Raw genomic sequence first — 55,368 nt, forward strand, 5'->3', positions numbered from 1 at the left:
GACATGGCGAATAACGCCAAGTTCCTGAACGCCAAGGCCTTCCCAACGATCAGATTCGTATCGACCTCGGTCGAACAGACCGGGGCGCACACGGCCAAGGTGACGGGCGACCTGACCTTCCTGGGCCAGACCCGTCCGGTGACGCTGGACGCGACCTTCAACGGCGAGATCGAACGGCATCCGTTCGCCCAGGTCCCGGCCGTCGGTTTCGCCGCCGAGGGGCGTTTCAAGCGCAGCGACTTCGGCATGGCCGTGGGCCCGGTCGGCGACGAGGTGACGATCCGTTTCGACGGCGAGTTCATCCAGCAGGCCGCCCCGGCCGCGCCGGCGAACTGATCGCCCGCACCGAGACCACCGAAACGGCGGCGGAGGCAGGCTCCGCCGCCGTGCTCATTTTTCGCCTGATCGAAGACCGCTCATGACCGCCGCCCATCGTTATTCCGCCGTCGCCGTCACCCTGCACTGGGTAATCGCCGTCTGCATCCTGTCGATGATTCCGATGGGGTGGTGGATGACTGCGGCCATCGAACAGCCCGACAGCCAGGCCCTGGCCTATCGGGTGTTTCAGATCCACAAGTCGATCGGTTTCCTGATCCTGGCCCTGACCGTGGTGCGGATCGTCTGGCGGCTGACGCACCGGGGGCCGGCCCTGCCGCGCGGGATGAAGCGGTGGGAGGCCTTCGCCGCCCACACGACCCATGTGGCCTTTTACACCCTGATGCTGGCCCTGCCGCTGACGGGGTGGCTGTATGTCTCGGCCGGCTGGGCCGTGTCGCAGGACCGGGCGCTGGAGGTGGCGACCAGCTGGTTCGGCCTGTTTCCCATCCCGCACCTGCCGGGCGTGGCCGAACTGGCGGCGGGCGTGAAACGGGCCCTGGCGTTCCAGGCCATGGGGGCGCATGCGGCGATGGCCTGGGGCGCGGTCATCCTGGTCGCCCTGCATGTCGGGGCGGCGCTGAAGCATCAGCTCGTGGATCGCGACGGCGTGCTGTCGCACATGGTCCCGTTTCTCAAGCCTGGCCTGAAGGCGGAACACGAGCCGTCGGTTTCGGCGCCGTCCTCCCCCTGGGCCGAGCGGGGCGTGGGCGTGGCCCTGATCGCCGTCGTAGCCGTTGCGGGCGCGGTGGCGGCGCGGCCCTACGCCATGCCCGGTCTGGAGATGACCCGGACGGAGGCGCCCGCTCCGGTCTCGGCGCCGGCGTCAGGCCCGGTCTCGGCGGAGGCGCCGGTCACGCCGGGGACGGCCGCCGCCTGGACCATCGACTCCGCCGCCTCGAGCATCGCCTTCGGCGGAACCCATGCGGGCGCGGCCTTCAAGGGGCGGTTCGAACGCTGGGAGGGCCAGGTCTGGTTCGATCCGACGGATCTGGCGGGATCCAAGGCCGTCATCACGGTGCAGACGGCGTCGGCCCGGACCGGCGACCCGACGCAGGAGGGCTCGCTGCAAGGCGCCGAATGGTTCGATCCGAGCCGGTATCCGACCGCCCGGTTCGAGACCACGGGCTTCCGCGCCCTGGGCGGCGACCGCTATGAGGCGACGGGCAGGCTGCGGGTCAGGACGACCACCGTGCCGGTCGTCCTGCCCTTCACTTTCCGAGAAGCCGGCGGCGTCGCCGCGGTGGACGGCCGGCTGGAGCTGGACCGCACGGCGCTGGACATGGGCATGGAGTCGGACGCGACCGGGGACTGGGTGTCGAAGATGATCGGCGTCCAGATCAAGGTCACGGCGCGACGGGCGGAGTAGGGCGCCGAATGCGCCGCCGCTTGCCCTGAGGGAAGTCAGGCCTTAGGGGTCCGCGCCTTGATCAATGATTCAGGGAGCGGTCGATGACCCTCGCACTTCTGTTTCCGGGACAGGGCAGCCAGGCCGTCGGCATGGGCGCGCAACTGGCCGACGCCTTCGCCTCCGCCCGCGAGGTCTTCGCCGAGGTGGACGAGGCTCTGGGCCAGAAGCTGTCGGTGCTGATGCGCGAAGGCCCCGAGGACCAGCTGACCCTGACCGAGAACGCCCAGCCCGCCCTGATGGCGGTCTCCGTGGCGGCGATCCGGGCGCTGAAGGTCGAGTTCGGCTTCGACGTCGCGACGGCGGCCTATGTGGCCGGTCACTCGCTGGGCGAATATTCGGCCCTGGCGGCGGCGGGAGCGATCTCGCTGTCGGACACGGCGCGGCTGCTGAAGCTGCGCGGCCAGGCCATGCAGCGCGCGGTTCCGGTGGGGCAGGGGGCCATGGCCTCGCTGATCGGACCCAAGACCGACCTGGCCCTGGCCGAGGCCGCGGCGGCGGCGGGCGCCGAACTGGGCGTCTGCGTGGTCGCCAATGACAACAACGCCGGGAACATCGTCATCTCGGGCGAGAAGGCGGCCGTGGACCGGGCCATCGAAAAGGCCAAGGAACTGGGCGCGCGGGCGATCCCGCTGAACGTCTCGGCGCCCTTCCACTGCCCCCTGATGCAGCCGGCGGCGGACGAGATGGCGGCGGCCCTGGCGTCGGCGACCATCCTGGCGCCGGTCGTGCCCGTGGTGGCCAATGTGCTGGCGCGGCCGGAAAGCGATCCTGAGGTCATTCGCCGGCTACTGGTGGAGCAGGTGACCGGCCGGGTGCGCTGGCGCGAGAGCATGGAGTGGATGGCGACCCCAGATTCGCAAGACGGGGGCGGCGTGACCCGCTTCGTCGAGATCGGCTCGGGCAAGGTGCTGACCGGCATGGCCAAACGGATTGCGCCGGACGCCGAGTGCCTGCCGCTGAACACGCCGGAAGAGCTGGAAGCCTTCGCCAAGGCTCTGGTCTAAAAGCCGTGACACGGGGCTCAGCGATCCTTTGGACCTGGGCGGCGAGCATCGTCCTCGTCTGGATCGCGGTTGCGGTCGATCTTGGGCAACCGCTGTGGGCGCGTCAGCATTCCATTGACCTGACGGCCTATGGGGCCTTCGAAGGTCGCACTTTAACGGTGGAGCATGGGTGGAAGCTGCTGGCGTCGCAATGGTTGCACGTCAAGTTTCCACATATGTTGTTCAACGCCGCTATCATCGGCCTGGTCGGGGCGGCGTTGACGCGGCGGATGAACTGGCCTTCGGTACTGGCCTTGGGCTTGATCGGGGGCGCTTGCGGGCAGTTGGCGTCAGCGCTGGCGCAGCCGCAAGCCTATGTGTCTGGGGCTTCGCAGGCCTATCTGGCGCTCTGTGCGACCGCGCTTTTCGTGCTGGATCGCAGGAGCGTGGGCTGGTGGTCGGCGGTCGTAGGCGTTCTGGTCAGCGTGGCGCTGGACCTGTTCGTGAGCGGCCATGAGGGCGTAAAGCCCGGACATATCGTACCTTTCGTCATCGGTTTGATCGTTGGCGGCGGTTTTCTATTGTTGGACAGACATCGGCCTGATGGGGCGGTGCTTCGGAGGACATGATGTTCAATCTTGCAGGCAAGACCGCGCTCGTGACCGGCGCGACGGGCGGGATCGGCGGGGCGGTGGCGCGGGCGCTGCACGCCCAGGGCGCGACCGTGGTGCTGTCGGGCACGCGAGAGGCGGTGCTGGCGGACCTGGCCAAGGAGCTGGGCGAACGGGCGCATTTCGCCACGGCGAACCTGTCGGACCCCCAGTCGGTCGATAATCTGGTGAACGCGGCCGAGACGGCGGCGGGCTCAGCCCTGGACATCCTGGTGGCCAATGCGGGCATCACCAAGGACGGCCTGCTGATGCGGATGAAGGACGAGGACTTCCAGTCGGTCATCCAGATCAATCTGGAGAGCTATTTCCGCCTGACCCGCGCGGCGGTGAAGGGGATGATGAAGCGCCGGTCGGGCCGAATCATCGGCGTGACCTCGGTCGTGGGCGTCACCGGAAATCCGGGCCAGACCAACTATTCCGCGTCCAAGGCCGGGATGATCGGCTTCTCCAAGTCGCTGGCGCAGGAGGTCGGATCGCGCGGCATCACCGTCAATTGCATCGCACCGGGCTTCATCGCCTCGCCGATGACCGATGTGCTGAACGAGCAGCAGCGCGAGACCATTCTGGCCCGGATTCCGGCCGGTCGGCTGGGCACCGGCGACGAGATCGCGGCCGCCGCCGTCTATCTTTCGTCGAACGAAGCGGCCTATGTCACGGGCCAGACCCTGCATGTGAACGGCGGCATGGCGATGATCTGATCGCGATCACGAAATTCAACAGACTATTTCTTGCCCGAAAGCCTGTGCTAAAGGGCAGAACGCAACGGCGGTTCGGGCTTTCGGGCTTGCGTCGCCTTCGCTGCCGTGAGACGGCGATTTACAAGCTACCCCCGCCTCTACGGCGATTTCAAACAGGCAGAGAGACACTCATGTCCGACACCCTCGAGCGCGTTCGCAAGATCGTCATCGACCACCTGGACGCCGATCCGGACAAGGTCACGGAAAAAGCCAGCTTCATCGACGACCTGGGCGCCGACTCGCTCGACAACGTCGAGCTGGTGATGGCCTTCGAAGAAGAATTCGACATCGAGATCCCGGATGACGCCGCCGAGCACATCCAGACGGTCGGCGATGCGGTCAAGTTCATCGACGAAAAGTCGGCCGGCTGATTTCAGCCCCCGACTGGCGGCCCGATAGGGCCGACGGTTCACAGGGCCGCCCGGCGCTCCTAGCGGAGACGCCCGGCGGCCTTTACTGTTTCTGACCCATGCGAATCCGAAGTGATTCTCCGGGTTCGGACTGGAGAATTTTAGGAGCACGCACCATGCGCCGCGTCGTCGTTACGGGCATCGGTCTGCTGACCCCCCTGGGTTGGGGTGTCGAGAAGAGCTGGAAGGGCATCGTCGAGGGACGGTCGGGCATCCGCCCGATCACCGCCTTCGACACCACAGGCTATGGCTGCACCATCGCCGGCGAAGTGCCGAGCGTGGATGGGCGCGGCGGCGGCGGCGAAGGCGACTTCGACCCCGAGAAGATCATGTCGGTCAAGGACCGCAAGCGAGTCGACGACTTCATCCTGTACGCCATTGCGGCGGCGGACGAGGCCCTGGCCGACGCGGACTGGAAGCCAGAGACCGACGAGGACAAGGAACGCACCGGGGTCATGGTCGGCTCCGGCATCGGCGGCCTGGGCGCCATCGCCGAGACGGCCATCGTGCTGAAGGAACAGGGGGTGCGCCGCGTCAGCCCCTTCTTCATCCCCAGCGCTCTGATCAATCTGGCCGGCGGGCAGATCTCGATCCGCCACGGCCTGAAGGGACCGAACCATGCGGTCGTGACGGCCTGCGCCACCGGCGCCCACGCCATCGGCGATGCGGCCCGGATGATCGCCCTGGACGACGCCGACGTGATGGTGGCCGGCGGGGCGGAGAGCTCGGTCGTGCCGCTGGGCATCGCCGGCTTCCTGGCCTGCAAGGCTCTGTGCACCGCCTATAACGACACGCCGGACAAGGCGTCTCGTCCCTATGACCGGGGCCACGCCGGCTTCATCATGGGCGAGGGCGCCGGGATCCTGGTGCTGGAGGAATACGAACACGCCAAGGCGCGCGGGGCCAAGATCTACGCCGAGGTCGTGGGCTACGGCATGAGCGGCGACGCCCACCACATCACCGCCCCGTCCGAGGACGGCGAGGGCGGGGTGCGGGCCATGAAGATGGCGCTGAAGCGGGCCGGAATGCAGCCCTCGGACCTCGACTATGTCAACGCCCACGGCACCTCGACCATGGCGGACTGGATCGAGCTGAAGGGGATCGAGGGTCTGGTCGGCGATCACGCCCAGAATCTGGCCGTCAGTTCCACCAAGTCGATGACCGGCCACCTGCTGGGCGCCGCCGGGGCCATAGAAGCGGCCTTCTGTGTCCTGGCCATCCGGGACCAGGTGGCGCCGCCGACGATCAATCTGGATGATCCGGAGATGGAGACGCCGATCGACCTGGTCCCGAACAAGGCCAGGCCGATGAAGATCGATGTCGCCATGTCCAACAGTTTCGGCTTCGGGGGCACAAACGCCTCGGTGATCTTCAAGAAGGTCGACTGACATGTTCGGACGGGGGCGGGTTGAAAGGGTGCGGGGCGGTTCGGGTCTGACGGTGACGTTGCTGACCGCCTCGGCGACGTTCAGCCTGTTCCTGATCGCCGCCCTGGCGATTGTCTGGGGCGTCTACTACGGCCCGGGGCCTGGCGCCCGTCAGGGAGACCGCACGGTCGTGACCCTGGCCAGCGGGTCGGGCGTCTCCGCCATCGCCGCACAGCTGAAGGCGGCGGGGGTCATCCGATCGACCGACCTGTTCAAGGCGGCGGCGACCTTCACCGGGGCGGACCGCAAGCTGCGCGCCGGTGAATACGAGGTGCCGTCGGGCACGTCGCTGGGCGGAGTGCTCAAACTGTTGGTCGATGGCCGGGTGGTGCGCCATTTCGTGACCCTGCCGGAAGGCTGGTCCTCGGCCCAGGCGCTCGACATCCTGAACAAGGAGCCGGTGCTGACCGGCACGGTCGAGGTCCTGCCGGAGGAAGGCAGCCTGTGGCCCGACACCTATGAGATCGCACGCGGCGATACGCGCCAGTCGGTGATCGACCGGATGCAGCGGGCCGCCAGCGAGAATCTTCGACTTCTGTGGGCGCAACGCGGGCCGGGAACCGTGGTGCGAAACCCCGAAGAGGCGGTGATCCTGGCCTCCATCGTCGAAAAGGAGACGGGCCTGGCGGCGGAACGTCCGCGGGTGGCGGCAGTGTTTTCCAACCGGCTGCGTCAGGGGATGCGGCTGGAGAGCGATCCGACCATCGTCTATGGCGTCACCCAGGGTCGTCCGCTGGGGCGGGGCATCCGTCGGTCGGAGCTGGACCGTCAGACGCCCTGGAACACCTATCAGATCGACGGCCTGCCGCCGACGCCCATCGCCAATCCGGGCAAGGAGGCGCTGCAGGCCGTGCTGAATCCGCCGGCTGAACAGGCCCTGTTCTTCGTCGCGGACGGATCGGGCGGTCACGCCTTCGCCTCCACCTATGAGGAGCATCTGCGCAATGTCTCCCGCTGGCGTCAGATCGAGCGCCAGAAGGTCGGATTGCCGCCCGAGGCGCCGGCGCCGGTCGCGCCGGGAACCAGCGCTGTCCCCATGGCGGAACCGGTCGAACCGGCGCCTCAGACGTCCGGGCAAGCGACCCTGACCCTTCCCGTCGGCGCCTCGCGGGGCGCGCAATGAGCCGGCTGTCCGGCATGACCGGCTTCGGCCGGGCGGACGGGGCGGGCGAAGGCTGGACCTGGTCTGTCGAGGCCCGCTCGGTCAACGGCCGCAATCTGGAGGTCCGGTTCCGCGGCCCCAATGGGTTCGATGGTCTGGAACGCGCCGCCAAGGCGGCGGCCCAGGCGCGTCTGGCGCGTGGCCAGGTCACCATCGGCGTTCAGGCCAAACGGGTCGAGACCGGCGAGGCGGCTGTCACTATCAATGCGGCGGTCCTGGCCCGCTATCTGACCCTGGCCAATGAGCTGGCCGAGGACGGAGCGACCCCGCCGTCGGCTGATGGCCTTCTGGCCTTGCGCGGGGTGATCGAGGCGCCGGAAGAGGTGGACGATCCCGAGGCCCGCGCCATTCTGGAAGCCGCCATGGCCGGAACGGTCGAAGCGGCGCTGGACGCTCTTAAGACGTCCCGCGAGGGCGAAGGCGTGCAGCTGACGCCGGTGCTGGAAGAGTTCATCCGCCGAATAGAGGCCCTGGTGGCCCAGGCTGAAAGCGAGGCCACGGCCCAGGTCGCGGCCATCCGCGATCGGTTCAGCCGCCGCATGGCCGAACTGGCCCCTGATGCGCCGGGTCTGGAAGACCGAATCTTCCTTGAAGCGGCGGCCCTGGCGACCAAGGCGGATGTGCGCGAGGAGCTGGATCGGCTGACGGCCCATATCGATGCGGCGCGCCAACTGCTGGTCTCGGCGCCCGCCGGGCGGAAACTGGACTTTCTGATGCAGGAATTCATGCGTGAGGCCAACACGCTCTGCTCGAAATCGGCTACGACCGCGCTCACCGGAATCGGCCTCGAACTGAAGGCCGTCATCGAACAGTTGCGTGAACAGGTCCAGAATGTCGAATGAACGCACGCCCCGCCGGGGCGTCCTCCTGATCGTCGCCAGCCCGTCGGGCGCGGGCAAGACGTCGCTGTGCCGCCGGTTGATGGCGGATCACGGCGGGCTGGAGCTGTCCGTGTCGATGACGACCCGCGGCATCCGGCCGGGCGAGGTCGATGGGCGCGACTATAATTTCGTCGATCGTGAGCGGTTCCAGAAGCTGATCGACGCCGACGCCTTCCTGGAATGGGCCGATGTGCACGGCAATCTGTACGGCAGCCCGCGCGGCCCCGTGGACCGCGCCCTGGCCGAGGGACGCGACGTCCTGTTCGACATCGACTGGCAGGGCGCGCGCGACGTGGCCGAGAAATGCCCCGAGGATGCGGTGCGGGTGTTCATCCTGCCGCCCAGCCTGGAAGAGCTGCGTCGTCGCCTGATCACGCGGTCGCAGGATTCGGACGACGTCATCGAGCGCCGCGTCGCCAACGCCAAGGGCGAGATCGAACACTGCGACGCCTTTGACTATGTGATCGTCAACGAGGATTTCGACCGGTCTTACGCCGAGCTGGCGCACATCTATCATGCCGAACGGTCGCGTCGTTTCCGCAATCTGTGGGTGGGCGACTACAAGGCCGCCCTGCTGCGCGAGCCGGTCTGAGAAGAACCCGATCCGGGCAATCGATCTGGAAAGAACAACGACACCGCGGCCGGCGTAGGGGGAACAGTGCCGCCGCGGTGTCGTCTTCGGCTGAGAAGCGGCGCCGACATCACGCCAGGCGGGGGCGTCCTACGCGACGTCGACTTCGGCGCTGCTCAACTGCGCCCTTTATTCCACAACAGGAGTTCCAGAGGGTAAATTTCTATCTAGGGGCGATTGCTTAGGTACGCCCCACGATTGCCAAGTCGATGTTTTGCGGATGCGATCAGAGCGGCGTGCGCGCAGCGAACCAGGGCGTGAGTCGCGCCAGGGCCGTCTCGACCTCGGGCGTGGAAACGGCGAAGCTGATGCGGATGAAGCGATGGCCGTCGACGGGATCGAAATCGACGCCGGGCGCGGTGGCCACGCCGGTATCGCGCAACAGTTGTTCGCAGAAGGCCACGCTGTCGTCCGTCAGATGGCCGATATCGGCCCAGATGTAGAAGGCGCCGTCGGGCGGCGCGATCTTCTTCAGACCGAGGGCCGGCAGGGCCGCCAGCATCAGGTCGCGGTTGCGGGCGTAGGTCTGGATATGGCCCTCGAGCTCGTCGATCGCGTCCATGGCGACCAGGCCGGCGTGCTGGCTGAGGCTGGGCGGGGTCAGGAACATGTTGCCGATATAGGCGCGGGCGGTGTCGATCAGGGTCTCGGGAACCAGCAGCCAGCCCAGGCGCCAGCCGGCCATGCTCCAGTATTTGGAGAAGCTGTTGATCACCATGGCGTCGGGCGCGAACTGCAGCATCGACGGCGTCGGGCCGACATAGGACAGGCCGTGGTAGATCTCGTCCGAGACGATGGCGGTGTTTCGTGCGCGGCAGACCTCGGCGATGGCGGCGAGTTCGGCGTCGGGGATGACGGTGCCGGTCGGATTGGCGGGGCTGGCGATGATGACGCCGGCGGGGGCCGGATCCAGGGCTTCCAGTTGAGCGGCGGTCAGCTGGAAACGGGTCTCGGGGCCGCAGGCGATCTCGACCGGTTCAAGGTGCAGGGCGCGCAGTGTGTTGCGATAGGCAACATAGCCGGGGCGGGCCAGGGCGATGCGGTCGCCCGGCCTGAAGCGGGTGCTGAGCGCCAGGACGAGGGCGGGGGAGGCGCCGCAGGTCAGGAGGATGCGGTCGGGATCGACCGTGACGCCATAACGCTCGTCGTACAGGCGCGTGATCCGGGCGCGCAGGTCGGGGCTTTCCCAATAGCCCATGGCGTCGGCGTCCAGCACCTCATGCGCGCGGGCGATGGCGGCGGCGGGCGCGCCGGTCGAGGGCTGGCCGAACTCCATATGGATGACCGACCGGCCTTCGGCCTTCAACTGGTGCGCCAGGCGGCTGATGGTGATGGCGCGGAAGGGTTCGACGGTCATGCCAGCGCATCCGCAAGTCGCAGGAAGCCCGCGACGTCCACGGTTTCAGCCCGCACGTCCGGCTCGATGCCGGCGGCCTCGCATAGCTCGGCGCCGCCCAGTTGTTTCAGGCTGGAGCGCAGCATCTTGCGGCGCTGGCCGAAGGCGGCGGCGGTGACGCGTTCCAGCTTCTTCAGGCGTTCAGGCGACGGGCGCTCGTCCAGCGGGACGAGATGGACCACGGCCGAGGCCACCTTGGGCGGCGGGGTGAAGGCGGCGGCGGGCAGGTGCATGACGATGCGGGCGGTGCAGACGGCCTGGGAAATGACCGCCAGCCGGCCATAGGCGTCGTCGCCGGGCCCTGCGGCCACACGCTCGGCGACCTCCTTCTGGAACATCAGGGTCAGGCTGTGGGGCAGCCAGGGACCGGTCAGCCATTTGATCAGCAGGGCCGTGCCGACGTTGTAGGGCAGGTTGGAGACCATGTGGGCGGGGCCGGAGACCAGGTCCGCCTCCTTCACCTTCAGCGCATCGGCCTCGACGATGGTCAGACGGCCGGAGCCGTCGTCCAGTTCGGACAGAAGGGGGATGAAGCGCGGGTCCTTTTCCACTAGGACCACGGGGCCGGCGTCGGATTCCAGCAGGGCGCGGGTCAGGCCGCCGGGGCCGGGGCCGACCTCGATCACGGCGCGGCCCTCGAACGGGCCGGCGAGGCGCACGATCTTGCGCGTCACATTGAGGTCCAGCAGGAAATGCTGGCCGAAGCTCTTCTTGGCCAGCAGGCCGTGGGCGTCGAGGGTTTCGCGGAGGGAAGGAAGGTCGGTCACAGGCCCTGTTAGCGCGCGGCGCGCGCCGCCGCCATCTCCGAAGCCAGTCGGACGGCGGCGATCAGGCTGTCGGCGCGGGCGATCCCCTGGCCGGCGATGTCGAAACCGGTGCCGTGATCGGGCGAAGTGCGGATGATCGGCAGGCCCAGGGAGACGTTCACTCCCCCCCAGAAGTCCAGGGTCTTGACCGGGATCAGGGCCTGATCGTGATACATGCACAGGGCGGCGTCATAGCCGGCCCGCGCCTCGTCGTGGAACAGGGTGTCGGCGGGCCTGGGGTCGGTGATGTCGATTCCCTCGGCCCGCAGCTGCGCAGCCACCGGGCGCAGGGTCTCGATCTCCTCCACACCCAGAGCGCCGCCTTCGCCGGCGTGAGGGTTCAGGGCGGCCATGGCCAGGCGCGGACGGGCGATGGCGAAGTCGCGCTTCAGGCTTTCGTGAACCACGCGGGCGGTGCGGGCCACGCGGTCTGCGGTGATCAGTTCTGCGACCTGTCCCAGGGCGACGTGGATGGTGACCAGGCAGGCCCGCAGATCCTTGGCGGTCAGCATCATCACCGGCCCCCGCGTGCCTGGATAGGGGGCGTCCGCAGTCAGTTCGGCGATGAATTCCGTATGGCCCGGAAAGCGGAAACCCGAGGCGTACATCGGGGCCTTGGCGATCGGCGCGGTCACAAGGCCCGACGCCTCGCCGGACAGGACGAAACTGACCGCTTCTTCGATGCCGTCGGCGACGGCCGGCGCATTGGCCGGATCGGGACGGCCGACCTCGACCGCGGCCGGCAAGGGGCGATGGATCACCGGCAGGGCGCGCCCGAAAGGCTGCAGCGCATCGGCGGGGGTGTTGATTTCGACCACCAGCACGCCCTGAGCGCGGAGCAGGTCCGCGTCGCCGATGACGGCGAAGGCCGGCGGCTCGGTCTTCAGGGCGTTCCAGGCGGCGGCCACGATCTCCGGCCCGACGCCGGCGGGTTCGCCCAGCGTCAGGACCAGAGGCCGGGTCATTTGAACTCGATGAGGGCGTCGCTACGCAGGTCGCGCAGATAGCGGCGCTCGAGCACGGCCAGGTTCTGGGAACGCAGACGACCCTCGACCTGTTGACGGTTCGGAGCCTCGGGGCCCCCGACCCGGCGACCGCAGACGGCGACCAGGTGCAGGCCCAGCGGGGTGCGGATCGGCGTGGAGACCGAGCCGATCTCGCCGGTGCGGGCGAACTGCTGGAACTGGGGCGCGAGGTTGGCGACATCTGATTCGCCGAGGTCCGCTCCGATCACGCCCTGGGTCGCGCGCGCCTGGGACAGGATGTTGTCGCAGTTCAGTCCCTGACGCAGGCCTTCCAGAGTGCGGGTCGCGGCGGCCAGATCGGCTTCCGACGCCGTCTCGGGCAGTTCGACCATCAGTTGCCGCAGAGAGACCAGGCTGGTCGCCGCGCCGTCGCGCTTGTCGCGCATATAGATGATGTACACCCCGCCATCGACGGCGATCGGGTTCGACAGCTGGCCGGGCTGGAGTTGGTCGAAGATGGTCTGAAGCGCGGGCTGGACCGTGCCCTTGACCACCCAGCCGGCGTCGCCGGGCACCCGGGCCGAAGCCGAAGGCGCCGATGAGAACTGTTGGGCGACGGCCTGGAAGGGCGCGCCCTGGATGATCTGCTGCACCAGTTGGCGGGCGCCGTTCATGGCGGCTTCCTGACCGCCGACTCGGGCCGCCTCGATATAGATTTCGCCGATCAGATACTGGGGCTGGGCGGCCGCGTCATTGAGACGACGGACTTCCTGATCGACTTGAAGCGTGCTGGGACGCGCGCGGCTGTTGAAGCGACCGGGCACCAGCTGTCCCCAGCCGATCTCGGTGCGCAGGCTCTCGCGGAAAGCGTTCGGCTGGATGCCGCCCTGCTGAAGGAACTCCATATAGGCGGCGGGGGTGACGCCGGCCTGGCGCGCCATCTGGGCGATTTCCTCGTCGATCTCCTGGTCGGTGACTTTCAGGCTTTCGAACTTGGTGATCTCCTGGGCCTTCAGGCGCTGCTCAATCAGCCGGTTGAGGGCGGCCTGCTGGATCGCCGGCAGGTTCTGCTCGGTCGGCTGGACCTGCGACGAGGCGATCAGCATGAGCATCTGCTGACGCAGATCGAATCCCGTGATGATCTTGTCGTTCACCGTGGCGACGATGCCGTCGGCCATCTCGAACTGGGGGGCGGGGCGAGCCGTTGCGGGACCGTCGCCGGCCGCAGGATTCGGCGCTCCGGCGGCGGACGCCTGCGGAGCGGCCGGAGCGGACGCCGTCTGACCATGAGCCGAACCGGCGAGGAGGACCGCCGCGAGCGCAGCCCCCGTCGAATAACGCATCAAACCCATTGGTCGTCCTGATTCCTCACAGCGGTCCGTTTGCCAGGTCGGCAGACGGTCGCGCCCCGTAAAGCGTCATGCTCAACGCATTTCACCCTGTCCATAACCTGAACCTCCGAAAGTGGCGAGGTTTAGGCGTATATAGACGCCGTCCGACGGTCCGCTGGCCCGCACGCGTGTATTGTCGCGGCGATATCCGAACTCGACGCGGAAACAGTCGTCGTCGAACAGCACGCCGACCTCCTGACGGGTGATGACGTTCCGTTCGAGATCGGCGATGCCCGTGACGGCGACGCCCCAGTCGCCATAGACGAACTGTTGTCCCGAAAGCTGGACGAATTCGTAGTTTCGATTCTGATCGCCGGACAAGGGATTGGATCGATCGACGATATAGCTGACGGACGCGAGATTTCGGCGTCCCCAGCGGCCGTCCACTGCGGCCTCGGCGCGACGAATGTCGCCGGACCCGTCAATGGTGGCGTGACCCCAGCTGCGAATTCGGTCGGAAGGAGAGAAACTGCCCTGCACCACCCAGTCCGACGCCGAGGACGCAAGACCGGTCGGATCGTAAAGCGCGCCGGTCGTGCTGTCCGGCACAGTGGTGCGGAAGGCGTCTTCGTCATCGGCGCGATAGCTTCGGCCGACGAACAGGCTGGCGCTACGGCCTTCGGACCAGCGAACCGTCGCACGACCGCCGGCCGTGACCCGCGATCCGCCCTCGACCAGATCGTATCCGGAGAAGCGATCCATGCGGAACAACGATGACTCGTCCAACTCGATGACCTGCGAATCCTCGTTCGGGATGCGGGGATCTATGTCGGCCTTGTTGGAAACCGAAACCTGTAGGACCGGCTCGAGGATGATGTCCGCGCGCTGGGTGCGTTTGATCAACGGGTAGCTGACATCGACCCCGGCGCTGAAGCGTGTGCGGCTGAGCGACTCGTCGCTGTCGACCCCCATCATCGGCGGCAGATCGGACAGGGAGTAGAGATCGACCCTCGCGTCGACAAACGGCTCGACCCGCAGACCCAGGCCAGTGATGAAGGTTCGACGCCATTCCGCCTGGGCGGTCACTCGCCGGCTATCCACGCCGGACAAGCCCGTCGTCACCGCCGGCACGATGTCAGGGTTCAGGATCGGCGTGCCGACGAAATTATCGCGGTACAGCGAAACCGCCGATCCCTTCAGCCGCAGTCGACCGCCGAAGACGTAGCCTGCGGGTTCCCAGCGCGCATCGATCAGCGGCGCGACCAGGGGCAGATCGTCGTCCTCCTCGAACACCTTGAAACCGGAGGCGTCGCGGAAGTCGTTGGCCTCGAACGCGGGGTCCAGCCGCAGGCTCTGAATGGAGAAGGCGGCGACCGAAACATAGGATTGCTCGGTCTGACGCTCGGCGTAGATCTGGCTGATCAGCCGACGACGGTCACCGTAATACAGCCCGTTGTCCTGATAGGTGTTGCGCACGTCATACCGGTCGAACAGGGTCTTGTCGGACGTGCGCTCCGCCGTGAAGCCGAAACGCCAGGGGCCGTCAGGATCGTATTCGCCGTGGGACAGCAGATAGCTGCGGTGTTCCTTGTCGCCGAAACGGACGTTGCTTTCATAGGCGCCGTCGCCGTTCAGGTCGAAATCGCCGAAATTGCGTTCGTAGGTGTAGCCGCCGCGCGCAAAGATCGAAGCGTTCACGAACCGGCGGCGCCATTGCAGGTTCAGCAGCGGCGCGACGCGCGTGTTGATCTGCGGACTGATGAGCCAGTCCTCGGACGGCGACACGACGTGAAGATAGGGAGCCTCGATCGAGACGCCCCGGCCTTCATCATAGTTGATGATCGGCACCAGCAAGCCAGACGCCCGTTTCACCGTAGGGTCGGGGTGGGCGAAAAACGGGGTGTAGAAGACCGGGACGCCGCCGACCCGGAAGATGGCGTTGCGATAGATGACGGCGCGCAGGGCTTCGTCCTGGACCACCTTTTCCGCCTGGATCGAGATGCTGGGCCGTTTGGGACCGTTTGCATCACAGATCGGGCAGGGGGTGAAAATGGCGTAGTTCAGTTCATTGACGTTTTCGCTCCGCCGAACCGCCGTCGCCGCCATCAGACTGGCGCCGTTCTCGAACCGTGTCGCGAAATCGACCGCTATGGCCGCCTTCAGGTCGCGATCGGTTTCCAGATGGCTGGCGTAGACGATGGTCCCATCCGCCGACACGGCTTCGACGCGCCCGCTGGCCGAGGCGGCGCCGCTGGACAGGTCATAGGCGAGGTTGTCGCCACGCAGCACATTGCCGTCTGCGCGCAGATAGACCCGGTCGCCGCCGTTGCTTTCGGCGGTGATCAGATCGCCGGTGCGGCTGGTGCTGGCGGCGTCGACATAGACGGCGCCTTGAGGCAGGCCGTCCGAGGCGGGCGTCGTCTGCGCTGCGGCGACACCGGCGAAGGGGACGCAGACGAACAGGGCCGCGCCGGCCAGAAGCCGCGCCCGGAAGGCTTTCGAACGCTGATCGCGATCACCCTGCATGAACCATCCGTCTGTCTTGAGCGAGGCGCTCGCTTAGCCGTCTTCGGTATAGAACAGCAAGGTGAAGGCGGCGAGCGCCGTCAATATCGGCGGCAACCAGGCCGCCACGAAGGGGGGCACCACCTCGGCCGATCCCATGGCGGACGAAAACTGGTTCAGGAAGAAGAAGGCGAAGCCCAGGACCACGGCCGCCACGCTCATCTTCGCCAGGTCGCCCAGACGCATCAGTCGCAACGAAAACGCCGCCGCCAGGATCGACATGGCCGCGAACACCAGGGGGGTGACCAGCAACTGCTGGAAGCGCAGGCGATAGGCGGTGGAGGCGAAGCCAGCGTCCTCGATTCGCTTGATCTGATTCGGCAATGACCAGAAGGGCGTCGATTGGGGGCGGGCGAACCGCTCGAAGGCCTCTTCATCCGCCAGGCTGGAGAGGAGGTCGAGGCTGGAATAGGTCACGGCGCGCTGGCCGATGCTGGCGCCCACCGCATCGGTTAACCGCCAGCGGCCGGCGCTGAGAGCGGCGGACCGGGCGTCGATCCGTTCCGAAAAGTCCCGGTTGCCCTCTGCATCGGTCGTGTAGATGAAGAAGGTGACATCCAGCAGCCGGGCGTTGGCGCGGTCCTGCCGCCCGGCGCGAATGATCATCTGCCTCTGGTCGTCGCCCTCGCGCAGCCAGATGGCGTCGTTGGAACTGGCGCCGGGGGCTGTTCCGGAGATGCGCGCCCGTTCGCGCTGCCACAGCCCGTCGCCGGCCGAAGCGAGCGGACCCAGAACGGTCACGGTCAGAACTCCCAGGACCAGGGCCATGCCTGCAGCCGGCAGCACGAACCGCCAGGCCGAAACGCCCGCCGCCCGCATGGCCACCAGTTCGCTGCGCCGATTCAGGCCGATATAGGCGGCCAAGGTTCCGAACAGGAAGACGAAGGGCAGAAGCTGAACGATCACCGACGGCGATTTCAGGGCTACGAGGCCCAGGATACGCAGGGCGGACAGGTCCTGATCCGAACCCACGCCGCGCGACACCTCGACGAAGTCGATGAGCATGACCAGGGCGGAGATCACGGCCAGGGCCACGCCCAGGGAACGAAGCTGCTGGATCAGCACATAGCGTTCGATCCGCCCCAGCCGAGGCAGACGCAATCGGGAAGGCGAGAGAAGGGCCAGGGTCATGCGAATCTCGCGCGCAGCCGGTCGATGACCGGCGACTTTCGGCGCTTGCGGGGCTTGAGGGCGCGGAACAGCAGCCGCACGGCCGCTGCGACGACGATCAGGGGCGCCAGATACTGCAGGATGTTCATCCACGGGTTCCAGGCGCTGGCGGCCACCAGTCCGTAGCCGATCACCCGGACCAAAAGGAAGACGCCCGCCGCCTTGGCGATCCGAAGCGAATAGCCGGTGCGGCTGAACGATCCGCCCATGATGGCGGCCAGGGCCATGGCCATGGCGACAAGGGCGTAGAGCGGGGCGGCGATGCGGGCGTGGGCCTCGGCCAGCAGTTCGCCGCGCGAGCCGGCGGTCTCCAGCACGCGAGGCGAGGGGGTCAACAACTGACGAAGATAGAGGTCGGCCGGCTTGTAGCGAATCTGCTCGGTCACGCCGGAGAACTGGCCCAGGGGGAAGTCGTATCTGTCGAAGGACAGGGTCTCGAGCACGCCGCGCGACGAATATTTCTGCCAGGAACCGTCGATCATGGTGAGAACCGGCTCATTGGCGGCGTCACGACCGAAACGCGCCTCGGCGGCGCTCCAGTTCTGGGTCGACTTGCCGTCATCGAGGTAGACGAACAGGTTTTTCAGAAGGCCGTTCTGTTCGATCTGCTGGACATAGACGGTCAAGCCGTCCGGTCCCTGGACGAACTGGCCCTCCTCGACCAGCAGGGCCGCCAGGTCCGTGCGAATGGCGAAAGCCTGGTTGCGGGCTTCACGCTGGGCCCACGGCTGGGCGAACAGGGTCATCACGAGATTCAGAATCAGCACGAGGAACGCCAGTCGCGCCGCGGGCGAGATCACCTGCCATCGCGTCATTCCGCCGGCGAAGGCCGCCGTCAGTTCCTGCTCGCGCTGCATTCGGGTCAGGGCGATGAGGGCGCCGACGAACAGACCGATCGGCAGGATGACCGCCAGCAGCTGAGGCAGGGCCAGCAGGGTCAGTTTCACCATGACCCACACGCTCTGGCCGCGTTCGACAATGACTTCCAGTTGGTCGAGGCTTTGGCTCAGAATCCCGATTCCAGCCAAGGAAGCGCAGGCCGCAACCACGGGCAGCGAGATCTGGCGGAAAAGGTATCTTTGAATCAGGGTCATGGGCGGATGGACTTCGCCCGGTTGCAGGCGGCGATAATGAGGCGCATCTAGTAGCACAGGAGGGCGCGTCCGCGACAAGCAGACGCGCCGTTTGTCTTTTTCTTCCGTTGTAAACGCCGGGTGGGGCCTGGCTGGAGTCACTGTATGAAGATCGAGTTCGTCGCTGCCGTGGACGCCGCTGAAATTCTCGCCGTGCCGGTTCATGAGGACCGCACGCTCGCCGGTTCAGGCCCGGCACTGGACGCCAAGGCCAACGGCGCCCTGACCAGAGCCATGTCCAAGAGCCGTTTCGTCGGCAAGTCTGGACAGACGCTGAGCATCGCCGCGCCGTCGGGTGTGAACGCCGATTGCGTGCTGCTGGTCGGCGCCGGGGCTGCGGACAAGCTGGACGACCTGGCGGTCGAGGCCTTCGGCGGCGCCGCCTATGCGGCGGTGAAACTGTCGGGCGCCGAGATTCTGACCATCGACGCCTCGGGCCTGACGCCGGAACAGGCCGCCCGCGTTGGCTTCGCCGCCCGTCTGGCCGCCTATCGGTTCGACAAGTACCGGACCACCCAGAAGCCCGACAAGATCCCGTCGATCACCGCGATCCGCGTCGTGACGTCGGACCTGCGCGCCGCCGAGGCCGCGCTGGAGCCCCTGTCGGCCGTCGCCGACGGCGTGATCTTCGCCCGCGACCTGGTGTCCGAACCCGCCAACGTCCTGTACCCGGCCGAGTTCGCCAAGCGCGTCAAGGCGCTGGAAAGCCTGGGTCTTGAGGTCGAAATCCTCGGCGAGGCCGAGATGGAGACGCTGGGCATGCGCACCCTGCTGGGCGTCGGCCAGGGCAGCCGTCGCGAAAGCCAGTTGGCGGTCATGAAGTGGAACGGCGGCGAGGCCGGCGGCCAGCCGATCGCCTTCGTCGGCAAGGGCGTCTGTTTCGACACCGGCGGCATCTCGATCAAGCCGGCCGACGGCATGGAAGACATGAAGTGGGACATGGGCGGCGCGGCCGCCGTGACCGGAACCATGATCGCCCTGGCCGGCCGCAAGGCCAAGGTCAACGCCGTCGGCGTGCTGGGTCTGGTCGAGAACATGCCGGACGGCGACGCCCAGCGCCCCGGCGACGTGGTCGTGTCGATGTCGGGTCAGACGGTCGAGGTGATCAACACTGACGCCGAGGGCCGCCTCGTCCTGGCCGACGCCCTCTGGTACACGCAGCAGCGTTTCAAGCCGAAATTCATGATCGACCTGGCCACCCTGACGGGCGCCATGATCGTGGCCCTGGGCCTGGATTACGCCGGCGTCTTCTCCAACTCGGACGCGGTGGCCGATCCGATCCTGGCGGCGTCGAAGAAGGTGGGCGAGAATTTCTGGCGGATGCCGATCCCCGACATCTATGAACAGCACATCGACTCGAAGATCGCCGATGTGAAGAACACGGGCAACGGCCGCGCCGGCGGCTCGATCACCGCCGCCCTGTTCCTGCAGCGCTTCACCAACGGCGTGCCGTGGGCGCACCTGGACATCGCCCCGACCGCCTGGGCCAACAAGAGCCCCAGCCCCACCGTGCCGGAAGGCGGCGTCGGCTTCGCCGTGCGCACGCTGGATCGCATGGTGGCCGACGCCTACGAAGCCTGAGTTCCGGACGGTAGAGCCGGATGAGCGGCAAGCCCGAAATCTGGTTCTACCATCTGGAGCGTTCCACGCTGGACCAGGTGCTGCCGACCCTGCTCGAGAAGACGCTCGAGCGGGGTTGGCGCGCCCTGATCAAGTCGGCGCACGCCCATCGGCTGGACGATGTCGATGAGCGGCTGTGGAGTTTTCATGATGAGAGTTTCCTGCCGCATGGCCGGGCCGATCAGCCCCATGCGGATCGCCAGCCTGTGCTGCTGAGCGAATCGGGAGAGAACCTGAACGGCGCTCAGGCGCTGTTCATCGTCGACGACGCAGAACTGGGCGTGACGGAAGGGTTTGAACGATGCTTCATCATTTTCGACGGTCGGGACGAGCCGGCGCTGCAATACGCGCGCGGACGCTGGAAGACGCTAAAAGAACAGGGCGCCAATCTGGCCTATTGGCGTCAGACGGACGAAGGGCGCTGGGAAAAGGCGGCCTGATCGCCGGGTTCGTGGGACTGGGCCTGCTGGCGGCCTGTTCGACGCCCGTCGCCGACCAGCCGGCGCCCCGCACGGTCGAACGCGCCCAGCTGAACCCGCCCGTCGGCAGCCGCATGCCGACCGGCCAGACGACCGACATCTGCAAGGCCGGCGAGATGCAGTATCTGGTCGGCAAGTCCCGGACCGAGATTCCCGTGCCGGTGGATGTGGTGAACCGCCGCGTCACCTGCACGACCTGCCCTGTCAGCCAGGACTATTCGGCCTATCGGCTGAACATCTTCTACAACGCCGACACCGGCATCATCGAACAGGTCCGCTGCGGCTAGGCCGTGACGGACCCCGGAGACGACCATGAAGACCGCCTTCATCCTGAGTTCCCTGATGGCCGCCGGACTTGCGCTGTCGGCCTGCGCCCAAACGCCCGCAACGCCCCCAGCGCCGGGCGGCGAGACCGCCTTCAAGGCCTGCAGGGTCGAGGATTACCAGGCCTATGTCGGGCGCAATCGTTCGACGCTGCCCGCCGCGCCGCAAGGGCAGAGCTTCAGGGTGCTGTGCACCACCTGCGCCGCGACCATGGACTATCGCGAGAACCGGGTGAACTTCGTCTATGACGAGGCGTCGGGCGTGATCCAGCAGGTGAAGTGCGGCTGAGGCGTCAGCGGCCGACCGTATCACCGGGCCACAGGGGGCCGCTGAACCGTCTGGCCAGATAGTCCATCATGGCCGTGACCCGCGCCGGTCGCGGCCCGCCCCCCGGCGCGACCAGGTGCAGGGCGATGGGCGCCAGTCGCCATTCGCTCATCACGGTCTCCAGATGACCGTCGGCGACGTCCTTCCAGTAGATGAAGTCCGGCTGGGGAAACACGCCCAGTCCGGCGCACAGCGAGGCGGTCAGGGCGTCGGAGTTGTTGGCCCGCAACGGGCCGCGCGGCCGGACCGACACCTCCTCGCCCGCGTCGTTGATGAACCGCCAGACATCGGGCGTGGACATGTAGGCGTAGCCGAGACAGGCGTGACGCTCCAGATCGTGCGGATGGGTCGGGCGCCCGCGCTGAGCCAGATAGTCCGGCGAGGCCACCAGCCGGCGCTCGACGGGTCGCAGCCGACGCGCCGTCAGGGAGGAATCCGGCAGGGCGGCGATGCGCAGGGCGCAATCGAATCCGCCGCCGACCAGGTCGATCACCTCGTCCGACAGATGCAGGTCGATAGAGACGTCGGGATGGGTGGCCAGAAACTCGGGCAGGGAGGGGGCGACATAGGCCATGCCGAAGGACATGGGGGTGGCCAGCCGCACGAGGCCGCGCGGCGTCACCGACATGTCCAGGGCCTCCGACACCGCTCCCTCGGCCTCGGCCAGCATCAGGCCCGCGCGCGCCGCCAGGGTCCGACCCGCGTCGGTCAGGGAGAAGCGGCGCGAGGTCCGGTGCAGCAGGGTGGTCTTCAGCTGCTGCTCCAGCCGTGTAACCGCCTTGGACACGGTCGCCTTGGACATTCCCATTACGTCGGCCGCGCCGGAAAAGGACTGGGCCTCCGCCACCTTGGCGAAGATGGCCATGGCCTCGAGGTCGGGCAGGCGGGACATGGCGGCCTCTGCGTTGGAAACGATGAGTTTCAGGTGTTTCTATTTCTGTTCGGTCGTCGATCTCTATCTTGGCGTCAAGTCAATGACGCCGGGACGGCCCGGCTTGAGGATGGACCGATGATCGAGCGCAGACCTTTTGAATCGCTGGGCGGCGCCAACCATGGCTGGCTGAACGCCAAACATCACTTCTCCTTCGCCAACTATTATGATCCCAAGCGGATGAGCTGGGGCAATCTGCGGGTCTGGAACGACGACGAGATCGCCGCCGGATCCGGCTTCCCGCCCCACCCGCACGCCGACATGGAGATCATCACCTATGTCCGCGACGGGGCCATCACTCACGAGGACAGCCTGGGCAACAAGGGCCGCACCGTGGCCGGGGACGTCCAGGTGATGAGCGCCGGCACCGGAATCCGCCACGCCGAATACAACGCCGAGCCGGAGCTGACCCGGATCTTCCAGATCTGGATCGAGCCGACCAAGCGCGGCGAGGCGCCCAGCTGGGGTTCCAAGCCCTTCCCCAAGGGCGAGCGTTCGGGACAGTTCGTGGTCCTGGCCTCGGGCTTTGAAGGCGACACGGAAGCTCTGCCGATCCGCACCGATGCGCGGATCGTGGCGGCGACGCTGAACGCCGGCGACAGCGCCGACTATGCGTTGGGATCGAACCGGCGGGCCTATCTGGTGCCAGCCAAGGGCGAGATCGAGGTCAATGGCGTTCGTCTGAACGCCCGCGACGGCGCCGCTATCGCTCAGGAGGACGTCGTGACGGTCAAGGCGGTCTCGGACGCCGAGGTCGTGCTGGTGGACGCGGCCTGACGACGAACGGCGCCGGGCGGGACGAACCTGCCCGGCGCCGTCATTCGCCCGTTTCTGGGATCAGAGTCCGGCGGCCCAGTCTGTGGCGCGGACCAGGCTGTCGACGATGCCCGGCTCCGACGAGGCGTGGCCGGCGTCGGCGACGATGTCCAGCTTCGCCTCGGGCCAGGCCCGGTGCAGGGACCAGGCGCTGGCGATCGGGGTGACGACATCGAACCGGCCCTGGGCGATCCAGCAGGGGATGTGGCGCATCCGGTCCACATTCTTCACGATCCAGCCGTCCTCCGGGAAGAAGCCCGCGTTGGTGAAGAACCAGTTCTCGATCCGGGCGAAGGCGACCGCAAATTCGGGTTCGGCGAACTTGTCCGGCCTGGCGTTGGGGCCCTCGACGCTGACCGTCTCGCCTTCCCAGCTGGACCAGGCGACCGCGCAACGTTCGCGGTCGGCGACGTCGTCACCGATCAGCCGCTTGTAATAGGCGCCCATCAGGTCGCCGCGTTCGGCTTCGGGTATGGGGGCGACGAACCTTTCCCAGGCGTCCGGGAAGATCATCGAGGCGCCGTCCTGATAGAACCAGTGCAACTCCTTCCTGGTCAGCAGGAAGATGCCGCGCAGAACCAGGGCCAGGACGCGCTCAGGATGAGTGATGGCGTAGGCCATGGACAGGGTCGAGCCCCAGGACCCGCCGAACACCACCCATTTGTCGACGCCGCACCGTTCCCGCAGCCGCTCAATGTCCTCGATCAGGGTCCAGGTGGTGTTGTTTTCCAGCGAGGCGTGGGGGCGGGATTGGCCGCAGCCGCGCTGATCGAACATGATGATCCGATACTGGGCCGGATCGAAATAGCGGCGCATGCCGGGATTGACGGCGCCGCCGGGTCCGCCGTGCAGCACCAGAACCGGCCGGCCCTGCGGATTGCCGCTTTCCTCGTAATAGATTTCGTGGACGCCGTCGGTGGTCATCCAGCCTGAGGCGAAGGGTTCGATCTCGGGGTAGAGTTCGCGACGCGGCTCGACGGGCGTGGGGAAGGCCATGCTTGCGAGGTCTTTCTATTGGGCCCGTATGCGGCCGTACTGAGGGTTAGGAACGAAATGCCGCAAAGGCTAGGCAAAGCCAACCGGCGATCATGAGCAGGCCGCCGATCGGAGCGACGGCGCCCATGACGGGCAGACTGAGCAGGGCGACGAAGGCCAGGGCGAGCGAGAACACAAGTCCGCCCGCCGCGCCCAGCCAGCCGGCGATCCGCGCCCATCGACCGCCGCCGGTCCACAGGGTGCAGGCCAGGGCGAAGACGGCGTGGGCCAGTTGATAATGGGCGCCGGTGGACAGCAGCGTCTTGACCTGCGGCCCGGCGCCATGGGCCGCAAAGGCGCCCAGGGCGACGGCAAGAGCCCCGTTCAGGGCGGCGAAGACGATCAGATTGCGACTCGGTGTCATGCAAGGAACCTAGCCTGACGAATCCGGGAAGTCTGCTATGCGCGGGCGATGGAATTGGGATCCAGATCGCGCGCGGCGCTGCAATATGTCCTGATGTTCGGCGGATTGGGCGTCAGCCTGCCCTACGCCGGCCTCTGGATGCGCGCCCAGGGACTGAGCGGGGCGGAGATCGGCGTTCTTCTGGCCGCCCCCATGCTGGGACGGCTGATCACGGGGCCTGCCCTGGCGGTCTGGGCCGATGGTTTTCGCTATCGCCGCACGCCCATAGCCCTTCTCGCCGCCCTGGCCGGCCTGGGATACGGAGCGGCGGGTCTGTCCGAAGGATTCGCAGCCTGGGCGGTCTGCTGGTTCATCGGCGCGACAGGCGCGGCGGCGATCATCCCCCTGACGGACGTTCTCACCCTGAGACTGGCCCGTCGTGAAGGATTCAGCTTCGCCGTGCCGCGCGGTTTCGGCTCCGCCGCCTTTGTCGCGACCAATATCGCCGTGGGGTTCGTCCTGCGGGCGACGGGGCCCGAGGCGGTCATCGTCGGCGTGATCCTGGCCTGTCTGGGCATAGCGGTCGTGGCCCGGCGGGTGCTGCCCGCCGAGCCGGTGCATGACGGCCCTCCGATCCCCGGCTGGGATCGGTTTCGGGGCATGGGGCGACTGTTGAAAGATCCCGTTCTGGTGACGGCCCTGGTCGCCATAGGCGCGGTGCAGGCGGCCCACGCCTTCTACTATGGTTTCTCCGCGATTGTCTGGCGGGGGCAGGGGATTGAACCGCATCTGACGGGGCTGTTGTGGGCCTTCGCCGTGGCGGCCGAGATCGGCTTCATGTGGATTGTCGATCCCTGGCGTCGTCGGCGCGGGATTGGAGCCTGGCCGCTGCTGGCGCTCGCTGCGACGGCGGCCGTGCTGCGCTGGGGGCTGATGGCGGCGGCGCCCCCGTTGTGGATCCTGTGGCCGCTCCAGGCGCTGCACGCCCTCAGTTTTGCGGCCAGCTATCTGGCCGGGATCGAACTGACCGAACGGCTGGCCCCACGCGACAGCCAGACGACGGCCCAGACCCTGAGTTCGACCCTGTCGGCGGGAGTGTTGATCGGTCTGGCGACCCTGGCGAGCGGTCCGTTGTACGACGCCTATGGCGCGGGCGGATACTTGGCGATGGCCGGCCTGGCCGGATTGGGCCTGATCGCCGTCATGGCCTTGAAGCCGATGCTGGTTGCTCGGGCTAGGTTCGAGGCGACAGGGCCATATGGCCGGCCATGATCGAGGCGGCGGCCTTGACCGCCTTCTTCACCGCCGTCTCATCCGCGGACGCCGGAGACCGCAACAGGCCAACGGCGGGGGTGTGCGGTCCATCGTCGAGGTCGGCGAGGATGCGATAGAGCAGATAGGAGCCCGCATCGTCCTCAGCCTCTGACGAGGCCTCGGCGGGCAGGCCGGAGGCGTGAAGGGCGCGCAGGATGTCGGCGACGGGAGCGGTGGTGCGGGCCAGGCCCGGACCGGTGACAGACAGACGGTCCTTTCGGTCCAAGGCCCTGTTTTCAGCCCGCATCTGGATGCGGAAGGCGGCGCCCTTGTGCGTGCGACCGACCAGGAGAACGGCGCGGCAGCGCCCGTCTTTCAGATCCGCGCCCAAGGTGTCGGCGAGGGCGTCCGGATCGCCCATGGACACCCGGATCGTGCGGGCCCCCGGGGGACTCCAGGCTTCGCCGGAAAGATCCTCGACCAGATCCCAGCCGGAATCGCCGTCATAGGTGCAGATCGCGATTCCGGGGCGTCGGTCAGGCCGGTTGGGGCCTTCGGTCTCGTTCGTCATTTCGACCTTAAACCCCGCCCACCGCGTGACGTTTTCGTGACCGAGGCAGGTGGCTCGAACTTGGGTCCGCCGTCAAGCCTCAACCGAGGTCTCCAACGGCCGCGTCCAACAGCATGAAGGCGCGACCCCCGTCAGAGGCGAGGCGGTTCTGCACGGCCTGAGCGTCGCCGCTGCGCGCGTAGGTGGATATGTCCTGAGAGAAGACGGCCACATAACGCTCGGCGTCGGCGCGCAGTTCGGGGTCGCTGAGCACACGGCGCGAGACGCTGCGGACGGCGGCCGGCGCCACACGGCGCACGATGCGACGCGCGCCGTCGGCGTCGCCGTCGCCCAGCAGACGCGCCGCCTCTTCCACGCGTGAACGGGGCAGGAGCGCATTGGGATCGACGCCCATGCGGCGGATCGCGGCCGCGACCCGGTCCGACAGGGCGGCGGTTTCCGCAGGGCTGGCCGTCGGCGTGTCCAGATCCAGAGGCGGATCGTCGCGGCCGCCGGACACCAGATCCTTCCAGTCGAGGCCCGCGTCCGGCGCGGGCGCAGCGCGCGGCGTTTCCGTCGGGGCCAGACGCAGACGATTGCGAAGCCCGAAGCCTCTGTCGGCCGCCCTGTCTTCCGGCGAGGGCTCGGTCGGCGTGGCGCTTCGCGGCTGCCGATGGCGTTCCGGCTCAGGCGGAAGCTCGCGAATACGGCCGGTCGGGGCGTCGCCCGAGACCACCCCCATCAGGCGCACGGCCTCGGTCAGCATGTCATAGTTGCGGCGGACCCGTTCCTGGAAGCCGACATCCAGGGCCTCCGTGTCTTCGGCGGCCTTGCGTGAGGCGGCGGCGAGGGACGCCAGGCCTTCCTCCACGCTGGCGCGGACGGCGTCGACGCGGGCGCGCGCCTGTTCCGGCAGACGCGCGGCGCGTTCGTCCACATCGGCGACGGCGGTGTCGATCTCGGACAGAGCGGAGTTAAGGCGGTCCACCAGGCTTTCCAGCCGTTTGACCATCCGCTCGCCGGCCTCGTCCACCAGGCCCGAGGTCTCGCCGACGATGCGACGGGCGTCCTCGATACGGGCGTCGGCGGCCTGATCGGCCTTTTGGGCCGCCTCGAACAAGGCCTCGCCCAGCCGGTCGGCGCGCAGTCGCGCCTGTTCGGCGGCGTCGGCGGCGGCGGCGCGGGAATCTTCGGCCGTGGCGCGCATCTGTTCCAGCGCCCGGCGGGTTTCCTCCATCAGGGTGTCGCGGGCGTCGGCGGCCAGGGCCTCGAACCGATCCAGCGAAACCTTGGTTGCGGCGTCGAAACCGTCGGCCTCGCGTTGGGACATGTCCACCAGGGCGCGGAACTGGTCGCCGGCGGCTTCCAGGATTTCGCGCAGGCTCTCGATCGACGTCTGAGACGTCCGGCCCATTTCGTCGGCGGCTGTGCGTGTCGCCGACAGATTTTCGACGAACTGGGCCCGCTGGCTCTCGACCTGGGCGGAGAAGTCTTCCTGATCGGTGCGCAGGGCGTAGGCGGCCGTGACCAGGGCGGCCCGCTGCTGGCTCAGCCCCTGTTCGACCGACTGGATCTGTTCGGCCACGCCGGAGCCGGCGTTTTCCAGCCGGATGGTCTGGCGGGCCAGGTCGTCGGCGGCGACGCGGGCGGCGTCCTGGGCCTCGCCGGCCGCGGCGGCCAGATCGGCGGCGCGAGCCGCCAGGGCGGCCTCGGCCTCGCGGAGCTGGGCCTGGGCCAGGTCGGACGCGTCGGCGACCATTCGCGACTGCCGCTCGACCGCATCGATGACGCCCGTGGCCTGGCTGTCGAGATGGACGCCCAGGGTCTGCATCTGATCACGCTCGCGAGCGAGGTTTTCGGTCAGGCGACGCGCCGTGCGGGCGGCGTTCTCGGCGGCTGCGTTCAGGCGATCCGTCTCCTCGGCCAGGGCCTGGCGCAACAGGACCATGTCGTTGCGGGCGCGTTCGGCCGCGAGGGCTGCGTGGTCGATATCGGTCCGCAGGGAATTCAGCACCTGGCCGGTCTGCTGGGCGGCCAGTGCGGTCGGCGCGACCAGGGCCTCGGCCATATCGCGGGCGCGCCGTGTCTCGGCGGCCAGACCGGCGCCCTGACGTACGGCGTGGGCCAGCATTATTGCGAGGCCGGCCGGCGCCAGCGCCATCAGGGCGTAGATGGCGAAGCGCAACGGATCCAGGTCCGCCGCGCCGGAGCCGAACTCATACGCGGCCCATGAAGCGACGCCGCCGATCCACAGGGCCGAGGCCAGGACGGCGATCAGATAGGCGGTCCGGCCGCTCGCGGTCGCTGCAGCACGCGCGGAAACGCTCGATCTCAGGGTTTGAGGCGACGACAGCTCGAACGGCGCCGGGGGCTTGCCTGCGGCCACGGCCATCTCGACAGCGGCGGAAGATTCAAACGTCGGTTCCGGATCGATCTCCGGCGCCACGGCCGGGACGACGTCGAGGGATTCGGCAGGCGGCGGGGCAGGCTCGGCCTCGGGCAGGGGCTCCGGCTTGGGTTTCAGAGCAGCGGCGGCGCGTTCCTCGGCCTGGCGGGCCTCTTCCGCCAGACGGCGGCGGCGGCGTTCGGACATGGGCCGTTCGGGCGGCCTTACGGGCAGGGGCTCCAACTCCGCATGCGGCTCGGCTTCAATCTCGGGCGTCGGCTCGACCTCGACCTCGATCTCGACGTCAGACGCAGGCGTGTCCGGCATCTCGAGGGGCGGGACGGCCTCGTTGTTGGTCAGTTTAAGCGGCGGCCGGTTACGGGATTTCATCAGGCGTCGAGCTCGATTCATGCGCGTGGCGCGCGAGAACGCGCCGATTCGACCCTAGCGGGTCAAAACCCAAGGTCCAAGCCGTACAGATTCAACAGACGTGGACTGTTCGCGATCAGCAATCGCGCCTGGTATCTGCGCTGAAGGCGGCGGACTTGTCCGGACGGCAGTCTGCGCTGCGATGGACTTCGCGTTCCGCAGGCTGGGACGAATGGATGTCGACGCCGAACTGCGACAGTACGGCAGCCGCCAGCAATGCGATGAAGCCAGCGATCAGTTCCACCAGCGCCTGCATAGACGGCGTCTCCAACAGCCCCCATGGCCGATTGTTTTATGCGCCTGTTTGGCGAACGTCACAATCCCGCCGCGTAAAGATTGACCGGGCGTGGCGTGCATGAAACGGAGAAGAGGAGGGCGTCCGCATCGCGGTGTCATGCGAATCGGGCAGGCAGGCTGAATGACCCAAGACGGCGACAGCTATGACGGCAGTCTGCTGACCCCCGGAGCGGGCGTCTGGCGCAGCGAGATCGCGCACAGGTTTTCCATCCTGATGGAGAACGAAACCTATTTCGACGCGCTGTCCTCCGCCCTCCAGAAAGCTGAACGGTCGATCGTTGTCCTGGGTTGGCAGTTCGACCCCCGCACCCACCTGGACCCGGAGACCCGGCCCGGCGAAAGACAGCATGAGATCGGCCACCAGTTGCGCATGCTGGTGAAGCGCAAGCCGGACCTGGACGTCCGGCTGCTGATCTGGAAGTCGCCTTTGCTGATTGCCGCGTCCCAGGGCTTCTATCCCCACCGCGCCCAGCGCTGGTTCCGCAAGCGGATGGTCGAGTTCCGCATGGACGCGCCTGGCCCCATCGGGGCCTGTCACCACCAGAAGGTCATCGTCATTGACGACCGCGTCGCCTTCTGCGGCGGGGGCGACATCTCGACGGATCGTTGGGATTCCGTCGAACATCTGGACGGAGATCCGCGTCGCGCCCTGCCGAACGGCGTGATCTGCAAGGCCCGCCATGAGGTGATGTGCGTGATGGATGGGCCGGCCGCGCGCGCTCTTGGCGATCTGGCGCGCGAACGCTGGTTCAAGGCGACATGGGAACGGACCGTGCCGGACGAGGTGGAGAGCGATCCCTGGCCTGACGGCGTGCCGGTGCAGATGACCGAGGCGCCGGTCGGCATCGCCCGCACCGAACCCAAGTGGAGCGGCCGCCACGAGGTGCGTGAAAACGAGGCCTTGCACCTGGAGGCGATCCGGCGGGCCAAACGACTGATCTATTTCGAGAACCAGTATTTCACCTCGCCGATCATCGCCGCCGCCCTGGCCGAGCGCCTGGCCGAGGTCGACGGCCCGGAAGTGGTTGTCGTCTCTACCGGCAAGAGCCCCAGCTGGTTCGACAGCATGACCATGGATACGGCCCGCGCCGAGGTGTTGTACCGGCTTGAACAGGCCGACAAATACAATCGGTTCTTCGCCTTCGCGCCTTTGACGGCGGAGGGCGACCGCATCATCGTTCACGCCAAGGTGTCGATCATCGATGATCGGCTGTTGCGGATCGGATCGTCCAATCTGAACAACCGGTCGATGGGGCTGGACACCGAATGCGACGTCGCGGTCGAGCCGACCGATGCGGCCGGCCGCGCGGTCATCGTCCATCATCGCCATCGCACCATCGGTCACTGGATCGGCGTCCCAGCTCAGGATTTTGCGGCTGTGGAGGGGGTGCTGGGGTCGACGGGCGCGGCCATCAGCAGTTTCGGCAGTGACCGGCTCAAGTCCTTGGGTTCGGATCCGCCGACGCGGATCCAGCGGATCTTCGCCGAATGGCAACTGGGCGACCCCACCTCATCGACCGACGCCTGGCGGCCCTGGAAAAGGCTGAACCGTTCGCACCGCACGCGGCCCGCGTCGGAAGGCGGCCAGGCCCCCGGCTAGGGGCCTCGTCCTAGCGGGACGGCTGGACGATCTCGAAGTCGATGATCAGCGGCAGGTGATCCGAGGCGACCCGAGCCAGGGGCGAGAAGTCCGCCTTGACCCCTGTGATGCGGATCTCCGGGCTGACGAAACAATGGTCGATACGGATGGCGGGAAAGCCCGAGGGGAAGGTCTTGACCGACGGCTTCAGGTTCAAAAGGCGCTGACAATCGCCCAATCGGCGCGCCAGCGTCTGGTAGGGCCGGGTGATGGAAGTGGCGTTGAAATCGCCTGCCAGCAGGGTGGGGCCGGTGCAGCCGGCCAACCAGCCGTCTCCCGCCAGGGCCGCCGCCTGCAGGCGTTGTTCACGCGGGACCAGGCCCAGATGGGTGGTCAGCACATTGACCCCGACGCCCTCGATCTGAATCTCGGACCAGATGGCGCCGCGCGGCTCCAGGCCGGGGATGCCGCGCACCGTCGGCAGGGCGTCGGCGCGGATCAGCTTGTCCGGATGCGGCGTCAGAATGGCGTCGCCATAAAGTTCGGCCTCGACCCTCATGGCCGGATGGAACCGCGAGGTCATGGCCAGGCCTTCGGCGATGGCTTCGGCCTGATCCACCTTGCCGGTGCGGGCCCGGCCCACGTCCAGCTCCTGAAGGCAGACGATGTCGGCTTCGTGTTCGCCGATCACGGCGACGATGCGATCAACATCCAGCCGCTTGTCCGTCCCGACGCAGCGATGGACGTTATAGGTCAGAAGGCGGGGCATGATTTCCCAGGGACGTGTCCGAATCCAGCGGACGGCTAGGCCTTTTGGCCGCCGATTGCGACCCCTGTGCGACGATCAAAGCAGGACCAGATGATCCGGCAGTTCATTGGGATTGTCGGCGCGGGGCGGGAAATGGGCCGCCAGGACCCGGCCGCACTGGTCGATGGCCGCCTCGAAGCCGGCGACCGGTCGGCCGGCCTTCAGTTGACGGGTCAGGGCGGCGACGGCGTCGGCCCACACCCCTTCATCGACCTTCTGGTGGATCAGTTCGTCGGCGATCAGTTCGACCTGATGTTCTTTCAGAGCGGCGAAGATCAGCACCCCGGTTCGCTCGCGCGTGACGTGGACGCCATGCGCCAGGAACTGCTGCAGGGCCGCCTTGCGCACACGGGCCTGACGCAGACTGCGCGGCGTGATCCAACGGAGCACCGGCGGGATGCGGGTCAGCAGGAAGACCGCGACGAAGATCACCGCCTGGACCAGGGCGTAGAAGGCCAGGGCTTGACCGACGCCGACGGCCTGGGCCGTGACGTGGGCGGCTTCCCAACCATCTCCGACCGGCCAGGACAGAGTGAAGCCCAGCGGGATGAGCGCGGTCGGCGCCAGCAGGGCCGCGGCGGCCGCCAAGGCCAGGCTGACATCCGCGTAAGACGAGACCCCGCGCGAGACGACGCAGAATATCTCGCCCGAGGTGCCGCGCTCGGCCGAGGCGATGGCGCCGGCGACCCGCGCGCGGTCGTCTTCGGTAAACCGCATCACCATCCTCCCGAAGCGCCGCCGCCGCCGAAGCTTCCGCCGCCGCCGCCAAATCCGCCGCCGCCGCCGAAGCCGCCGCCCCCTCGACCGGCGTTTCTCAAAGCCTCCGACGCCGCCCAGATCAGTATGGGGGTGACGCCGTCGCGACGATGACGACGCCCGCGTCCGCCCGAACCGATCGCGCCGACCAAAAAGATGGTGAAGATCAAGCCGATGATGACAACAGGCAGGATCACCGCGCCGCCCGCGCCCTCTGGTTCGGTCGCCGCGGCCGCCGCCCGCGCCTGGGCCTCGGCCGGATCCAGCTCCAGCTGGGTGATCAGGGCGTCCACGCCCCTGACGACGCCTGTCTGATAGTCGCCGTCGCGGAAGGCCGGCAGGATGTCGTCGCGGATGACCATGGACGAGAAGGCGTCGGTCAGGATCGGCTCCAGCCCGTACCCGACTTCGATCCGCACCTTGCGTTCGGTCGGGGCGACGATCAGCAGGGCGCCATTGTCGCCCTCCTTCTGTCCGATGCCCCAGGCCCGGCCCAGCTGATAGCCATAGTCCTCGATCTCCTGATCCTGCAGGCTGCGGACCGTGACCACCACCAACTGGTCGCTGGATCGGGCTTCCAACGCGGCCAGCTTGTCGGTCAGCGCCTGTTCGGTCGCCGTATCCAGCAGATCAGCCTGATCGACCACGCGTCCGGACAGGGGCGGAAAGTCGAGCTTCGTCTGCGCCGTCGCCGGCACGGCGAACAGCAGGACGGCCATCAGACCGAACAGACTGGCGACGACGCCCGCTGGACGTCCTGTCCGAACGGGGCGAAGGCTCACGGGGCGGGCGGGGTCGAGCCCGGCGCGACCGGCGCGGCGCCGCCGCCGGGCGTGGCGGCCGGAGCGCCGTTCAGGTTGAAGTTCACCTGGGGCGCCGACTGGGCCTCCGCCGTGGCGGTGAACAACTGCATCGGTTGCGATCCGCTATGCACCGTCTTGGCCCAGATCACGTTCGGGAAGGTGCGCAGGGTGGTGTTGTAGTCGCGCACGGCCTCATTGTAGTCGCGGCGCGCGATGGTGATCCGGTTTTCGGTGCCTTCCAGCTGGGACTGCAGGGTCAGGAAATTCTGATTGGCCTGAAGCTGGGGATAGGCCTCGACCGAGACCAGCAGGCGCGACAGGGCGCCGGACAGCTGGCCCTGAGCCTGCTGATATTGCTGGAAGGCCTGCGGATTGCTGAGGTCGGCGGCCGAGACATTGACCGAGGTGGCGCGGGCGCGGGCGTTGATCACGTCCGTCAGGGTGGTGCGTTCCTGGATCGCCGCGCCCTGGACGGTGGCGACCAGATTGGGCACCAGGTCGGCGCGACGCTGGTACTGGGCCTGGACATCGGCCCAGGCCGCCTCGGCCCGTTCCTGCTTGGTCGGAATAGTGTTGTAGCCGCAGCCGGTGACGGCGGGCGCCGCGACGAGAACGGTCGTCAGAGCCAGAGCGCGAGCGTTGAAGCGAGCCATGGATTTTCCCCTGTCGGCGATTGCGCCGGTGCGGCGACTATCGCCTCAGGACCGCAACGCTTCAAGCGTCCAATGGCTCCGGTTCGACGCCGATCGAGCGACAGGCCGCCGAATAGGTGTTGGCCAGCAGGCAGGCGATGGTCATGGGGCCGACGCCGCCGGGGACGGGGGTGATGCGTCCGGCGATCTCGACGGCTTCCTTGAAAGCGACGTCGCCGACGACGCGGGTCTTTCCCTCCGCCGCCTTGACCGGGTCGGCCGAGGGAACGCGGTTGATGCCGACGTCGATCACGGTCGCGCCCGGCTTGATCCAGTCGCCCTTGATCATCTCCGGCCGGCCGACGGCGGCGACCAGGATGTCGGCGGTGCGGCAGAGGGCAGGCAGGTCGCGGGTCCTGGAATGGGCGATGGTGACGGTGCAGCTTTCGCCCAGCAGCAGTTGCGCCATCGGCTTGCCGACGATGTTGGACCGGCCGACGATGACGGCGTTCAGGCCCGTCAGATCGCCCAGTTGGTCCTTCAGCAGCATCAGACTGCCCAGGGGGGTGCAGGGGACCAGGCCCGGCAGGCCGACCGCCAGGCGTCCGGCGTTGACCACGTGGAAGCCGTCCACATCCTTGTCGGGATCGATGGCGTCCAGCACGACCGATGAATCGATGTGTTTCGGCAGGGGCAGCTGAACCAGGACGCCGTGGATGCCGGCGTCGGCGTTCAGACGGGCGATCAGGGCCAGAAGCTCGTCCTGGGTCGTGGTCTCGTCCAGACGGTGCGTATCGGACCGCATGCCCGCGCGCAGGGTCGTCTCGCCTTTGTTGCGAACATAGATCTGGCTGGCGGGATCCTCGCCGACGATGACGACGGCCAGGCCCGGCTTGACGCCCTGGCTGGCTTCCAGACGCGCGGCGGCGGCGGCGACGCGGTCCACCAGGTCGACCGAAAAGGCCTTGCCGTCGATCAGGGTCGCGCGTGCGGGCTCGGCTGACATGGGGAAGACTCCGGGGGGATGAGGATGCGGCGATTTACAGCCGTCATGGTTCGGCGTCTATGATCCGTGACAAACTCCGGAGTGTTCTTGATGAAGCGTTCGTCCCTCGTCGCCGCCGCCAGCGCCCTTGCCCTCGCCTGGGCCGCCTCGCCCGCCTTGGCTCAGGACGTTCAGGGCCTGCGCATCGGGGCTGCGGTGGATGGCGCATTGACCGAGACGGACGCGGCCACGACCGGCGAGGACGCCTATCGTTATGACGCCTACCGATTCGAGGCGCGTGCGGGGCAGAGGCTGGAGGCTGTGCTGAGGTCCGACGCTTTCGACGCCTATCTGGCCATCTATGCCGAAGGCGACGACGAACCGCTGGCCGAAGATGACGACGGCCTGGGCGAAGGCACGGACGCCCGGCTGCGCTTCACGCCGGAAACCAGCGGGACCTACGTTCTGCGCGCCCGCACCCTGGCCGGGCTGGAAGGCGGGGGCTACAGCCTGTCCCTGCGCGAACGCCCCGCGCCCCCGCGCGCACCGCGTCCGGTCGGCCTTCGCGTCGGTGATGAGCGAGCCGGGACGCTGACGGACCGTGATCCGGAACAGGAAGACGGCGGCCGTTACGACGCCTACAGCTTCCGCGCCTCTGCAGGTCAGAGGGTGATCGTCACCCTGGAGTCCGAGGCCTTCGATCCACTGGTTCGCGTCGGCCGGATGAACGGGGCCGACTTCGCCGAACTGGCTCAGAACGACGATGGACCCGACGACGGACTGAACTCGCGCCTCGTCTTTACCGCCCCGACGGCTGGGGAATATCTGATTCGCGTCACCGCCATCAGGGATGGGGAGGGCGCCTACACCCTGGGCCTGTCGGAAGCGCCGCCTGCGCCGCCGGCCAAGCCCATCGCCGTCGGCGACAGCATTGACGGGAATCTGAACGATGAGACGGGACTGAACGACGACGGCCAGCGCACCGAATTCTATCGGTTCACGGCTGAGGCGGGCCAGCGCGTCGCCATCGAGATGTCGTCGAAGGATTTCGACACCTATCTGACCCTGCGCCAGGCGTCGGACAATTCGATTCTCGATCAGGACGACGACGGCGCCGGTTCCGGCACGGACTCTCGTATCGTCCGGACGCTGGAGACGGCCAGCGACTATTTGATCGAGGCGCGCGCCCTGGGCGATGACGGCGAAGGCCGTTTCACCCTCAAGATCAGCGAAGTCGCCCCGCCCCCTGCGCCGTCTGCGATCACCTTTGGCCAGACCGTGGAAGGCGAGATCACGCCCGAAAAGCCCCAGAACGACGAGGGCAAACACTATGACGCCTATGTATTCACCGGCCAGGAAGGCCAGCGCGTCCAGGCCGTTCTGCGATCCGGCGATTTCGACGCCTATCTCGAGATCAGCGCCGCCGACGGCGAGTTTTCCGCCCTGTCGAGCGATGACGACGGGCTGGGCGAGGGCACGGATTCGCGTCTGAACTTCACCCTGCCGTCGTCCGGCGACTACATCCTGCGGGCCTCTCCGCTGTCGAACGAGGGGAAGGGGCTCTATTCGCTGGCGTTGATCGATCGCGGCCCGGAGCCCAAGCCGGGCAGTATACTGGTCGGCGCGACGGCGCGCGGCACGCTGAGCCTTTCCGACGCCCTGATCGACGGGGGCGCCTATTACGACGCCTATCGGTTCCAGGCGAAGAAGGATGAGAAGCTGCGGATCACCCTGGTCTCCAACGCCTTCGACGCCTTCATCGACCTGGGCGAGGACGGCGAGGACTTCACCAGCCTGGCCACGGACGACGACGGTCTTTCGGACACCCACGCCAAGCTGGACTGGACCGCGCCGGAAGACGGCTGGTTCGTCGTCCGAGCTCGGTCGTTGGGCCCGAATGAGACGGGCGCCTATGCCCTGACCGTCGAACGCCAGCCCTGACCGCCGCATCCGGGCCACGATCCGGTCCTAGGCGAGCCGAATGACCGACGCCATTTCGCCCGGCGCCCTTGGCCGCAAGGATCAGCACCTCGACGTGGTGCTGTCCGGGCGTGGTCGGCACGCCCGCGACGCCGGGTTCGACGCGATCCGGTTCGTGCACGAGGCCCTGCCGGATCTGGATCACGACAAGATCGACCTGGGCGCCGACTTCCTGGGGCGCCGATTGAAGGCGCCCCTGCTGATCAGCGCCATGACCGGCGGTCCGGCGCGGGCCGAGGCCGTGAACGCCCGTCTGGCCGAGGCGGCCCAGCACCTGGGAATCGCCCTGGCGGTCGGGTCCCAACGCACGGCTCTGGAAGAGGGGGCCAGCGGCGGCCTGGACATGGGGCTGCGCCACCGGGCGCCCGACACCCCCATCCTGGCCAATATCGGCGCGGCGCAACTGACGCGGGGGTTCGGTCTGGACGAGGCGCGGCGGGTGATCGAGATGATCGGGGCGAACGCCCTGATCGTCCATCTGAACCCGCTTCAGGAAGCCTGTCAGCCCGAAGGCGATCGCGACTGGTGGGGCGTCGGCGCCGCACTGGAAGCTCTGATCCGCAGGATCGAGGTTCCTGTGGTGGTCAAGGAGACCGGGGCCGGCCTGTCGGGCCGAACCGCGCGCCGCTTGATCGACATGGGCGCCGCCGCCGTGGATATCGCCGGCGCGGGCGGTTCGAACTGGGCGCTCATCGAGGGCGAGCGGGCGACGGATCCCGGCGACAGGGCCCACGCCGCCGCCTTTGGCGACTGGGGCATGCCGACGGCGCGGGCCATCGTTGATGTGCGCCGGGCCTGTCCAGACGCGGTCGTGATCGGTTCGGGCGGCGTGCGCGACGGTCTGGACGTCGCGCGCGCGATCCGCCTTGGGGCCGACATCGCGGGTCAGGCCGCCGGCGTCCTGTCGGCGGCGATGGTGTCGACGGAAGCGGTGGTCGCCCACTTCCAACTGGTCATGCGCCAGTTGAGAACCGTCTGCTTCTGCACGAATTCCGCTAATCTTTCAGCCCTGCGCCGGGCGCCGCTTCAGCCGCTGGACGAATAGAGGTCAGCGACCTATGCGGACGGCAGCAGGTCGTGCGCGAAGAGGCGATACCGTCCCGCACGCACGCCGTCGGTCGCCCTGGCGATATCCGGCGCGAAATAATGGTCGCTGGCGTAGGGCGCGGCCGCCTCACGCACGACGGTGACGACCTGTTCCAGCAGGGGCGAACTGGTCAGGGGACGATGGAATTCCAGCCCCTGGGCCGCCGCCAGCAACTCGATTCCGACCACGGTCGCCGTATTCTCGGCCATGTCCAGCAGCCGCCTGGCGCCGTGGGTCGCCATGGAGACATGATCTTCCTGATTGGCGCTGGTGGGAACCGTGTCCACGCTGCACGGATGGGCCACCATCCGGTTTTCGGCGACCAAGGCCGCCGCCGTGACCTGGGCAATCATGAAGCCTGAGTTCAGGCCGCTTTCCTTGACCAGGAAGGCCGGCAGTTCGCTCATCTTCGGATCGACCAGGATGGCGGTCCGGCGTTCGGAGATATTGCCGATCTCGCACAGGGCCATGGCGATCTGATCGGCTGCAAAAGCAACGGGTTCAGCATGGAAGTTTCCACCGGATATGACATCCCCGTCCTCGATGAAGACCAGGGGATTGTCCGTCACGGCGTTGGCCTCGCGTTCCAGCGTCGCGGCCGCCGTGGTCAGGACGTCCAGCACCGCCCCCATGACCTGGGGCTGACAGCGCAGCGAATAGGGGTCCTGCACCTTGGCGCAGTCGTCGCGGTGGCTGTCGCGGATGGCCGAACCCGCCATCAGGGTCCTGAGCCGTGCGGCCACGGCGATCTGACCGGGTTGACCCCGAAGGGCTTGGATGCGGGCGTCGAACGGCGCGTCCGATCCCTTCAGGGCGTCGACCGACAGGGCCCCCGCCGCCACGCCGGCGGCGAAGACCGCCTCGGCTGCGAACAGACCCGCCAGGGCCAGGGCGGTCGAACACTGTGTCCCGTTCAGCAGCGCCAGCCCCTCCTTCGGGCCCAGGACCAGAGGCTTGAGCCCGGCCCGCTCAAGTGCGGCCTCGGCCTCCAAGGTCTGGCCTTTGCACCGGGCCTCGCCGACGCCGATCAGGACGCAGCTCATATGGGCCAGAGGAGCCAGATCGCCCGAGGCCCCGACCGAGCCCTTGGACGGGATGCAGGGCAGGATGTCGGCGTTGACGAGCGCGATCAGGGCCTGGAGGGTTTCGCGCCGAACGCCCGAGGCGCCGCGTGACAGGGAGGCGATCTTCAGCACCATCAGCAGTCGCGTCACGCTGTCCGGCAGCAAGGGACCGACCCCGCACGCATGGCTGAGCACCAGGTTCCGCTGCAAGGTCTCCAGATCGGCGGACGCGATGGAGGTGTTGGCCAGCAGGCCGAATCCGGTGTTGACCCCATAGACGGTGCGCCCTTCGGCCACGATGGCGGCGATGGTCGCGGCGCCCCTGTCCACATCGGCCCAGGCCTCGGGCGCCACAGCGACCGTCACGGGGCCGTCCAGGACGCCGCGCAACTGGGCCAGGGTCAGGGGCGAACGGCCGAGGGTCAGGGTCGTCATGGAGGTCAGGCCTTCAGGCTGGGGAGGTTCAGGCCGTGTTCGCGGGCCGCAGCGCGGGCGATGTCGTAACCGGCGTCGGCATGGCGCATGACGCCCGTCGCCGGATCGTTCCAAAGCACGCGCTCCAGCCGCTGCGCCGCTTCCGGCGTGCCGTCGGCGACGATCACGACGCCCGAATGCTGGGAATAGCCCATGCCGACCCCGCCGCCGTGGTGCAGCGAGACCCAGCTGGCGCCCGAGGCGGTGTTCAGAAGCGCGTTGAGAAGGGGCCAGTCCGACACAGCGTCCGATCCGTCCATCATGGCCTCGGTCTCACGGTTCGGGCTGGCGACCGAGCCGGAGTCGAGATGGTCCCGGCCGATCACGATCGGTCCCGACAATTCACCGGACGCCACCATGTCGTTGAACATCAGGCCCGCCCGGTGGCGCTCTCCCAATCCAATCCAGCAGATTCTCGCCGGAAGTCCTTGGAAGGCTATACGTTCGCCGGCCATGTCGAGCCAGCGATGCAGACCTATGTTGTCCGGGAACAGCCGCTTCATCGCCGCATCGGTCTTGCGAATATCGTCCGGATCACCGGTCAGGGCCGCCCATCGGAACGGTCCGATCCCGCGGCAGAACAGGGGGCGGATATAGGCGGGGACGAAGCCGGGAAAGTCGAAGGCGTTCGTCACCCCTTCGTCAAAGGCGACCTGACGGATATTGTTGCCATAATCGACGACAGGAACCCCCGCCGACTGAAAGTCGAGCATGGCGCGGACGTGGGCCACGATGGAGGGGCGGGCGGCCGCCGCGACCGAGGCGGGTTCGCTGGCCCGCTTGTCTTCCCACTCGGCGACGGTCCAGCCGGCCGGCAGATAGCCGTTCACCAGGTCATGGGCGCTGGTCTGGTCCGTCACCAGATCCGGCCGCACGCCGCGCTTGACCATTTCAGGCAAGATATCAGCAGCGTTTCCCAACAGGCCGACAGATATAGGTTTTCCAGTCCGATTTGCGTCTTCGATCAGGGCCAGGGCTTCGTCCAGGCTCTGGGCGGCCACATCAAGATAGCGTGTCTTCAGCCGCATCTCGATCCGGCTTTGCTGGCATTCCACCGCCAGGCAGGACGCCCCCGCCATGGTCGCGGCCAAGGTCTGGGCCCCGCCCATACCCCCCAGGCCTGCGGTCAGGATCCATTTTCCGGACCAGTCGCCGCCGTAATGCTGGCGGCCCGCCTCCATGAAGGTCTCATACGTGCCTTGGACGATGCCCTGGGTGCCGATGTAGATCCAGGATCCGGCCGTCATCTGGCCGTACATCATCAAGCCCTTGCGATCGAGTTCCGAGAAATGCTCCCAGGTCGCCCATTTGGGCACGAGGTTGGAGTTGGCGATCAGGACCCGGGGCGCATCGGCATGGGTGCGGAAGACCCCGACCGGCTTGCCGGACTGGACCAGCAGGGTCTCGTCGGCCTCCAGCGTCTTCAGGGTCTCCACGATCCTGTCGAAGGCGGCCCAATCGCGCGCCGCCTTGCCGACGCCGCCATAGACGACAAGATCCTGAGGGCGTTCAGCCACTTCGGGATCAAGATTGTTCATCAACATTCGCATGGCCGCCTCGGCCGCCCAGGTCTTGGCCGTCCTTTCCGATCCGCGCGGGCTTCGGATGACGCGAGCGTTGGGCTGGTTCATGTCTGGCTCTCGGCGAAGGCGATACAGGCGGTCAGGACGCGGTGCAGGTTTCGACGCATCGCCTCGGCCCGCTCCGGCTCATAGGGACTGGGCCAGTTGTCGGGCGACAAAGGGCTCGCCGGGTCGACCATGTAGCCCCGGTCCGCCAGTTCCATCTGGATAGCGTGAACGCCGGCGTGAGGCCGGCCGTAGTGACGCGTGGTCCAGCCGCCCTTGAACCGGCCGTTGACGATCAGGCTGGAGCCGCTGATCGCGCAGGCGGCCTCGACGGCCTGGGTCAGTTCGGGGGCGCAGGTGGTCCCGTCGTTGTCGCCGATGTTGAACTGGGGCAACTCGCCGGCGAACAGCCGCGGGACGACAGAGCGGATCGAATGGGCGTCATAGAGGACGACGGGGCCACGGGCGCGCAGCCGGTCGATCTGGGCCTTCAGCTGGGCATGATAGGGATCAAACCAGGTCGCTCGACGCTCTGCGATCTCGGCCGCATCGGGCGCTTCGCCGGCCCGATACAGGGGCTCGCCGTCGAAGGTCTCGACCGGGCAGAGGCCCGTGGTGGTCATGCCGGGATACAGGGACACGCCGGATGGATCGCGGTTCACGTCTATGACGCTGCGAGAAACTGCGGTGCGCACCAGAGTGGCGCCCAGATCCACGGCGAAATCATAGAGCCGATCCACCCACCAGTCGGCGTCCTTGCGCGCCAGCCAGGGGGATCGAAACCGCGCCATCAGAACGTCCGGGATTTCGGTCCCCGTGTGCGGCAAGCCTATCACCAGCGGCCCCGAGCCCTCATGGACGGTCAGCCAGTCACGCGTCATCTCGGCCTCCCTCGCCAAATCGATCCGTCGTGGTATGTCTAGACATATTGATCGCAACAAGACGGACCTGTCCAGTGAGCCTTGAGTCGCAGCCTGTGGATCGCACCCTCTGGTTCGAGGCCGCCCTCTTGCCGGACGGCTGGGCGCGGGATGTGCGGATCGGCATTGCGAGGGGTCGGATTTCAAGCCTCGAGACCGGCGTATCCCGCGGACCCGCAGACGAAGGAGACGGCGTGGCCTTGCCGGGCGTCGTCAATGTCCACAGCCATGCCTTCCAGCGCGCCATGGCCGGTCTGACCGAGGCGCGTGGACCCCAGGGCCAACACGGCGATGATGATTTCTGGTCCTGGCGTGACCTGATGTACCGCTTCCTTGATCGGGGCGGGCCCGAAGAGATCGAGGCCATCACCGCCCTGGCCTTCGCCGAAATGCTGGAGGGCGGTTTCACCCGCGTTGCCGAGTTCCACTATCTTCACAACGCCCCGTCCGGTGCGGCCTACGCGGATCGGGGAGAGATCGCGGCGCGGATTGTCGCGGCGGCCCAGACGACCGGAATCGCCCTGACCCTGCTGCCGGTCTTCTACGCCCACGCCGGATTTGGCGGCCTGGCGCCGACCCGGGGGCAGAGACGGTTCATCACCGATCTGGACGGATTCGCGGAGTTGACCGACCGTTGCCGCCGCCTGACCGCCGATATGGCGGACGCTGTGGTGGGGGTCGCGCCGCACAGCCTGCGGGCTGTCAGCCCGGCTGAGCTGGCCGCCATGCCCGGTCTGGCAGGCGAGGGGCCCATCCATATCCATGTGGCCGAACAGACCAAGGAGGTCGAAGACTGCCTGGCCTGGTCCGGCGCCCGGCCGGTGGAATGGCTGCTCGCCAACGCCCCGGTCGATCCGCGCTGGTGCCTGATCCACTCGACCCATGTGACCGAGGCGGAGTGGCGGGGCGTGATCGAACGGGGCGCCGTCATCGGCCTGTGCCCGATCACAGAGGCCAATCTGGGCGACGGCGTCTTTCCGGCCGCCGCCTATGCGCAGGCGGGCGGGCGGTTCGGCGTGGGGACCGACTCCAATGTGCAGATCGGCGTGGCCGAGGAACTGCGGATGCTGGAATACAGCCAGCGGCTGGCCTTGAGGCGCCGTTCGGTCATGGCGGATGCGGATCGCTCGACAGGACGCGCCCTGTTCGAAGGCGTGCTGGCGGGCGGGCGCCAGGTCGGGGGCGCGGCGAACGACCTGGTCATCGGCGGATCGGCCGATCTGGTTTGCCTGGATACGCGCGGCGCCGGCTTCCATGGCCGTTCGGGCGACGCCTTGCTGGACAGCTGGATCTTCGGCGCGCCGGCGGGCGCCGTCGCCTCGGTCTGGCGGGCGGGGCGGCAGGTGGTGCGGGACGGGCGGCATGTGGCGCGCGAGGCTATCGAGGCACGGTACCGCAAGGCCCTGAACACGGTGCTGGGATGACGCCGGAGCCGCTGCACCGCCGAATCTACGCGGACCTCGAAGGCCGCATCCTCTCGGGCGAGCTGTCGCCGGGCGCACGCATTCCCTTCGAACACGAATTGACCGCCCAATACGGCTGTTCGCGCGCCACCGTCTCCAAGGCCCTGTCGGAACTGGCGGGCAGGGGACTGGTCACACGGCGGCGTCGCGCGGGCAGCTTCGTGGCCCAGCCCAAGGCCCATGCCGCCTTCCTGGCCATCCCCGATCTGCGAGCCGAGGTGATGGAGCGGGGCCAGGCCTATGGCTACAGGCTGCTGGACCAGATGGAACGCGATCCGGACGGCGGCGCTGAAATCGAACTCGCCGCCGGCGGTCCGCTCCTGGCCTTGACCTGTCTGCATAGCGCCGACGCGATCCCTCTGGCTCTGGAGCATCGACTGATCGCTCTGGCCGCGGCTCCCCAAGCGATAAAGGTGAATTTTCAAATCACTCCGCCTGGAACCTGGCTTCTGGACTATGAACCCTGGACCGAGGCCGAGAACCGGATCGGCTCCATGGAGGCCGACGCCGTGACCGCGCGTCTGCTGCAGATCAAGCCCGGCGCGGCCTGTCTGTCTGTCGAAAGGCGGACCTGGCGCGACGGCCAGGGCGTGACGCGGGTTCGTCAGCTGTTCCCTGGGGATCGCTATGATCTGGTCGCGCTTTTCTCCTCCGCCCACGCCAAGGACCTGAGCCGATGAAGGCCGACCGCCTGCTGATCGACTGTCATGCCGCCACCATGGTTCCGGGCGGGGCCGCCTATGGGGCCATCCGCGACGCCGCCGTGGTCATCGCCGACGGCCGTATCGCCTGGATCGGACCGCGCGCGGATTTGCCGTCCGTGGAGGCGGTCGAGACGGAGCGGCTGGGCGGACGCTGGCTCACGCCGGGACTGATCGACTGTCACACGCATCTGGTCTTCGGCGGCGACCGCTCGGGCGAATTCGAACAGAGGCTGGGCGGGGCCACCTATGAGGATATCGCCCGCGCCGGCGGCGGGATCGTCGCTTCGGTCAAGGCCACGCGCGCGGCGTCGGAGGACGAACTGTACGCCTCCGCCATGGACCGGCTGCAAGGGCTCAAGGCCACGGGCGTCACCACGGTCGAGATCAAGTCGGGCTATGGACTGGATCAGGACAGCGAATTGAAGATGTTGCGGGTCGCCCGCCGCATCGGCCGGGAAGGCGGGGTTCGCGTGCGCACCACCTATCTGGGTCTGCACGCCGTTCCGCCCGAGCATCGGGCGAACCGCGCCGCCTATGTCGATCTGGCCGTCGATCACATCCTGCCGGCCGCACAGGCCGAGGGGCTGGTGGACGCCGTGGACGCCTATTGCGAGCCTATCGCCTTCTCGATCGAGGAGGTGGCGCGCCTGTTCGACAAGGCCCGCACCCTGGGCCTGCCGGTCAAGCTGCACGCCGATCAGTTGTCGAACGGGGGCGGCGCAGCCTTGGCGGCGCGTTACGGCGCCGTGTCGGCTGATCACATAGAACATGCGACGGAAGACGGAATCAAAGCCATGGCGCGGGCAGGGGTGACGGCGGTTCTGCTGCCCGGCGCCTTCCTGATGCTGCGCGAAACCCAGGCGCCCCCGGTCGGTCTGTTACGCGCCCATGGCGTTCGCATGGCCGTTGCGACCGACTGCAATCCCGGCACCTCTCCTGTCGCGTCCATGACCGACGCCCTGAACCTGGCCTGTGTTCAGTTTCGCCTGACCCCGGAAGAAGCCCTGGCGGGCGCGACGCGGGAAGCCGCATGGGCCCTGGGGCTGCAAGATCAGATCGGAACCCTGGCGGTCGGCAAGGTCGCCGACCTGGCGGCCTGGGATGTCCAGCGCCCCGCAGAGCTGGCCTATTGGCTGGGCAAGCCCATGCTGCACGGCCGCTGGAGAGACGGCGTCAGGACAAGCGCCGATCCTGCAAGGATCGACGGTCCGCCTGATTTCTAGACCTGGGCGACGCCCATGACCTTCATCAGGGCGTCTCGAACGGCGGCCTCGGTGAAGGGTTTCTGAATGGTGGTGGCGCCGCGCCACTCTTCCGGCAACCCACCTTCGCCGTAGCCGGTGGAGAAGACGAAGGGCACGCCGCGCGCCTTCAGCGCCTCGGCGACCGGGAAGACCTGACGGCCGGCGACATTGACGTCCAGCAGGGCGGCGTCGAGATCGACAGTGTCGCGCGCCATGGCTTCACCATCGTCGATATTGGACGCGGGGCCGACGGGAATGCACTCCATGTCCTCGAGGATGGTCTCGAGCAACATGGCGACCAGGGATTCGTCTTCCACCACAAGTATGCGGCGACCGTTTAGAGGTTGGGTCATGGGGCGGGTGTCCTGTCGAGTGGAACCGTCAGTTCCGCAATCAATCCATCGCTGGCGTAGACTAGATCGATCTCCCCCGCCAGATCGTGGCGAATGTTTCGTTCAATCAATCGGCTACCGAAGCCTCTTCTGTCCGGTTGCGTAACTTTCGGACCGCCTATTTCACGCCAGACAAGCTTCAGCTTTCGATCGCGTTGATCGGCCAAACTCCAGTCGATCAGAACACGCCCATCGGGCGTGGAAAGGGCTCCGTATTTGGCGGCGTTTGTCGCAAGCTCATGGAAGATCATGCCCAGGGACAGGGCTGTGGCGGGGGGCAGCGCCGTCGCAGGGCCGTTGAGATTGATGCGGGTGGGACCGAAGGCTTCGGTTTCGTGTTCCAGGATCGCCCGCAGATCCGCGCCTTCCCAATGGGTTCGCGTCAACAGGTCGTGGGTGTGGGACAGGGCCAGTATCCGCGACTGGAAGGTTGCGGCGAAGGTGGCGGGGTCGACGTGGGAACGCGCGGTCTGGATGGCGATCGACTGGACCGTGGCGAGGGTGTTCTTAACCCGATGGTTCAACTCGTCGATCATCAGCTTCTGGCGCTGGGTCGCCAGGACGTTGGCTGTGACGTCATGGCCCTGAACGAAGATGCCGACCACGGCGCCCGCCTCGTCACGGATCGGCTGATAGATGAAATTGAGATAGAGGGTTTCCAGCGGGCCGCCGGGAGTCCTTTGTAATTTCGCCAGGCTTTCTCGCCCTTCATAGGGCTCGCCCGTTTCGAAGACGGTGTCTAGAAACTCGTAATAGCCCTGTCCGACCAGCTCCGGCAGGGCGTCGCGTATGGACTTGCCCGCGATGTCGCGATGGCCGATCAACTGGCTGTAGGCGTCGTTGTGCATCTGGAAACAGTGGTTGCGGCCGGTCAGGATGGCTACGAACCCCGGCGCCTGCATGAACATCTCGACCAGACGGTTGCGCTCGCTCTCCAGGCGACGATTGTCCTCCTGAACCGACTGGGCTCGCCGCAGGACCGACCCGCCGACCAAGGCGTCCAGGGCGGTTGTCGGTTCATCTGTCCGGATCGCCGGCGACAGGTCGGTGATGTCCATGGTGTGCTGAAGAAGCAGCACGACATCGCCTTCAGCGTTCAGGACTGGCGTATGGGTCGCGCTCCAGATTCGTTCCTCGAACACCTCCTGGCCGTCGGACAATTTGCGCGGCATGGCGTATCGCACGACGGCGAGGTGGTCGCGCTGGCGGGTGTCGCGCGCCTTTTCGAGGGACGCCCGGACCTGACGCACGTTTTCGGGCGCATCTTCGCCGGGGCCGGCGTCGAAGGTCGTGAACAGGGGACGGCCCAGGATGTCCTCGCGGCGAGCGCCTGTGACCTCGACATAGGCCTGATTGACCTCGGCGATGCGCAGATCCGGCGTAAGCAGAAGATAAGGATTTGGCGACGCCTCGAAGGCCGCCGCCAAATCGACTACGGAAGCGCCCGGTTTCACTTGTACTGTCAATCTACACCCCAGCCCAACCGGTGCCGAACGCGCGAGGAGGCAAAGAGTTCGCTACCGTACCCAGAATTCGCCTTTCACCTGATCGTCATTGGCGTGTCAGGAGAATTTGCTAAGGACGGGACATGACATTTGCCGGCGCCTTGGCCACCCTCTCCCTCATGATGGCTCAACCGACAGATCAGCCGCCTCCCGAACAGCCGGTCGTCCAGTTGGCCCAAGGCGTGCTGGCCGGGCGGGCCGACGACACGGTCGCCGCGTTCAAGAACATTCCCTATGCGGCCCCGCCGGTGGCGGAACTGCGCTGGCGGCCGCCGGGCGCGGCCCCGACCTGGGAAGGGCGGCGCGACGCCTCGACCTATGGGCCGATCTGCATCCAGGCCACGCCGCAGGGCGATCCCGGCGTGGGGCCCTTGCCGATGAGCGAGGACTGCCTGAACCTGAATGTGTGGCGGCCGACCGACGTCGCCGCGTCGCCGGCCCCGGTCATGGTGTGGATCCACGGCGGGGGCCTGGTCAATGGATCGGGCACGGCGGCCCTGTACGACGGATCCCATCTGGCCCGTCAGGGCATGGTCGTGGTCTCGATGAACTATCGGCTGGGGCGGTTGGGCTTCTTCGATCACCCGGCCCTGGCGGCCGAACGACCGGCGGACGAGGCGGCGGGCAACTACGGCCTGATGGACGTCATCGCGGCCCTGCAGTGGGTCAGGGCGAACATCGCGGTCTTCGGCGGCGACCCGGCCAATGTGACGATCTTCGGGGAGTCGGCGGGTGGCGCCATCGTCACCCGGATGATGATTTCGCCGCCGGCGCGGGGCCTGTTCGACCGCGCCATCGTGCAGTCGGGCCTGGGGCGCGAGTTGCAGACCCCGCTGGACCGGCGCGGCGCCTATGACCTGCCGTCGGCGCGTGAGCGGGGCGAGGTCTGGGCCCACGGTCATAACCTGTTGACTGCAGCGGATCTGCGCGCTGCGCCGGTCGAGCTGCTGCTGACCCCGGCGCCCGTCTTCGCTAACGGCGATCTGTCCCTGATCGACGGCCGGATCGTGCCTTCGACCGTGGAAGCGGCCTTCCGGTCCGGGCGGCAGGCGCCTGTGCCGATGGTGATCGGGACCAACAGCGCCGAGTTCTGGTGGATGAAGCCGACGGATCGCAACGGCTACGGCATGATCGACGACGACCTGACCTGGCTGGAGCGGGCCACGATCACGGCGGCCTATGGCGGGGAGGCGGGCTTCGACCGGGGCTTCATCACCGACGCGGTCTTCTCGGAGCCGGCGCGGCGGCTAGCGCGGCTGCACGCGGCGGCGGGGCATCCGGCCTATCTATACCGGTTCGACATCTCGTCGCCGGACAATCCCGAACCGCACGGCGGGGCGACCCACGCCATCGAGCGCCCCTATGTGTTCGGCACCCTGCCGCTGCTGCCCTATCCGGTCCGAGAGGCGGATGTCGCGGCCTCGGCGGCGATGATGGGCTACTGGACCGCCTTCTCACGGTCCGGCGACCCCAATGGGGTGGGGCGGCCGGACTGGCCGATGGCCGGGGGCGGCGACACTCAGCTGATGCTGTTCCGCAACGACGGCCCCAGCGCCACGCCGGTTCCGGACAGCGCGCGGCTGGATCTGATCGAACGGTTCCGGGAGCGGTCTCACGCTATCAGCAAGTCGTCGCAAGTCACTGTAAAAACGCACTATTAGACAGGTGTTCGGCCGCTCAAAGACCCCGCCGTCACCCCGCCGAGGTCGCGCCCGACTGTTTTTCTCTCATCGTGACCAGTTCCTCGGCCATGGTCGGGTGGACCGCGCAGGTGGCGTCCCATTGGGCCTTGGTCAGGCCGGCCTTCACGGCGATGGCGGCGAGCTGGATCATTTCCGGGCTGTCGGGCCCGACGATGTGTACGCCGACAACCCTTTGGCTTTCGGCGTCGACCACCAGCTTCATGAGGACGCGCTCCTCTGATCCGGTGAAGGCGTATTTCATCGGCCGGAAACGGGTCAGATAGACATCGACCCCGGCCGAACATGACCGACGCGCCTCGGATTCCGTCAGGCCGACGATGCCCACAGGCGGCTGGCTGAAGACGGCGGTGGCGACGGCCTCGTAGTCGAAATGCTGGGGATTGTCGCGATAGACGGTCTGGTGGAAGGCGACGGCCTCGCGGATGGCGACGGGGGTCAGGTTCATCCGGTCGGTCACGTCGCCGATGGCCCAGATATTGTCGGCCGTCGTTTTGGACCAGGGATCGACCTTGATCGCGCCCTCGTCGTTCAGTTCGACGCCGGCCGCCTCCAGGCCGAGGTCCTTGACGTGGGGGATGCGCCCTGTGGCGAACATGACCACGTCGGTCTCCAGCTTCATCCCGTTCTCGAGGTGGTTGACCAGGCCTGTGGCGGTCTTCTCGATCTTCTCGTGCTGGCAGCCCAGGACGACCTTGATCCCGCGCTTCTCGATCTCGCCGGCCAGGTGGGCGCGCACATCGTCGTCGAAGCCGCGCAGGATGTTGGGGCCCCGGTAAATCAGGGTGGTCTCGACGCCCAGGCCGGCGAAGATTCCCGCGAACTCCACCGCGATATAGCCGCCGCCTGCGATCAGGATGCGTTTGGGCAGTTCGGGCAGGTGGAAGGCTTCTTCGGAGGTGATGGCGTGTTCGATGCCCTCCAGGCTTTCCGGCTTCCACGGGCGGCCGCCCGTAGCGATCAGGATCTTCTCGGCGGTGAAGGTCTGGTTCTTGCCGACGATCTCGACCGTATGGGCGTCTTTCAGTACGGCGCGCCCATGAACCAGCTCCACCCCGGCCTTGCCCAGGTTGGCGGCGTAGATGCCCGACAGGCGGGCGATCTCGACGTCCTTGGCCTCCAGGAAGGTCGGCCAGTCGAACCGGGCGTTGTCGAAGGACCAGCCGTAGCCCTCGGCGATCTCGAGCGCGTGGCTGACCTCGGAGGCCATGACCATGAATTTCTTGGGCACGCAGCCCCGGATCACGCAGGTGCCGCCGACCCGGTATTCCTCAGCCACCGCGACCTTCTTGCCGCCCAGGGCGGTCAGGCGCGCGGCGCGAACCCCGCCGGAGCCGGCGCCGATGACGAAGAGGTCGTAGTCGTAGTCGTAGTCGGCCATCGGGTGCTCCGTTCAGACTCAAAAAAACAGCGTCTGAATAGTCTGAATCGTCTGAAATCGGTTCCGGTCACACCGGGGGCGAGGCGTGGGACTTAGGCGCCGGGACACCCTGGAGCAAGGTCGCCAGGTGGAGGGAGATCAGGGCGTCAGGGTTTCGACCCCGCTGTCCGTGCCGATGATCGCCAGGTCGGCCAGGTCCAGAAACAGGCCGTGTTCGACCACGCCCGTGATCAGTTTCAGATCATCGGCCAGACGGACCGGATCATGGATGGCCTTGCAGCCGGCGTCATAGATCAGATTGCCGCCGTCGGTGCGGACCAGGCCGCGATCCGCCTGGCGCACGCGGGCCGGCGAGTTGATGTCATGGTCGATCAGGACGTCGGCGATGCGGTTGGCCGTGGTCTTGTGACCGAAGGCGACGACCTCGATCGGCAGGGGGAAGGTTCCCAGCACCGGCACCACCTTGGCGGCGTCGGCGATGACGATACAGCGGCTGGACGCCTCCCACACCAGTTTCTCGCGCAGCAGGGCCGCGCCCCCGCCCTTGATCAGGGCCAGGCCGGGACCGACCTCGTCGGCGCCGTCGACGGTCAGATCGATGCGCGGCGTGTCCTCCAGCGTCGACAGGGTCAGGCCCAGTTCGCGCGCCAGATCGGCGGTCTTCTCCGAGGTCGGGACGCAGCGCAGCCCAGAAAGGCCGCGCGCCGCCAGGGCCTTGACGAACCAGGCGGCGGTCGAGCCGGTGCCCAGGCCGACGATCATGCCGGCCTCGACATGGGCCGCAGCGGCCTCGCCGGCGTTCTTCTTCTGTAGATCGCTCATTTCAGCTTGGCGGCCTTGGCCGCTTCCTTCTTCGCTTTGGCCTTCTCGCGGAAGGCGGCGCCGGCGTCCGGCTTGTGGGTTTGACGGGCGCGGCCGAAGGCGAGGGCGTCGGCCGGCACGTCCTCGGTGATCACGGAGCCCGAGGCGACGATGGCGCCGTCGCCGATGACGACCGGGGCGACCAGGCTGGAGTTCGAACCGACGAAGGCGCCGGCGCCGACCTCGGTCTGCGCCTTGTTGAAGCCGTCGTAGTTGCAGAAGATGGTTCCGGCGCCGATGTTGGCGGCCGCGCCGATCGAGCCGTCGCCCAGATAGGCCAGGTGATTGGCCTTGGCGCCTGCGGCCATCTTCACATTCTTCACCTCGACGAAATTGCCGATCTTGACCCCCTCGGCCAGGTCCGCGCCGGGCCGCAGGCGGGCGTAGGGGCCGACCTCTGCGCCGGACGCCACGCGCGCGCCCTCGATATGGCTGAAGCTGCGGATTCGGGCGCCGCCTTCAATCACCGCGCCGGGACCGAAGACGACGAAGGGCTCGATCACGGTTCCGCCGCCGACCTGGGTGTCCCAGGCGAAGTGGACGGTGTCGGGCGCGGCCATGGTGACACCGGCGGCCAGGAAGGCGTCCCGCTGCACGCTCTGGAACAGGGCCTCGGCCTGGGCCAGTTCGGCTTGGGAATTGACGCCCATGACCGAATCCTCGGCCGCGAAGACGGCGCGGGTCGGGCGGCCGGCCTTGCGGGCCAGTTCGACCACGTCGGTCAGATAGTATTCGCCCTTGGCGTTGTCGTTACGGACATCGGCAAGAAGGGCGAACAGCAGGTCCGCCGGAGCGGCCATGACGCCGGAGTTGCAGGCCGTGATCGCCAGGACCTCGGGCGAGGCCTCCTTGGCCTCGGTGATGGCGGCCAGGGCGTCGCCGTCGAGGATCAGCCGGCCATAGGCGCCCGGATCGCGCGCCTCGAAGCCGATGACGGTCAGGCCCTCGGGGTTGAACACGGGTTCGATGTCGGCGGCCTTCAGCAGAGGCACGTCGCCATAGGTCACGACCACATCCCCGTCGAATCCGGCCAGGGTCTGTTCGGCGGCGCGGACGGCGTGGCCCGTGCCCAGGGGCGGGTCCTGAACGGCGATGGCCGCCTCGCCAAGGCGTTTGACGACATGGGCGCGGACCTCGGGCGAATGGGCGCCGACCACCACGACGATCTTCTGACAGCCCAGGGCCTGGGCCGCGTCGATGGCGTGGTCCAGCATGGCGCGGCCGCCGACCGGATGCAGCACCTTGGGCAGGGGCGATTTCATCCGGGTGCCCTGGCCGGCGGCGAGAATGATGGCGGCGCGAGGGCGCGTCTGGCTGGTCATGAATCGTTCCGGCGTCTAGTCGTCCTGCGATCTAGCCCATCATGCGGGCCAGCGGGAGATGTGGATGACCGATCGCGACCTGGAAGGCTGGACCATTGTCTTCGACCTGGACGGGACCCTGGTCGATTCCGCGCCGGACCTGACCGAAACCCTGAACCGGCTGCTGGTCGAGGAAGGGTTGCCGCCCGTACCGATGGAAGCCGCCTCGACCCTGATCGGTTCGGGGGCGCGGGCGCTGCTGGTTCATGGGTTCGAGGCGGCCGGGGCATCGGTCGAACGGGCGCAATCGGACGAGCTGTTCGAGCGGTTTCTGGTCGATTACACCGCCCACATCGCCGACGGTTCGCAGCCGTTCGAGGGGGTAGTCGAGACGCTGGAGCGGCTGATCGAACGCGGGGCGATCCTGGTGGTGGCGACCAACAAGCGGTCGGACCTGTCAGAGCTTCTGCTCGAGAAGCTGGGCCTGACCCGGCATTTCGCCGCCATCGTCGGGCCGGATCGGGTCAGCGCGCGAAAGCCCGCAGGCGCCCATCTGAAGGAGGCCGTGGTCAAGGGCGGCGGCGACCCAGAACGGGCCATCATGGTCGGAGACGCGGCGCCGGACGCCGAAGCGGCGCGGGACGCAGGCATGCCCTGCATACTGACGACCTTCGGCTACACGCCGGTTCCGGTCGATACCTTGGGCGGCGACGTCCTGATTGACGCCTTCGAGGACGTCGAGGAGGCGATCGACGGCGTCCTGTCCGACTTCTACGTGATGAGAGCGCTGAAATTCTGAGGGCGCCGGACAGTAAATCTGGGGTCTGAACCCGCACTCGCGCGGTTGCGGATAGCCGGCGCGATGACCAGTTTGGCGCACCCCTTGTCGAAAGCGCCTCCATGTTCGCTCGTTTCTTCAGAATACCCTTGTGGCAACGCACCTTCGCCGGCCTGGCCCTGGGCGTTGTCGCGGGGCTGATCCTGCGCGAACGGGCCGAGGTCTGGCTGCAGCCCATCGGCGACGTCTATCTGAACCTGATCCGGATGGTTGTGGCGCCCCTGGTGCTGTTCACCATCGCCAGCTCCATCGCCAAACTGGGGGAGGGGGCCGGGGCGGTGCGGCTGGGGGTGCGGACCATCATCTGGTTCGCTATCACGTCCTTGCTGGCCGTGCTGGTCGGTTTCGCCTTCGGCCATATCATCAATCCGGGCGTGGGCCTGTCCAACCTGCCGCTGGGCGAGGTCAAGGACCGGGTGATCCCGACCCCGCTGGAGGTGCTGATCGGGGTGGTGCCGACCAATCCGTTCGCGGCCCTGGCCGAGGGCAAGGTGCTGCAGATCATCTTCTTCTCGGCCCTGGTCGGGGTGGCCCTGGTGGCGCTGGGCGACCGGGCCCAGGGGGTGCGGCGCCTGGTGGACGAAGGCGCCGCGGTCATCTTCCGCATCACCCGCTGGGTGATCCAGCTGACGCCCATCGGCGTGTTCGGTCTGATCGGCTCGGTCGTCGGCGGCTATGGCTGGGAGGCCCTGCTGCCGCTGCTGAAGTTCATCGTCGCCATCTATGCGGCCTGCCTGTTCCATATCCTGGTGGTCTATTCAGGCCTGCTGAAAGTGCACGGGCTGAAAGTCACCAGCTTCTTCCGCGGCGCCTTCGCGGCCCAGCAGACGGCGTTCGCCACCTCGTCCTCGCTGGGCACCTTGCCCATCACCCTGCGCCAGACGGTCGAGCGTCTGGGCGTGCCCCAGGCCTATGCGGCCTTCGCCGTGCCCCTGGGCGCCAATGTGAAGATGGACGGGTGCGGGGCCATCTATCCGGCCATCGCCTCGATCTTCATCGCCCAGTATTTCCAGATCGACCTGACCCTGACCCAATACATCCTGATCGGTCTGACCGCGGTGCTGGGCTCATTGGGCACGGCGGGGGTGCCGGGAACCTCCATCGTCATGCTGACCCTGACCCTGTCCACGGCGGGTCTGCCGCTGGAAGGCATCGGCTATATCGTCGCCATCGACCGGATCATCGACATGATGCGCACGGCGACCAACGTCACCGGCCAGATGCTGGTCCCGGTGCTGGTGGCCAAGGAAGAAGGCATTCTGGACGAAGGCATCTACAACGGTCACGTCGCCTGGCTGCCCGGCGATCCGGAGGCGGAGACGCCCGAGGCGGTCCGGGCCGCAGGAATCTGAAACGGACGCTTGCGCGGGGCGGGCGACCGGGCTATGTCGCCGCCTCCGCAAGGCATGGATGCGTAGCTCAGCGGGAGAGCACCTCGTTCACACCGAGGGGGTCACAGGTTCAATCCCTGTCGCATCCACCATCTTCTCCGTTCCCGCCCGTTCCCGATAGCCGCGTCGCCGCGCGCAGCCGCCGATGGAAACGCCGATGCCCCAGGTCAATGACACCGTCCACATCCGTTTCTCGCTGAGAGGCCTGGGCGGCCCCTTCTGGCAGACCAACGCCACCGTCGCCTCGGTCAGCCAGGGCGTGGCCCTGCTGGATGGGCTGGACCGGCAGGTGCCCGCCGCCGTCAGCGAGCTGAAGCGGGCCGGCGCCAACCGCTGGACGCTGGACTGGGAAGTCCGAAGCCGGCCGTAGCCGGCTCCCAAACCAATTGGGAGAATCAGACGTCGGGCACGTCCCGGCCGGGGGGCACGTTGACGCCCATGGACTTCAGATAGGTCTTGATGTTGCGCCCGGCCTGACGGATGCGCTGCTCGTTCTCGACCAGGGCGATGCGGACGAAACCCTCGCCGTTTTCGCCGTAGCCGACCCCCGCAGCGACCGCGACCTTGGCGTGGGTCAACAGTTGCTTGGAAAACTCCAGACTGCCCAGATGGGCCAGGGCCGGGGGCAGGGGCGCCCAGGCGAACATGGAGGCGGCGGGCTTGGGGATCTCCCAGCCGGCGCGGCCGAAGCTGTCGACCAGCACGTCACGGCGACGGTGATACAGGGCGCGGTTCTGCTCGACGATGTCCTGCGGCCCGTTCAAGGCGGCGACGGCCGCCGCCTGGATGGGCGTGTAGGCGCCATAGTCGAGATAGGATTTCACCCGCGCCATGGCGGCGATCAGCTTGGGATTGCCGACCGCAAAGCCGATCCGCCAGCCGGCCATGCTGTAGGTCTTGCTCAGCGAGGTGAATTCGACCGCCACATCCTTGGCGCCCGGCACCTGCAGGATCGAGACGGTCGGTTTGCCGTCGTAATAGAGTTCCGAATAGGCCAGGTCGCTGATGATCCACAGGTCGTTGGCCTTGGCGAAGGCGACGACCCGTTCATAGAAGGCCAGATCGACCGTCTCCGCCGTCGGATTGG

Annotated in this window: 53 protein-coding genes and 1 tRNA gene (2 of these 54 only partly in view); 27 read left to right on the forward strand and 27 right to left on the reverse strand. The window is 67.4% G+C overall.

The features are described from left to right. From GYM46_RS15685 to gmk, 10 genes are all read left to right on the forward strand, one after another. Positions 1-336: the final stretch of a YceI family protein gene (locus GYM46_RS15685; RefSeq protein ID WP_008260338.1), read on the forward strand. It extends 363 nt beyond the left edge of the window; 336 of the gene's 699 nt are visible here — the last part of the coding sequence; its start codon lies off the left edge, out of view; it ends in the stop codon at positions 334-336. Positions 337-418: 82 nt separating this feature from the next. After that, positions 419-1,744, forward strand: coding sequence for a cytochrome b/b6 domain-containing protein (locus GYM46_RS15690; protein WP_008263330.1), 1,326 nt, complete (start codon positions 419-421; stop codon positions 1,742-1,744). Between the two features lie 83 nt (positions 1,745-1,827). Beyond that, positions 1,828-2,790, forward strand: coding sequence for an ACP S-malonyltransferase (gene fabD, locus GYM46_RS15695; protein WP_008263591.1), 963 nt, complete (start codon positions 1,828-1,830; stop codon positions 2,788-2,790). 5 nt (positions 2,791-2,795) lie between these two features. Next, entirely contained in the window at positions 2,796-3,398 is a 603-nt protein-coding gene (locus GYM46_RS15700; protein WP_040349535.1) for a rhomboid family intramembrane serine protease, read from the forward strand. Beyond that, complete coding sequence (gene fabG, locus GYM46_RS15705) at positions 3,398-4,138, forward strand: 3-oxoacyl-[acyl-carrier-protein] reductase (protein WP_040349532.1); 741 nt, start codon at positions 3,398-3,400, stop codon at positions 4,136-4,138. Before GYM46_RS15700 ends, fabG begins: the two co-directional genes overlap by 1 nt. Positions 4,139-4,308: 170 nt before the next feature. After that, positions 4,309-4,548: an acyl carrier protein gene (locus GYM46_RS15710; protein ID WP_008264317.1), complete on the forward strand. Its 240-nt coding sequence runs from the start codon at positions 4,309-4,311 to the stop codon at positions 4,546-4,548. Between the two features lie 155 nt (positions 4,549-4,703). Beyond that, the gene (gene fabF, locus GYM46_RS15715; RefSeq protein WP_008261779.1) at positions 4,704-5,975 is read left to right on the forward strand and encodes a beta-ketoacyl-ACP synthase II; all 1,272 of its coding nucleotides are present in this window, start codon (positions 4,704-4,706) and stop codon (positions 5,973-5,975) included. Between the two features lies 1 nt (position 5,976). Beyond that, the gene (mltG, locus tag GYM46_RS15720; RefSeq protein ID WP_008263944.1) at positions 5,977-7,137 is read left to right on the forward strand and encodes an endolytic transglycosylase MltG; all 1,161 of its coding nucleotides are present in this window, start codon (positions 5,977-5,979) and stop codon (positions 7,135-7,137) included. Continuing rightward, positions 7,134-8,018, forward strand: a complete 885-nt coding sequence (locus GYM46_RS15725) for a YicC/YloC family endoribonuclease (RefSeq protein WP_008259821.1) — start codon at positions 7,134-7,136, stop codon at positions 8,016-8,018. Before mltG ends, GYM46_RS15725 begins: the two co-directional genes overlap by 4 nt. Then, the gene (gene gmk, locus GYM46_RS15730) at positions 8,008-8,649 is read left to right on the forward strand and encodes a guanylate kinase (protein WP_008262586.1); all 642 of its coding nucleotides are present in this window, start codon (positions 8,008-8,010) and stop codon (positions 8,647-8,649) included. Before GYM46_RS15725 ends, gmk begins: the two co-directional genes overlap by 11 nt. A 265-nt stretch (positions 8,650-8,914) precedes the next feature. On the opposite strand, the gene GYM46_RS15735 is transcribed toward gmk, so the two are convergent. The 7 genes from GYM46_RS15735 to GYM46_RS15765 all read right to left on the reverse strand — a co-directional run bounded on the left by GYM46_RS15735 (position 8,915) and on the right by GYM46_RS15765 (position 18,015). Then, complete coding sequence (locus tag GYM46_RS15735; protein ID WP_008261524.1) at positions 8,915-10,045, reverse strand: pyridoxal phosphate-dependent aminotransferase; 1,131 nt, start codon at positions 10,043-10,045, stop codon at positions 8,915-8,917. Then, entirely contained in the window at positions 10,042-10,851 is an 810-nt protein-coding gene (rsmA, locus tag GYM46_RS15740) for a 16S rRNA (adenine(1518)-N(6)/adenine(1519)-N(6))-dimethyltransferase RsmA (protein WP_008262691.1), read from the reverse strand. The genes GYM46_RS15735 and rsmA overlap by 4 nt, the downstream gene beginning before the upstream one ends. Before the next feature lie 8 nt (positions 10,852-10,859). Beyond that, positions 10,860-11,855 carry a 4-hydroxythreonine-4-phosphate dehydrogenase PdxA gene (pdxA, locus tag GYM46_RS15745; RefSeq protein ID WP_008264061.1) on the reverse strand — a complete coding sequence of 332 codons (996 nt, stop codon included), beginning with the start codon at positions 11,853-11,855 and terminating at the stop codon, positions 10,860-10,862. Then, positions 11,852-13,207, reverse strand: a complete 1,356-nt coding sequence (locus GYM46_RS15750) for a peptidylprolyl isomerase (protein ID WP_230307514.1) — start codon at positions 13,205-13,207, stop codon at positions 11,852-11,854. The genes pdxA and GYM46_RS15750 overlap by 4 nt, the downstream gene beginning before the upstream one ends. Positions 13,208-13,279: 72 nt before the next feature. Next, on the reverse strand, positions 13,280-15,712 hold the full coding sequence (locus tag GYM46_RS15755) for an LPS-assembly protein LptD (RefSeq protein ID WP_008260402.1): 2,433 nt from the start codon (positions 15,710-15,712) through the stop codon (positions 13,280-13,282). Between the two features lie 33 nt (positions 15,713-15,745). Next, positions 15,746-16,882 carry an LPS export ABC transporter permease LptG gene (lptG, locus tag GYM46_RS15760; RefSeq protein WP_008260231.1) on the reverse strand — a complete coding sequence of 379 codons (1,137 nt, stop codon included), beginning with the start codon at positions 16,880-16,882 and terminating at the stop codon, positions 15,746-15,748. Continuing rightward, positions 16,879-18,015 carry an LptF/LptG family permease gene (locus GYM46_RS15765; protein ID WP_040349531.1) on the reverse strand — a complete coding sequence of 379 codons (1,137 nt, stop codon included), beginning with the start codon at positions 18,013-18,015 and terminating at the stop codon, positions 16,879-16,881. Before GYM46_RS15765 ends, lptG begins: the two co-directional genes overlap by 4 nt. 144 nt (positions 18,016-18,159) lie before the next feature. Between GYM46_RS15765 and GYM46_RS15770 the strand changes: the two genes are divergently transcribed. The 4 genes from GYM46_RS15770 to GYM46_RS15785 are packed head-to-tail and all read left to right on the forward strand — an operon-like array spanning position 18,160 to position 20,765. Further along, positions 18,160-19,635 (forward strand): leucyl aminopeptidase, encoded by a 1,476-nt coding sequence (locus GYM46_RS15770; RefSeq protein WP_008258866.1) that lies wholly within the window; start codon positions 18,160-18,162, stop codon positions 19,633-19,635. A 20-nt stretch (positions 19,636-19,655) separates the two neighbouring features. Beyond that, positions 19,656-20,114 carry a DNA polymerase III subunit chi gene (locus GYM46_RS15775; RefSeq protein WP_008260581.1) on the forward strand — a complete coding sequence of 153 codons (459 nt, stop codon included), beginning with the start codon at positions 19,656-19,658 and terminating at the stop codon, positions 20,112-20,114. An 11-nt stretch (positions 20,115-20,125) separates the two neighbouring features. Continuing rightward, positions 20,126-20,440: a hypothetical protein gene (locus GYM46_RS16905; protein WP_008259400.1), complete on the forward strand. Its 315-nt coding sequence runs from the start codon at positions 20,126-20,128 to the stop codon at positions 20,438-20,440. Between the two features lie 25 nt (positions 20,441-20,465). Then, a complete protein-coding gene (locus GYM46_RS15785; RefSeq protein ID WP_008260357.1) occupies positions 20,466-20,765 on the forward strand; it encodes a hypothetical protein in 300 nt (99 codons plus the stop codon). Between the two features lie 4 nt (positions 20,766-20,769). Here GYM46_RS15785 and GYM46_RS15790 read toward each other — a convergent pair whose 3' ends face one another. Continuing rightward, positions 20,770-21,696 carry a LysR family transcriptional regulator gene (locus GYM46_RS15790; RefSeq protein WP_008260566.1) on the reverse strand — a complete coding sequence of 309 codons (927 nt, stop codon included), beginning with the start codon at positions 21,694-21,696 and terminating at the stop codon, positions 20,770-20,772. 117 nt (positions 21,697-21,813) lie between these two features. On the opposite strand from GYM46_RS15790, the gene GYM46_RS15795 reads away from it, so the two are divergent. Beyond that, positions 21,814-22,512, forward strand: a complete 699-nt coding sequence (locus GYM46_RS15795) for a pirin family protein (protein ID WP_040349530.1) — start codon at positions 21,814-21,816, stop codon at positions 22,510-22,512. A 60-nt stretch (positions 22,513-22,572) separates the two neighbouring features. On the opposite strand, the gene pip is transcribed toward GYM46_RS15795, so the two are convergent. Continuing rightward, on the reverse strand, positions 22,573-23,547 hold the full coding sequence (gene pip, locus GYM46_RS15800) for a prolyl aminopeptidase (protein WP_008260638.1): 975 nt from the start codon (positions 23,545-23,547) through the stop codon (positions 22,573-22,575). 46 nt (positions 23,548-23,593) lie between these two features. After that, the gene (locus GYM46_RS15805; RefSeq protein ID WP_008260335.1) at positions 23,594-23,950 is read right to left on the reverse strand and encodes a DUF423 domain-containing protein; all 357 of its coding nucleotides are present in this window, start codon (positions 23,948-23,950) and stop codon (positions 23,594-23,596) included. 48 nt (positions 23,951-23,998) lie between these two features. On the opposite strand from GYM46_RS15805, the gene GYM46_RS15810 reads away from it, so the two are divergent. Next, positions 23,999-25,201: an MFS transporter gene (locus GYM46_RS15810; RefSeq protein ID WP_008264068.1), complete on the forward strand. Its 1,203-nt coding sequence runs from the start codon at positions 23,999-24,001 to the stop codon at positions 25,199-25,201. Here GYM46_RS15810 and GYM46_RS15815 read toward each other — a convergent pair. The 3 genes from GYM46_RS15815 to GYM46_RS15825 form a co-directional block, all read right to left on the reverse strand. Further along, positions 25,164-25,754 carry a hypothetical protein gene (locus GYM46_RS15815; protein WP_008261987.1) on the reverse strand — a complete coding sequence of 197 codons (591 nt, stop codon included), beginning with the start codon at positions 25,752-25,754 and terminating at the stop codon, positions 25,164-25,166. The genes GYM46_RS15810 and GYM46_RS15815 overlap by 38 nt on opposite strands. Before the next feature lie 79 nt (positions 25,755-25,833). Next, positions 25,834-28,509, reverse strand: coding sequence for a hypothetical protein (locus GYM46_RS15820; protein WP_040349528.1), 2,676 nt, complete (start codon positions 28,507-28,509; stop codon positions 25,834-25,836). Positions 28,510-28,624: 115 nt separating this feature from the next. Beyond that, entirely contained in the window at positions 28,625-28,804 is a 180-nt protein-coding gene (locus GYM46_RS15825; RefSeq protein ID WP_008260729.1) for a hypothetical protein, read from the reverse strand. Between the two features lie 162 nt (positions 28,805-28,966). On the opposite strand from GYM46_RS15825, the gene GYM46_RS15830 reads away from it, so the two are divergent. Continuing rightward, positions 28,967-30,445 (forward strand): phospholipase D-like domain-containing protein, encoded by a 1,479-nt coding sequence (locus tag GYM46_RS15830; protein ID WP_008262671.1) that lies wholly within the window; start codon positions 28,967-28,969, stop codon positions 30,443-30,445. A gap of 10 nt (positions 30,446-30,455) precedes the next feature. On the opposite strand, the gene GYM46_RS15835 is transcribed toward GYM46_RS15830, so the two are convergent. The 5 genes from GYM46_RS15835 to GYM46_RS15855 all read right to left on the reverse strand — a co-directional run bounded on the left by GYM46_RS15835 (position 30,456) and on the right by GYM46_RS15855 (position 34,429). Further along, positions 30,456-31,193, reverse strand: coding sequence for an endonuclease/exonuclease/phosphatase family protein (locus GYM46_RS15835; RefSeq protein WP_008263188.1), 738 nt, complete (start codon positions 31,191-31,193; stop codon positions 30,456-30,458). A 75-nt stretch (positions 31,194-31,268) separates the two neighbouring features. Further along, on the reverse strand, positions 31,269-31,949 hold the full coding sequence (locus GYM46_RS15840; protein ID WP_232216234.1) for a TPM domain-containing protein: 681 nt from the start codon (positions 31,947-31,949) through the stop codon (positions 31,269-31,271). Then, entirely contained in the window at positions 31,949-32,770 is an 822-nt protein-coding gene (locus tag GYM46_RS15845; RefSeq protein WP_008258894.1) for a TPM domain-containing protein, read from the reverse strand. Before GYM46_RS15845 ends, GYM46_RS15840 begins: the two co-directional genes overlap by 1 nt. Continuing rightward, positions 32,767-33,444, reverse strand: coding sequence for a LemA family protein (locus GYM46_RS15850; RefSeq protein ID WP_154726525.1), 678 nt, complete (start codon positions 33,442-33,444; stop codon positions 32,767-32,769). The genes GYM46_RS15845 and GYM46_RS15850 overlap by 4 nt, the downstream gene beginning before the upstream one ends. Before the next feature lie 61 nt (positions 33,445-33,505). Then, on the reverse strand, positions 33,506-34,429 hold the full coding sequence (locus GYM46_RS15855) for a bifunctional methylenetetrahydrofolate dehydrogenase/methenyltetrahydrofolate cyclohydrolase (RefSeq protein WP_008259940.1): 924 nt from the start codon (positions 34,427-34,429) through the stop codon (positions 33,506-33,508). Between the two features lie 90 nt (positions 34,430-34,519). On the opposite strand from GYM46_RS15855, the gene GYM46_RS15860 reads away from it, so the two are divergent. Both GYM46_RS15860 and fni read left to right on the forward strand, forming a co-directional pair. Then, the gene (locus GYM46_RS15860) at positions 34,520-36,349 is read left to right on the forward strand and encodes a PPC domain-containing protein (protein ID WP_040349526.1); all 1,830 of its coding nucleotides are present in this window, start codon (positions 34,520-34,522) and stop codon (positions 36,347-36,349) included. 40 nt (positions 36,350-36,389) lie between these two features. Further along, entirely contained in the window at positions 36,390-37,433 is a 1,044-nt protein-coding gene (gene fni / locus GYM46_RS15865; protein ID WP_008260627.1) for a type 2 isopentenyl-diphosphate Delta-isomerase, read from the forward strand. A gap of 11 nt (positions 37,434-37,444) precedes the next feature. On the opposite strand, the gene hutH is transcribed toward fni, so the two are convergent. Genes hutH through hutG form a run of 3 tightly spaced genes read right to left on the reverse strand, consistent with a single transcriptional unit; the run spans position 37,445 to position 41,462 of the window. Then, positions 37,445-38,974 (reverse strand): histidine ammonia-lyase, encoded by a 1,530-nt coding sequence (gene hutH / locus GYM46_RS15870; protein WP_008262706.1) that lies wholly within the window; start codon positions 38,972-38,974, stop codon positions 37,445-37,447. A 5-nt stretch (positions 38,975-38,979) separates the two neighbouring features. Then, a complete protein-coding gene (hutU, locus tag GYM46_RS15875) occupies positions 38,980-40,644 on the reverse strand; it encodes a urocanate hydratase (RefSeq protein ID WP_008263450.1) in 1,665 nt (554 codons plus the stop codon). Beyond that, positions 40,641-41,462 (reverse strand): N-formylglutamate deformylase, encoded by an 822-nt coding sequence (gene hutG / locus GYM46_RS15880; protein ID WP_008259900.1) that lies wholly within the window; start codon positions 41,460-41,462, stop codon positions 40,641-40,643. Before hutG ends, hutU begins: the two co-directional genes overlap by 4 nt. Positions 41,463-41,536: 74 nt before the next feature. Between hutG and GYM46_RS15885 the strand changes: the two genes are divergently transcribed. The 3 genes from GYM46_RS15885 to hutI are packed head-to-tail and all read left to right on the forward strand — an operon-like array spanning position 41,537 to position 44,891. Next, positions 41,537-42,925, forward strand: a complete 1,389-nt coding sequence (locus GYM46_RS15885) for a formimidoylglutamate deiminase (protein ID WP_156796430.1) — start codon at positions 41,537-41,539, stop codon at positions 42,923-42,925. Next, positions 42,922-43,644: a UTRA domain-containing protein gene (locus GYM46_RS15890; protein ID WP_008263981.1), complete on the forward strand. Its 723-nt coding sequence runs from the start codon at positions 42,922-42,924 to the stop codon at positions 43,642-43,644. The genes GYM46_RS15885 and GYM46_RS15890 overlap by 4 nt, the downstream gene beginning before the upstream one ends. Next, positions 43,641-44,891, forward strand: a complete 1,251-nt coding sequence (hutI, locus tag GYM46_RS15895; protein WP_008261768.1) for an imidazolonepropionase — start codon at positions 43,641-43,643, stop codon at positions 44,889-44,891. The genes GYM46_RS15890 and hutI overlap by 4 nt, the downstream gene beginning before the upstream one ends. Here hutI and GYM46_RS15900 read toward each other — a convergent pair. Then, positions 44,888-45,265, reverse strand: coding sequence for a response regulator (locus tag GYM46_RS15900; protein ID WP_035308891.1), 378 nt, complete (start codon positions 45,263-45,265; stop codon positions 44,888-44,890). The genes hutI and GYM46_RS15900 overlap by 4 nt on opposite strands. Further along, positions 45,262-46,758 (reverse strand): sensor histidine kinase, encoded by a 1,497-nt coding sequence (locus GYM46_RS15905; RefSeq protein ID WP_198004275.1) that lies wholly within the window; start codon positions 46,756-46,758, stop codon positions 45,262-45,264. Before GYM46_RS15905 ends, GYM46_RS15900 begins: the two co-directional genes overlap by 4 nt. Before the next feature lie 134 nt (positions 46,759-46,892). Here GYM46_RS15905 and GYM46_RS15910 point away from each other — a divergent pair, with 134 nt between their 5' ends. Then, positions 46,893-48,470, forward strand: a complete 1,578-nt coding sequence (locus GYM46_RS15910) for a carboxylesterase/lipase family protein (RefSeq protein ID WP_156796428.1) — start codon at positions 46,893-46,895, stop codon at positions 48,468-48,470. Positions 48,471-48,501: 31 nt separating this feature from the next. On the opposite strand, the gene gor is transcribed toward GYM46_RS15910, so the two are convergent. The 3 genes from gor to glmU form a co-directional block, all read right to left on the reverse strand. Further along, positions 48,502-49,890, reverse strand: a complete 1,389-nt coding sequence (gene gor, locus GYM46_RS15915) for a glutathione-disulfide reductase (protein ID WP_008260224.1) — start codon at positions 49,888-49,890, stop codon at positions 48,502-48,504. A 138-nt stretch (positions 49,891-50,028) separates the two neighbouring features. Continuing rightward, positions 50,029-50,712, reverse strand: coding sequence for a ribose-5-phosphate isomerase RpiA (gene rpiA / locus GYM46_RS15920; protein ID WP_008262329.1), 684 nt, complete (start codon positions 50,710-50,712; stop codon positions 50,029-50,031). Beyond that, positions 50,709-52,073, reverse strand: coding sequence for a bifunctional UDP-N-acetylglucosamine diphosphorylase/glucosamine-1-phosphate N-acetyltransferase GlmU (glmU, locus tag GYM46_RS15925; RefSeq protein ID WP_008262032.1), 1,365 nt, complete (start codon positions 52,071-52,073; stop codon positions 50,709-50,711). Before glmU ends, rpiA begins: the two co-directional genes overlap by 4 nt. Positions 52,074-52,131: 58 nt before the next feature. Between glmU and GYM46_RS15930 the strand changes: the two genes are divergently transcribed. From GYM46_RS15930 to GYM46_RS15945, 4 genes are all read left to right on the forward strand, one after another. Further along, entirely contained in the window at positions 52,132-52,851 is a 720-nt protein-coding gene (locus GYM46_RS15930) for an HAD-IA family hydrolase (RefSeq protein WP_008260939.1), read from the forward strand. A gap of 101 nt (positions 52,852-52,952) precedes the next feature. Then, a complete protein-coding gene (locus GYM46_RS15935) occupies positions 52,953-54,242 on the forward strand; it encodes a dicarboxylate/amino acid:cation symporter (protein ID WP_008263339.1) in 1,290 nt (429 codons plus the stop codon). A gap of 56 nt (positions 54,243-54,298) precedes the next feature. Next, positions 54,299-54,373, forward strand: a tRNA-Val gene (locus GYM46_RS15940). Between the two features lie 65 nt (positions 54,374-54,438). Then, positions 54,439-54,651 carry a hypothetical protein gene (locus GYM46_RS15945; RefSeq protein WP_035306857.1) on the forward strand — a complete coding sequence of 71 codons (213 nt, stop codon included), beginning with the start codon at positions 54,439-54,441 and terminating at the stop codon, positions 54,649-54,651. A 25-nt stretch (positions 54,652-54,676) separates the two neighbouring features. Here the strand turns inward: GYM46_RS15945 and GYM46_RS15950 are convergent, their stop codons facing one another. Continuing rightward, positions 54,677-55,368 carry the 3' portion of an LL-diaminopimelate aminotransferase gene (locus GYM46_RS15950; RefSeq protein ID WP_008261139.1) on the reverse strand. Its footprint extends 526 nt past the window's final position, so only the last 692 of its 1,218 coding nucleotides appear in the window; the start codon falls outside the window, past its right edge; it ends in the stop codon at positions 54,677-54,679.

It is taken from the genome of Brevundimonas mediterranea, from assembly GCF_011064825.1.
Classification (GTDB): domain Bacteria; phylum Pseudomonadota; class Alphaproteobacteria; order Caulobacterales; family Caulobacteraceae; genus Brevundimonas; species Brevundimonas mediterranea_A.

Bases quoted from the DNA above. Each gene is read 5' to 3' on its own strand.
- GYM46_RS15690 (WP_008263330.1), top strand. From the start codon at position 419: ATGACCGCCGCCCATCGTTATTCCGCCGTCGCCGTCACCCTGCACTGG.
- fabD (WP_008263591.1), top strand. From the start codon at position 1,828: ATGACCCTCGCACTTCTGTTTCCGGGACAGGGCAGCCAGGCCGTCGGC.
- fabG (WP_040349532.1), top strand. From the start codon at position 3,398: ATGTTCAATCTTGCAGGCAAGACCGCGCTCGTGACCGGCGCGACGGGC.
- GYM46_RS15710 (WP_008264317.1), top strand. From the start codon at position 4,309: ATGTCCGACACCCTCGAGCGCGTTCGCAAGATCGTCATCGACCACCTG.
- fabF (WP_008261779.1), top strand. From the start codon at position 4,704: ATGCGCCGCGTCGTCGTTACGGGCATCGGTCTGCTGACCCCCCTGGGT.
- mltG (WP_008263944.1), top strand. From the start codon at position 5,977: ATGTTCGGACGGGGGCGGGTTGAAAGGGTGCGGGGCGGTTCGGGTCTG.
- GYM46_RS15725 (WP_008259821.1), top strand. From the start codon at position 7,134: ATGAGCCGGCTGTCCGGCATGACCGGCTTCGGCCGGGCGGACGGGGCG.
- gmk (WP_008262586.1), top strand. From the start codon at position 8,008: ATGTCGAATGAACGCACGCCCCGCCGGGGCGTCCTCCTGATCGTCGCC.
- GYM46_RS15735 (WP_008261524.1), bottom strand. From the start codon at position 10,045: ATGACCGTCGAACCCTTCCGCGCCATCACCATCAGCCGCCTGGCGCAC.
- pdxA (WP_008264061.1), bottom strand. From the start codon at position 11,855: ATGACCCGGCCTCTGGTCCTGACGCTGGGCGAACCCGCCGGCGTCGGG.
- GYM46_RS15750 (WP_230307514.1), bottom strand. From the start codon at position 13,207: ATGGGTTTGATGCGTTATTCGACGGGGGCTGCGCTCGCGGCGGTCCTC.
- GYM46_RS15755 (WP_008260402.1), bottom strand. From the start codon at position 15,712: ATGCAGGGTGATCGCGATCAGCGTTCGAAAGCCTTCCGGGCGCGGCTT.
- lptG (WP_008260231.1), bottom strand. From the start codon at position 16,882: ATGACCCTGGCCCTTCTCTCGCCTTCCCGATTGCGTCTGCCTCGGCTG.
- GYM46_RS15765 (WP_040349531.1), bottom strand. From the start codon at position 18,015: ATGACCCTGATTCAAAGATACCTTTTCCGCCAGATCTCGCTGCCCGTG.
- GYM46_RS15770 (WP_008258866.1), top strand. From the start codon at position 18,160: ATGAAGATCGAGTTCGTCGCTGCCGTGGACGCCGCTGAAATTCTCGCC.
- GYM46_RS15775 (WP_008260581.1), top strand. From the start codon at position 19,656: ATGAGCGGCAAGCCCGAAATCTGGTTCTACCATCTGGAGCGTTCCACG.
- GYM46_RS15785 (WP_008260357.1), top strand. From the start codon at position 20,466: ATGAAGACCGCCTTCATCCTGAGTTCCCTGATGGCCGCCGGACTTGCG.
- GYM46_RS15790 (WP_008260566.1), bottom strand. From the start codon at position 21,696: ATGTCCCGCCTGCCCGACCTCGAGGCCATGGCCATCTTCGCCAAGGTG.
- GYM46_RS15795 (WP_040349530.1), top strand. From the start codon at position 21,814: ATGATCGAGCGCAGACCTTTTGAATCGCTGGGCGGCGCCAACCATGGC.
- pip (WP_008260638.1), bottom strand. From the start codon at position 23,547: ATGGCCTTCCCCACGCCCGTCGAGCCGCGTCGCGAACTCTACCCCGAG.
- GYM46_RS15805 (WP_008260335.1), bottom strand. From the start codon at position 23,950: ATGACACCGAGTCGCAATCTGATCGTCTTCGCCGCCCTGAACGGGGCT.
- GYM46_RS15810 (WP_008264068.1), top strand. From the start codon at position 23,999: ATGGAATTGGGATCCAGATCGCGCGCGGCGCTGCAATATGTCCTGATG.
- GYM46_RS15815 (WP_008261987.1), bottom strand. From the start codon at position 25,754: ATGACGAACGAGACCGAAGGCCCCAACCGGCCTGACCGACGCCCCGGA.
- GYM46_RS15820 (WP_040349528.1), bottom strand. From the start codon at position 28,509: ATGAAATCCCGTAACCGGCCGCCGCTTAAACTGACCAACAACGAGGCC.
- GYM46_RS15825 (WP_008260729.1), bottom strand. From the start codon at position 28,804: ATGCAGGCGCTGGTGGAACTGATCGCTGGCTTCATCGCATTGCTGGCG.
- GYM46_RS15830 (WP_008262671.1), top strand. From the start codon at position 28,967: ATGACCCAAGACGGCGACAGCTATGACGGCAGTCTGCTGACCCCCGGA.
- GYM46_RS15835 (WP_008263188.1), bottom strand. From the start codon at position 31,193: ATGCCCCGCCTTCTGACCTATAACGTCCATCGCTGCGTCGGGACGGAC.
- GYM46_RS15840 (WP_232216234.1), bottom strand. From the start codon at position 31,949: ATGCGGTTTACCGAAGACGACCGCGCGCGGGTCGCCGGCGCCATCGCC.
- GYM46_RS15850 (WP_154726525.1), bottom strand. From the start codon at position 33,444: ATGGCTCGCTTCAACGCTCGCGCTCTGGCTCTGACGACCGTTCTCGTC.
- GYM46_RS15855 (WP_008259940.1), bottom strand. From the start codon at position 34,429: ATGTCAGCCGAGCCCGCACGCGCGACCCTGATCGACGGCAAGGCCTTT.
- GYM46_RS15860 (WP_040349526.1), top strand. From the start codon at position 34,520: ATGAAGCGTTCGTCCCTCGTCGCCGCCGCCAGCGCCCTTGCCCTCGCC.
- fni (WP_008260627.1), top strand. From the start codon at position 36,390: ATGACCGACGCCATTTCGCCCGGCGCCCTTGGCCGCAAGGATCAGCAC.
- hutH (WP_008262706.1), bottom strand. From the start codon at position 38,974: ATGACGACCCTGACCCTCGGCCGTTCGCCCCTGACCCTGGCCCAGTTG.
- hutU (WP_008263450.1), bottom strand. From the start codon at position 40,644: ATGAACCAGCCCAACGCTCGCGTCATCCGAAGCCCGCGCGGATCGGAA.
- hutG (WP_008259900.1), bottom strand. From the start codon at position 41,462: ATGACGCGTGACTGGCTGACCGTCCATGAGGGCTCGGGGCCGCTGGTG.
- GYM46_RS15890 (WP_008263981.1), top strand. From the start codon at position 42,922: ATGACGCCGGAGCCGCTGCACCGCCGAATCTACGCGGACCTCGAAGGC.
- hutI (WP_008261768.1), top strand. From the start codon at position 43,641: ATGAAGGCCGACCGCCTGCTGATCGACTGTCATGCCGCCACCATGGTT.
- GYM46_RS15900 (WP_035308891.1), bottom strand. From the start codon at position 45,265: ATGACCCAACCTCTAAACGGTCGCCGCATACTTGTGGTGGAAGACGAA.
- GYM46_RS15910 (WP_156796428.1), top strand. From the start codon at position 46,893: ATGACATTTGCCGGCGCCTTGGCCACCCTCTCCCTCATGATGGCTCAA.
- gor (WP_008260224.1), bottom strand. From the start codon at position 49,890: ATGGCCGACTACGACTACGACTACGACCTCTTCGTCATCGGCGCCGGC.
- rpiA (WP_008262329.1), bottom strand. From the start codon at position 50,712: ATGAGCGATCTACAGAAGAAGAACGCCGGCGAGGCCGCTGCGGCCCAT.
- glmU (WP_008262032.1), bottom strand. From the start codon at position 52,073: ATGACCAGCCAGACGCGCCCTCGCGCCGCCATCATTCTCGCCGCCGGC.
- GYM46_RS15930 (WP_008260939.1), top strand. From the start codon at position 52,132: ATGTGGATGACCGATCGCGACCTGGAAGGCTGGACCATTGTCTTCGAC.
- GYM46_RS15935 (WP_008263339.1), top strand. From the start codon at position 52,953: ATGTTCGCTCGTTTCTTCAGAATACCCTTGTGGCAACGCACCTTCGCC.
- GYM46_RS15945 (WP_035306857.1), top strand. From the start codon at position 54,439: ATGCCCCAGGTCAATGACACCGTCCACATCCGTTTCTCGCTGAGAGGC.